A 44,331-nucleotide genomic window follows, 5' to 3' on the forward strand; every position below is an offset into this window, starting at 1 on the left:
GTGCTGCTGGTAGAACTCGAAGAAGGTCCGCGGATGATCAGCGCCTTCGTCGGTCCAGATCCTTCGGTGGTCACCTTCGACATGGCCGTCGAGCTGGTTTGCGAGCCCGTCGGTGGCGGTGTGACGCTGCCGCGATTCCGGGCGGCCGGACTTCAAGCGTGAAACAGCGTCTTTGCGCGCCTTCTGAGCGTGTCTGAACAAATGATTCAACTCAATGCGAGATTTCGCTGACCCCATTTCGCTGCGTCGTCCTCCCAGACTGTAGTCGAGGGGGCTCTGACCTGACGATGACCACGGTTGCGCGGCGGGCGATTGAGCCCTTGTCAATGCACGATTGGATCGTGGCAATCTTTGCACCGGTCGGCTACAGCAAGACGACATTGATGGGAGGATGGTTTCGCGCTTGCAAAGACGCCGACCCCGTGCGGGTGGGACTCGACGCCTCCTGGCGCGACCAAGCGTTCTTTGCCCGTTTGTAGTCTTGGATCAGAGATCAGTGAAATTCAACAGCAATAGGCTCATTGTTGAACCGCTGCCTCAGACAACAACGCTCGGATGTGTTCGTCGGAATAGCCAAATTCGCGCAACAGTTCCACCGTGTTCTCCCCCAATTTGGGTGCATGGTGCCTCTTTTCCGGCACTGAGTGCGACCACTCAGTAGGGATGCTTACATCTAGCATTTCCCCTTCGCTTGGATGAGTGACCTGCTGGATGTATCCGGTTTCCGCAAGATGAGGGTCGGCCAGGATGTCGTCAATGCTGTACATGCGTGCTGCGGGAATATCTGCGTGCTCCAGCAGCGCAAGCCACTCCCCAGTGCTTCGTGTTCGAAAGATTTCGCCGAGAAAGCCGTAGACGTGGTCAATGTGCTCGAGGCGCTTGCCCTGGCTGCTGAAGCGCACGTCCTGCGCAAATACCTCGGACTTGCCAATGGCATCGAAGAAGCTACGCCAATGCTTGTCGTTGTACACCAGGACGCAGATATGGCCATCGCTTGTCTCGTAGGGTCGGCGATCACGTGCGAGACTACGCTGATATCCGGAAGGTCCCGTCGACGGTCTATAGAGGTGCCCGGCAAGGTGCTCACCAAGCACTATGGAAAGCATGCCTTCAAACATGGGCACATCAATCCGCTGTCCAATGCCGGAACGCTCGCGATAGAACAGTGCAGCGGTGATGGCGTTGCACAGTTGCAGACCGACCACGCGGTCGACCAATACCATGGGGGCATACCGGGGCGTCTCTCCAGTGGCCTGCCCCGTAAGCCAAGGGATGCCGCACATGCCTTGGATGAGATCGTCGTAGGCGGGTTTTGCGGCGTAGGGGCCACGCTGACTGAATCCGTAGGCGCCAGCGTAGACGATCTTCGGAGACACCTTCTTCAGGTCTTCGTACCCGAGGCCCAGGCGAGCCATAGCCTGCGGCCGGATGTTGTAGAGCAGCACATCTGAGCTGGCTGCCATGTGCAGCAGCGCGTCGCGACCTGAAGGCTTCTTGAGGTCGAGAACGATGGAGCGCTTGTTGCGGTTGGTCGTCAGGTAGAAGTGGCCCATGCCAGGATTTCGCATAGGGCCGGCTTGACGCATCACGTCCCCGCCAGGCGGTTCGACCTTGATCACATCGGCACCCAAGTCAGCCAACTGCTGGCTGGCATATGGGCCCATGATCACACTCGTCAGATCGAGAACGCGAATGCCAGAAAGAGGTCCGCTCATTTTCAATCGACTTTCGCGCCGGAGAGTTTGACGACCTTTCCCCACTTGTCATACTCGATGTTCATGAAGGACTTGAACTCGGTGGGGGGCAAGGTCCATGCCTCGTAGGCCATGCCACGAATGGCCTGCTGAAGTTCTGGGGTCTGCATCGCTTTGAGAGCGGCCTGATACAGCCGGTCGACGACGGGTTGAGGGAGTTTGGCAGGGGCCACCAGACCGAACCACAGGTCGCTACCCGCTTCGTCGAAGCCTGGCACACCGGACTCGCGCATGGTGGGCACGTCGGGCAGATAACTGCTGCGCTTGACACTGGTCACGGCAAGCGGCCTGACATGGCCGGCACGGATTTGAGGCAGCGAGGTGATGGGGATATCGAACATGGCCGAGACGCTGCCGCCCATGACGTCCACCAGGGCGGGTGCACTGCCCTTATAAGGAATGTGCTCGAGCTTCGCGCCTGTCAACGCTTTGAGCAGCTCTCCGGAGAGGTGGTTGGTTGCGCCGTTGCCGCCCGATGCGTAGTTGGCCGAAACACCACTACGCTTGGTCCATGCAATGAACTCGGCCAGCGTGTTGGCTGGCACCTTGGGGTTGATGACCAGCACGTTGGTGTACGAAACGATGGGAGTGATCGGAGTCAGATCGGTGCGCGGATCGTAGGGGTGGCGTGGGTAGAGGTGTGGATTGATCGCGGTCGTGCCGGTGTGAGCCATTCCGATGGTGTAGCCGTCGGGTGCTGCCTTGGCCACCCCGTCGATGCCGATGCTGCCTCCGGCCCCTGGGCGGTTGTCCACGATGATGGGCTGGCCGAGCACTTCCCCCATGCTCTTGGCGAGGGACCGTGCCAGTACGTCGGTCGGCCCGCCTGCAGAGAATGGCACGATCATACGGATGGGCTTTGATGGGTAGTCCTGCGCAAAGCTCGCAAGAGGGACGGCGAGAAACAGGCCAGAAAGGGTGAGGCCCAGCACGGTTCGAATCGGGGTCATTGTCTTGTCTCCTAGGGTTATGGTCTTGTCGCGGCGAATCAAGGTTATGGGCTTCTTTCATGTGCTCATGAATTCGCCCTCCTGTTGGTGTTGCGTGTGATCCTTAGGCGTGCTCGCGGAGCAGTTCGCGCGCGATGATGAGCTGCATGATCTGGCTGCTTCCCTCGTAGATGCGAAGCAGGCGCGCGTCGCGGTAAAGGCGCTCGATGGCGTATTCCTTGATGTAGCCATTGCCTCCGTGCACCTGCAGCATGCGGTCGGCGATGCGGCCTGCCGCCTCGGTCGCGTAGTACTTGCAGCATGCGGCCTCCTTGGTGGTCTTCTTTCCAGCATCTTTCTCCCGCGAGGCCTTCTCGACCATGGCGCGCGCAGCGAACAGCTCGGTTTGACTCTCAGCCAGCATGGACTGGATCATCTGGAAATTGGCAATGGGCTGGCCGAACTGCTTGCGCTCCATCGCGTAGCGCGTTCCTTCGTCAAGAAGGCGCTCGCACAGTCCGGTGGCCACTGCGGCCATGTGCAGCCGTGCGTGGTCCAGCGACATCATCGCGTTGCGAAATCCCGTGCCTTCCGCGCCGAGCAAGGCGCTGGCAGGAACACGGCAGTTCTCGAAGATCACGTCGGACTCATGAGAGCCCGCGAACCCCATCTTCTTGTACGGCTTGGCCACAGTGATGCCGGGTGTGTCACGATCGACCAGAAAAGCGGAGATACCCTTCGAACCGACCTCCTTCGGAGCCGTGCGCGCGAAGACGGTGAACACGCCGGCATGGATGGCGTTGGTGATGAAGCGCTTGGTGCCGTTGATGACGTAGTGATTGCCATCGCGCACAGCTTTGGTGATCAGAGCAGCGGAATCGGAGCCGGAGTCGGGTTCGGTGAGACAGAAGGACGCCATCATCTCGCCGGTCGCGAGTTTGGGCAGGTACTTTCGCTTCTGCTCTTCGGTACCATCGTTGACGATGCCCAACGTGCCCACGCCATTGGTGGTGCCGAAGTAGGAGCGGAAGGCGGGCTGCGCGTAGGCGATTTCGAAAACGAGGCTTGCCTCCTCGAACATGCTGAGGCCGAGGCCCCCGTATTCCTCGGGGATGGTCATGCCGAAGAGGCCGAGTTCCCGCAGGCCCTTCACCACGTGGGGGGGAATCTCCTGCGTCTCCTCCACCACCGTCTCGGCGGGTAGAAGCACCTCGCGCGTGAAGCGGCGGGCGGCATCGATGAGAAGCTCGAGTGTCTGTTCGCGTTCTGTCATGGGTATTTCCGTGGAGTCGTTCGTAAAGAGAGAGGATGTAAATTTCAGACCACTTTGATCAACTCGGGCACGGCCACGAACAGATCGGCCTCCAGGCCGTAGTCGGCCACCGAGAAGATCGGGGCCTCGGGGTCCTTGTTGATCGCCACGATGACCTTGGAGTCCTTCATGCCGGCCAGGTGCTGGATCGCGCCCGAGATGCCCGCAGCAATGTAGAGCTGCGGGGCCACGATCTTGCCGGTCTGGCCCACCTGCCAGTCGTTCGGTGCGTAGCCCGCGTCCACCGCGGCGCGGCTCGCTCCGAGTGCTGCGCCCAGCTTGTCGGCCAGCGGCGTCATCACCTCGTTGAACTTCTCCGCGCTGCCGAGTGCCCGGCCACCGGAGACGATGATCTTGGCCGCCGTGAGCTCGGGGCGGTCGCTCTTGGCGATCTCGCTGCCCATGAATTTGGACTTACCGTCGTCGGCGGCTGCTGCTGCCGTTTCCACCGTGGCGCTGCCACCGGTGGCCGCTGCGGGGTCGAATCCCGTGGTGCGCACGGTGATCACGTGCGTGGCGTCCAGGCCCTGCACCGTGGCAATGGCGTTGCCGGCGTAGATCGGGCGCTCGAAGGTGTCGGCTGCGATGACCTTGGTGATGTCGGAGAGCTGGGCCACATCGATTGCGGCGGCCACACGGGGCGCCACGTTCTTGCCGCTGGCGGTGGCGGGGAACAGGATGTGGCTGTAGTTCGCCGCGATGATCAGCACCTGGGCTGCCACGTTCTCGGCCAGGCCGTGTTCGAAGCCCGGGGCGTCGGCGTGGATCACCTTGGCCACGCCCGCGATCTGTGCGGCCGCGGCGGCTGCTGCAGCGGCGTTGTGGCCGGCGATGAGCACGTGCACCTCACCGCCACATTGGGTGGCGGCAGCCACGGTGTTGAGCGTGGCGCCCTTGATGGAGGCGTTGTCGTGTTCGGCAATTACGAGTGCAGTCATTTGTCGGTCCTCAGATCACTTTGGCTTCATTTTTGAGTTTGTCCACCAGGGCAGCGACATCGGCCACCTTGATGCCCGCGCCGCGCTTGGGCGGCTCGCTGACCTTCAGGGTCTTGATGCGCGGCGTCACGTCCACACCGAGGTCTTCGGGCTTGACGATGTCCAGCGTCTTCTTCTTGGCCTTCATGATGTTGGGCAGCGTCACGTAACGCGGCTCGTTCAAACGAAGGTCGGTGGTGATGACGGCGGGCAGCGTGATGGAGAGCGTCTCCAGGCCACCGTCGACTTCGCGCGTGACGGTGGCTCTACCGTCAGCGACTTCCACCTTGCTGGCGAAGGTGGCTTGTGGCAGGCCGGCGAGCGCGGCCAGCATCTGGCCGGTCTGGTTGCAGTCGTCGTCGATCGCCTGTTTGCCCAGGATGATGAGACCGGGTTGCTCCTTGTCCACCAGGGCCTTCAAGAGCTTGGCCACGGCCAGGGGCTGCAGCTCCAAGTTGGTCTCCACCAGGATGGCGCGGTCCGCACCAATGGCCATGGCGGTGCGCAGGGTTTCCTGGCACTGGGTGACACCGCAGGAGACGGCGATCACCTCGGTGACCACGCCTTTCTCTCTCAGGCGCACGGCTTCTACCACCGCGATTTCGTCAAACGGGTTCATGCTCATCTTGACGTTGGCGATGTCCACGCCACTGCCGTCGCTCTTCACGCGCACCTTGACGTTGTAATCCACCACGCGTTTGACGGGGACGATAACCTTCATGTTGGGTTGTCTCCTGTTGATATGGACTTCACTGTACGAATCGATAGATTCCACGTCCAATACCAAATGAGACGTCAGTGATATCCTTTTGATAATGAACTTCCGGCAGATCACCCAGTTCCTGGCCGTGGTGGAAACGCAGAGCTTTCGCAAGGCGGCGGAACGGCTGCACATTGCGCAACCGCCCCTGTCAACGGGCATCCGGCGCTTGGAAGCAGACCTCGGCGCACCACTTTTCGAGCGCAGCAAGCGCGGCGTGCGTCTTACCGACGCAGGTCGTATCATTCTGGTGGATGCGCAGCAGATTGCCTTCCATGCTGAGCAGTTACGCAGCGCTGTCGTCGCTCTGCGTAACGGCGTTGGCGGGCGATTGCGCATTGGCTTTGTAGGCTCCGCCACCTATGCGATGCTGCCACGCGTACTGCCGCTTTTTCGCGAGCGCTACCCGAATGTGGTGCTCGACTTGCGCGAAGGCACGACCACACAGATACTTCGCGACCTGGAGGCTGGTGCGCTGGACCTAGGGCTCGTTCGATACCCCGTGGCAGAAGCCACACCGATCGAAATCAGACCGGTGGAATGGGACAGGCTGGTGGTCGCCTTGCCGATGCACCATCCGCTGACCCGGCGCAAACGCGTGGCGCTATCGGACTTGGCCAATGAAGCTTTCATCATGTACTCAGCGTCGAGCGCGGTAAACCTTAGAGCACAGGTGATGCTGGTCTGCCAGACCGCTGGCTTTACTCCCCGGGTCACGCAGGAAGCCGTGCAGGTTCAGACGTTGGTCAGTCTTGTGGAAAGCGGCATCGGGGTGGCATTGGTCCCTGCAGCATGCAGCACAGGTTCCACCAGGCGAGTGGAGTTTCGCGATGTGTCGTCAGAAGCATCGCTCGCGGTAGCGCTCGGCGTGGCAATGCAGCCGAGCGCCGACGGTAGCGCTGCACAGCGTTTCCGGCAGATGTTGGAAGAGAACCCTCCTCAAAACGGTGATACTGTTCTTTTGCGTCGCCGAAAGCCAGTTCCGCGCGGATCACTTTGACGCTCTCGGTGGCGCTGGCGCCGTCGCTCCCGTTGAAGGCGTGGCCCAGGCCAGTGAGCGCAGCCAGGCGCTCGGACAGTTCAACCGCCGGCCCGTGGGTGAAACCAGCCAGCATCACGTGGTCGAGCGTGTGCAACTGATCGATCAGCGCGGTGCGGATGGCGGGGGGCAGGTCAGTTGTGCCCGAACAGGTTGACCCACCAGGAGCTGATCGCATTCAGATGGCACCAGCCTCCGTGGTCGCGCAGCCACACTCCTGGGCCCGCGCCACGGGAATCAGCGGCAGCGCAGCACCCTCGGACGCGTGCAGCTTCATCTGGGTGCAGGGGTGCCAAACCCCAGCCGGGCTGCGCTAGCGCCAGGCGTCGTTGGCCGACACAGGTAGCATCAAAGCTCGGCGCCTAGGGGCAGGATGACCGGATCGCCGGACTGCGGACCGGCGGGCTCGCTGCGGGTCTCGACGATGCGGTTGGCGGCGTCGGGGAACACCAGCTTCGGCACGGCCTCGTCGAGCTTGTCCTCGTGAACCATGCCAAAGGCCGCGATGATCACCAGGTCGCCCACACTGGCGCGCCGGGCGGCCGAGCCGTTGAGCGAAATGATGCCGCTGCCGCGCGGCGACTTGATGGCGTAGGTGATGAAACGTTCGCCGTTGTTGACGTTCCAGATGTGCACCTGTTCGTTGGGGCGGATGTTGCTCGCCTCAAGCAGGTCTTCGTCGATGCCGCAGGACCCTTCGTAGTGCAGCTCGCAGTGGGTGACGGTGGCGCGGTGGATTTTGGATTTCAGCAGGGTGCGAAACATGGTCGTGGTCCTCAGGCGCCCAAAGTGTGGCGCGCATGCAGGCCCAGGCGCTGCATCAGCGCCCGGTCGCGTTCGATGTCGGGGTTGCCGGTGGTCAGCAGCTTCTCGCCATAAAAGATGGAGTTGGCGCCGGCCGCAAAACACAGGGCCTGCACCGCATCGCTCATCTGCTGGCGCCCGGCCGACAGGCGCACCCGGGCCCGCGGCATGGTGATGCGGGCGACCGCGATCATGCGCACGAACTCCAGCGGGTCCAGTTCGGCCTGATCGGCCAGCGGCGTGCCTTCGACCTTGACCAGGTTGTTGATCGGCACCGATTCGGGGTAATCGGGCGCCAGGTTGGCCAGCTGGGCGATCAGCGCCGCACGCTGCACCCGCGTCTCGCCCATGCCCACGATCCCGCCACTGCAGACCCGGACGCCCGCCCCGCGCACGCGTTGCAGGGTGTCGAGCCGGTCCTGGTAATCGCGCGTGGTGATGATGTCGCCGTAAAAGTCGGGGGCGCTGTCCAGGTTGTGGTTGTAGTAGTCGAGCCCGGCGTCGCGCAGGGTTTCGGCGTGGCCCTCGTTGAGCATGCCCAGGGTGGCGCAGGCCTCCAGGCCCACGTCCTTGACCGCGCGCACCAGCTCGGCCACGGCTTGCACGTCGCGGTCCTTGGGCGCGCGCCAGGCCGCGCCCATGCAGAAGCGTGTGGCGCCGGCCGCCTTGGCGCGCACGGCCGCGTCGCGCACCTCTTCCACCGCCATGAGCCTGCTGGCCGCTACGCCGGTGTCGTAGTGCACCGACTGCGGGCAGTAGCCACAGTCTTCCGGGCAGCCACCGGTCTTGATCGACAGCAGCGTGGCAAGCTCGACCTCGGTCGGGTCGAAGTGCTCGCGGTGAACGGTCTGCGCGCGAAACAGAAGCTCGGTAAACGGCTGATCGAACAGCGCCACTACGGCTTCGGTCGACCAGGCTCCCACGCTCGATGCCTCGGCAGTCTGCGAAGGTGATTGCACCCAGTGAATGGGTTCTTCTCTCAGGATCGTGTCATTCATCGCGCAATACTCCAGTGGTGTCCAGCAAAATTCAATCGATAGATCGACGCGGGCGAATCGTGCCTGCAAGGCCAGCCACAGCGCTTCAGGCGCCTTGCGGCCTGATGTGCTGGGTGGCCTCGTCTTCGACCCGCTGCCAGATCTCGACCGCCATCGGGTTCTTGCTCTCTTCCAGGATGTGCCCTACCAGCCCGATGGCACGCGCCAGGACGCCGATGCCGCGCACGATTTTCCATGGCAGCCCGAGTTCGCAGCTGATGGCGCCGATGGCGCCGGTCGCGTTGACGGGAAGCGACTTGCCAGCGGCGCGTTCGGCCTCGTCGCAGATCAGTTGTTCCAGGCGGATGTAGTCGCCGGAAAAGCCGTTGTCTTTGGCGATCTGGAACAGGCGCGGGGCACGCGGATCGACCGGCTTGTGCAGCGGATGGCCGAGCCCCGGAATGATCTGGCCACGCTCTCGGTAGGCCGCCACGGTTTCGCGCGCAATGCGCTCCAGATCGGCGTCGCGTGTGCCCGGCGGCAGCGCCTCGTACAGCATTTTGGCGGTGCCTTCGGTGCTGCCGACGAACACGCTGCCCAGGCCGCACAATCCGGCCGCCACCGCCGCCTGCAGCGATTCGGGCGCACCGGCGTAAGTCAGTCGCGCGACCAGCGCACTCGGCGTGATGCCGTGTTCGACCAGCGTCACCGCGATCGCGTTGAATACGTTGGACTCCTGCGGCGTCGGCATGCGCCCGACGATCTGCAGGAAGGCCATATCACCCAGGTTGAGATGGCCAAGAATTTCGTCGGGCAGGCTTTTGCCGTGCACCTCGATGCGGTCGGGGGTACTCCACGCAATGTCGGAGCGGATGGGTTTGTTCTTGCGGGTCATGAGAAATTCCAGTCGGTTTGGGGTGGGCTTAAAAAATCAGGCGCTCAGACCCGCGTCGCGCAGCACGGCTTGTGCACGCTGGTACACCGGCAGATCGACCATCTGGCTGTCAACCGCCACAGCGGAACCACCCGCCGTTTCAAATGCTTTGCAGACGCGGCGCGACCAGTCAAGCCGTTCGGGGGTCGGCGTGAACACCGCCTGGACGATGGCAAGCTGCTTCGGGTGGATGCACAGCTTGGCACCAAAGCCGAGTCGACGTGAGCGTTCAGTGTCCGCCTGCAAGCGTTGCAGGTCCTCAATCGCGGTGCTGACACCATCAACTGGCGCGGCCAGCCCGGCCAGCCGCGAGGCCAGCACCACTTGTGAGCGGAAAGCCAGCAGCTCTGACTCCGCGCCATCGGGCGCACAGTCAATGCCCAGATCGAGCGCCAGATCGACGCTGCCAAAAGCCAGGCGGATCACGCCCGGCACGCTCGCAATGCTGTGGATTTCCCTAATGCCGCGCGCCGACTCGATGATCGGCAACACGTCCTTATAGGTGATCTCGACCACGGTGCACACGGCATCGATACCCTCGGCCTTGGGCAGCATCACCGCCGCCACACCAGGATGGCGACACAGTTCGAGATCGTCTTCAAACCAGGGCGTGCCAGCAGCATTGATGCGCACAACCAGCGGTGCCGACGCATCAAGCGCCGCCGCCAACGCGTCGCGTGCGCTCGCCTTCGCCTCGGGGGCAACCGCGTCTTCCAGATCAACAATCACCGCGTCGGCGCCGCTGGCGCGCGCCTTGGCAAAACGCTCAGGCCTGTCTGCGGGCACAAAAAGATAGGCACGCGGCAGGACATGGAGGCCGGGGGTGCTGGTCGCCATGCTCATGCCGCCAACCAGCGCTCGATGTGCGGCGCCTCGGCGACCGCCCAGACGCGCGCGATCAGTGCCTCCACCTCTGCAGGCGTGGCCCCCTTGCCGTAGGCCGCCAGGCGCTGCGCCTTGTCTTCCAGCTCGGCACGTGTCAGGGTGTTGCCAGGGTCGCCCTTGGGCTCATCGACCCGCGCGCCAAAGGTGTGGCCATCGCGCGTGCTCACCGTTACCTTGCCGATCCAGCGCTGCGGGTAGGCCTTATCGACCTCGGCGTCGAGCTGCATCGTCACGCGGTCGCGCAAGGCGGCCACGCGGGGCGCGAGGTAATGCGCTTCAAATTCATTCAGCCCGGCAAAGCCGTATTCGGCGGCCAGCGCCAGCACCGTGCCCATTGAGAATTTGGCCTGGTGCACGGTGGCGGGCACGGTGACGCGGCCCAGCACGTCGATGGCGCCCTGGTGCACATGGGTGGTCACCGCGGCAATATCGTCGGCCTTGAGCCCATGCGTCTGCATCAGCGCCAGCAGCGCGTCGGCGCTGGGGTGGGTGTGGCGGCACGAGGCGTGGTATTTGAACGAGGTTTCCGCCGTGGCCCAGCGCTGGCCCAGGCGGTCGGTCAGGCGCGCCGGATCGGCGTCGTTCGACATGCCCGCAGCCATGCCTTGCGCGCCTTCCAGAATCTGGCGCGCGCCGGTCAGCCCCTCGCGCGCCAAGTAGGCGCAAGCCAAGCCGCTGGACGCCGCATGCGCGGTGTGCAGTTGCTTGGAGTCGGCGGCGTCGCGCAAAAACTCCCACAGCCCGGCGGCTTGTGTGCCGGCGCTGCCGAAGGCATGCAGCATGGTGGTCGCATCGAGCTTGAGCAGCCGTCCGGCCGCCGCAGCGGCGGCCAGCGTGCCGGCGGTGGCCGTGGTGTGAAAGATGCGGTAGTGCGAGCGGCCCAGGAACTCGCCCACCCGAATGCCGACTTCATAGCCCGCGACTACGGCGGCCAGGAACTCGCGGCCGCTGGCACCGATGTCCTGCGCGATGGCCAGCGCCGCCGGGAACACGACGGCTGCGGGATGAAACACCGAGCCGTTGTGGACGTCATCCTGCTCGGCGAAATGCGAGGCGGCCGCGTTGACCATCGCAGCGAAATGGGGCGAGGTGGTGCGGCGCGAGATCAGCACCTCGGCGCGGCCGGAGGCCGGCCCCATGGTGCGGGCATAGGCTTCGATGGCCTCGACCGGCCGGGCGCCCTTGCCCGCCAACGCGGAGGCGTACCAGTCGAGGAACAGGTCTTCGGTTCGGCGCAGCACCGGCGCCGGAATGGTGTCGAATGACAGATCGGCGGCAAAGGCAGCCAGCGTCGCGCTCGGGTTTGTATCTGGGGTCATGGCATCGATCTCGCAGTCAGATGGCTTGGTCTGCACGCAGCCGGGCGATGTCAGTCTCGCCGTAGCCGAGCTCGGTCAGGATGGCTTCGGTGTGCTGACCCAGCGCAGGCACCGGCCCCATGGGCGGCGGCGGCTCGCTGCCCTGGACGTGGTGCGGCGGGTACAGCGCCGGCAGCGTGCCGCCTGGCGAATCGATCTCGGTCCAGCGCCCACGCGCCGCGAGTTGCGGGTGCTTCCACAGGTCGGCCATCTCGTTGAGCTGGCCGTTGGCGATTTGCGCCGCATCCAGCCGCGCCACCAGTTGCGCCGCGGTCAGGGTGGCGCAGACACCTTCGATGATGCCGCGCAGTTTCTCGCGCTGGGCCAGCCGGTTGGCGTTGCCCAGGTACTGTGCGGTCAGCTCGGGCAATTGCAACACCTGGTTGCAGAAGGTGGCCCATTCGCGGTCGTGCTGCACCGCCAGCACCACCTGCTTGCCGTCGCCGCAGGTAAAAGGGCCGTAGGGGTAAATGGCGGCGTGCGAGGCGCCAGCACGCAGCGGCGGCGGCTGGCCATCCAGCGTGTAGTAGAGCGGGAAGCCCATCCATTCGGACATGGCTTCGAGCATGGAGATTTCGAGCCGTTGGCCACGCCCCGTGCGCCCGCGCTCCAGCAAAGCGGCCAGCACGCTGCTGTAGGCGTACATGCCAGCGGCGATGTCGGCAATCGACAGTCCGGCCTTGGATGGCGTCTCCGGCGTTCCGGTCACCGACACAAAACCGGCTTCGCTCTGGATCAGCAGGTCATAGGCTTTTTTCGCGGTGTAGGGGCCGCCGTCGCCGTAGCCCGAGATGTCGCACACCACGATGCGCGGGTTGACCGGCGCCAGGCTGGCATGGTCCAGTCCCATGCGCGCGGCAGCACCGGGCGCCAGATTCTGCACCAGCACGTCGGCGCGCTCCACCAGCTTTTGCAGTACGGCGCGTGCGGCCGGGTGTTTGAGGTCGAGCGTCAGGCTTTCCTTGGAGCGGTTGCACCAGACGAAGTGGGAAGCCGAGCCGTGGGCCCGGCTGTCGTAGGCGCGGGCGAAGTCGCCCTCGCCCGGACGCTCGACCTTGATGACGCGCGCGCCGAGATCGGCCAACTGGCGGGTGCAGAACGGCGCGGCAATCGCGTGCTCCAGCGTGACAATCAGCATTCCTTCCAATGGACGCATGGCAATTTCTTTCAGAATGAGCGCGGCAACTCGAGCACATGCTCGGCCACGTAACTCAGAATCAGGTTGGTGGAGATCGGCGCCACCTGGTACAGCCGGGTTTCGCGGAACTTGCGCTCGATGTCGTATTCGCAGGCAAAGCCAAAGCCGCCATGGGTCTGAATGGCGGTGTTGGCCGCCTCCCAGGAGGCTTTGGCGGCCAGGTACTTGGCCATATTGGCCTCTGCGCCACACGGTTGGTGGGCGTCAAACAGCTCGCAGGCACGCCAGCGCATCAGGTCAGCGGCTTCGGTCTCGATGTGGGCCTCGGCCAAGGGAAACTGCACGCCCTGGTTCTGCCCAATCGGGCGGTCAAACACGCGGCGCTCGCGGGCATAGCGGGCGCTGCGCTCGACGAACCAGCGGGCGTCGCCAATGCACTCGGCGGCAATCAGCGTGCGCTCGGCGTTCAGGCCGTCCAGGATGTACTTGAAACCTTTGCCCTCCTCGCCGATCAGGTTCTCGGCCGGGATTTCGAGGTTGTCGAAGAACAGCTCATTGGTCTCGTGGTTGACCATGTTGCGGATCGGGTTCACAGTCATGCCCTGGCCAATGGCCTGGTGCAGGTCAACGATAAAGATCGACATGCCCTCTGACTTGCGCTTCACATCCTTGAGCGGGGTGGTGCGTGCCAGCAAAATCATCAGGTCGGAATGCTGAATCCGCGAGATCCAGACCTTCTGGCCATTGACCACATAGCGGCCTTCCTGCTTGACCGCGGTGGTCTTGATCTTGGTGGTGTCGGTGCCTGTGGTCGGCTCGGTCACGCCCATGGACTGCAGGCGCAGATCGCCGCTGGCGATTTTGGGCAGGTAGCGTTGCTTTTGCTCGTCCGAGCCGTGGCGTAGCAAGGTGCCCATGTTGTACATCTGGCCGTGACAGGCGCCGGCGTTGCCGCCGCAGCGGTTGACCTCTTCCATCACCACCGAGGCTTCGGCCAGACCCAGGCCGGCTCCGCCATACTCCTGCGGAATCATCACCGCCAGCCAGCCGGCCCTGGTCAGCGCGTCCACACACGCCTCGGGGTAAGCACGGGCATCGTCAATCTTGCGAAAGTACTCGTCAGGGAAGCGTTTGAAAAGATCGCGCAGCGCGGCACGCAACTCGGGGTAAGTTTCTTGGTTCATCATTTTCAGTCTCTAAAAGTTCCCCGCCGAGCCGCGCAGGACAAAGGTTACCGGTTAGCGGAATTTGCTGAAGTCGGGCTTGCGTTTCTCAAGAAAGGCGCTGGCCCCTTCCTGCTGCTCGCCGGTACTGAAATAGTTAGGTGCCACTTCCTGGATCAGGTCGTTCATGTCCTTGCCCATGATCGGGGCCATGTGGTGGTAGAACGAACGCTTGACAATCTTCAGGCAGGTCGGCGACAGCGACAGCAATTCGTCGCAGTACTTCTGCACCTCTTCGTCGAGTTGGGCCATGGGCACCACCGAGTTGGCCAGACCCCAGTCGAACGCCTGCTTCGCGCTGTAGCGGCGGCACAGCATCCACAGTTCGCGCGCCCGCTTGTGGCCAAGCACATTGGCCGCGTGCGAGACGATGTAGCCACCGGCCGGTGAGCCGACGCGTGGCCCGTTCTGACCAAAGATCGCATGCTCGGCGGCAATCGTGAAGTCACAAAAGTAGGCAATGTGGTGACCGGCACCAATGGCATAGCCGTTGACGCGCGCGATCACCGGCTTGGGACATTCGGCGATCTGGCGGTTGAAGTTGAATTCCAGGTCCTGCAGGCCGCTCTTGCCACCTTCGCCCTTTTCCCAGTTGACATCACCGCCGACACAAAAGGCGCGCTCGCCAGCACCGGTCAGCACGATCACGCCGACCTTCGGATCGTCGCCGGCCTGGGCCAGCAGTCGCTCCATGTCCTTGATGGTGTCACCAGTGAAAGCGTTGAGCGTCTTGGGCCGATTGATGGTGATGGTGGCAACGTAATTTTTGACGTCGTAAATGACTTCCTGATCGCTCATGGTGTTTCTTCGTGATATTGGTTGGGGGAAACTATCGGGTCTGCGTGGCACGCACGCGCGCAAACTCAAGAAACCAGTCAAGGCTGGCGGGGTTGGCCAGCGCATCGCGGTTGACCACTTTGTCGATGGGCTGGCCGAGCAGCAGCTTCTTGATCGGCAGTTCGAGCTTCTTGCCGGTGAGCGTGCGCGGCACCTCGGCCACGGGAAACACCTCGTCCGGCACATGGCGCGGCGACGCGGCCGCGCGGATGGCGCTCTTGATGCGCCCGATCAGCGGCGCGTCCAGCGCCACGCCCTGGCGCAGCACGACGAACATCGGCATATAGCTTTCGCGCCCCAGAAACTCAAGATCGACCACCAAACTGTCGAGCACTTCGGGCAGCGCCTCGACCACGCTGTAGATGTCGCTCGTGCCCATGCGCACGCCGTGGCGGTTGATGGTGGTGTCGCTGCGGCCGTAGATGATTGCGCCGCCGCGCGGTGTGATGCGAAGCCAGTCGCCATGCCGCCAGACGCCGGGGTACATGTCGAAATAACTGTCCAGATAGCGCCGGTTGCCGGGGTCGTTCCAGAAGTAGAGGGGCATGGACGGCATGGGCGCGGTGCAGACCAACTCACCCACCTCGTCCACGACCGGCTGGCCCTGCTCGTTGAAGGCCTCGACGCGCGCCCCGAGGCAGCGCCCCTGCATTTCTCCCACGGCAACGGGCAGGGTCGGCACGCCGCCGACGAAGGCCCCTGCGAAGTCGGTGCCGCCGGAGATCGGGTTGATCCAGACATCGCGCCCGACATGCTTGGCAATCCACTGGTAGCTTTCCAGGGACAGTGGCGAGCCGGTCGAACCCACGGTGCGCAGCGGCCCCAGCGCGCCCACCTCGCGCGGCTCTACGCCTGTTTTCTGGCAGGCCGCATAAAACGCCGCACCGGCACCCAGAAACGTCACGCCGACTTCCCCCGCGAAGCGCCACAGCGTGGTGTAGTCGGGCCAGGCCGGGGCGCCGTCGTACAGGCAGACCGTCGCCCCCACCAGCAAGCCACCCACCTGGCAGTTCCACATGATCCAGCCCGTGGTGGAAAACCAGTGGAAGCGGTCTTCGGGACCGAGGTCATTGTGCAGGCGCATCAGCTTGACCTGCTCCAGCACGATGCCGCCATGGCCGTGCACGATGGGTTTGGGCAAGCCGGTGGTGCCCGATGAATACACCACCCACAGCGGGTGGTCGAAAGGCATTGACTCAATGCGCAGTTCAGCTGGGCCGCTGACCACCTCGCTCCAGAGCACGCCACCGCGCAGCGCGCCCACGCTGGCGCTGCTGCGCTCCAGGTAGGGCAGGAGCACGCAGCGCTCGACGCTGGGCAGCCCGTCGAGCAGCATGGCCACGGTGTCGCGCCGGTCGAAGCGCTTGCCACCCCAGCGGTAGCCATCGACCGCGATCAACACCTTCGGATCGATTTGCCGGAAACGGTCCAGCACCGTGGGCGCCCCCATGTCGGGCGAGCACACCGACCAGATCGCCCCCACGGAAACCGTGGCCAGAAAAGCCACGATGGATTGCGGAATATTGGGCAGGTAGGCCACCACGCGGTCGCCCGGCCCCACGCCCGCTGCGCGCAGCCACTGCGCCAGCGCCGCCACTTGGTCCTGCAGCGTGCGCCAAGACATGTCCGCCCGCTCGCCCGCTTCATTGCGAAAAACGATGGCCGGTCTGGCATCCGTAGCGTGCCGGAACACCTGCCGCGCATAGTTGGTGCGCGCGCCCACAAACCATTGCGCGCCCGGCATCTGCCGATCGCTCAGAACCGGGCCATTCCAGTCGTCGAGCGGAAGCTCAAAATAGCCGACGATGGCGCCCCAGAAACCCTCCAAGTCATCCACGGACCATTGCCACAAGGCCTCGTAGCCGGCAAAGCGCACGCCTTTTTCGCGTTCCAGCCATTGTTGGAAACAGGTCAACTCGGCACCCGCGATGCGATCCGCGCTGGGGATCCACAGAATGTCGGGCGAAGTTTTGCTCATGGTTTCCCTACTGCTGCGGTTGCCATGGCAGTTTCGTGCAGGCGCACGACCTCGTCGCGCACCAGTTGGGCAATCTCCGGCCCACCATAGCCCAGTTCGCCCAACACCGGCCCGGTATGCTGCCCCAGCGCGGGAGGTGCCAGCATGTCACCGATCTTGCGCATGCCCGCGGCAAGCTGCGCCGGAAAAGGGATTAGCGGCAGCCCCGGCATCTCAGGATGCTCCACGAAACGGGCGACCAGCACCGGGTCGGCCATGGCCTCGGACACCGTGTTCACCGGACCACAGGGAATATCGGCGGCCTCGAAGGCTGCCACCCAGGTAGCCGCCGAACGGGTGATGAAAATCGCCTCCAGTTCAGCCAGCAGCGCCGGCCGGTTGGCAATGCGCACCGCATTGCGCTGGTAACGCGGATCGTTGAGCCACTCCAGCCGCTCGATGACGGCGCAAAACCGCTTGAACGCACCTTCATTCACCACCGACACGCTGAACCAGGCACCGTCGGAGCCTCGAAAGTGACGGCTCGGCACAGCAATCGGCAGGTTCACCGCACGAACCGGCTCGCGCTGCTCAACCGCATATTCACCCACCTTGCTGGCAAGAAAATTGAACATGGTGTCCACCAGGGACAACTCCACGCGCTGCCCCTGGCCGGTCTGCTGCCAATGCATCACCGCGGCCAGCACGCCCAACGCGCCGCACATGCCGGACGCCACATCGATGATCGGCAAGCCGATACGAACCGGTGGATTGCCCTCTTCCCCGCTGGCGTAGAAGGCCCCCGTCATGCCCTGCACCACGCTGTCGACCGAGGGCCTGAGCCGGTAGTCGCCCTGCTCACCGAAGGCGCTGACCATGTAGTACACCAGCGTCGGGTTGATGCGCCGCACCGCGTCGTAGGTCAGCGCATGTGTCTCGGCAAAGTCGGGGCGAAAGTTGTGCACCAGAACCTGGGCTTTTGAAATCAGCCGCTCCAGCACCGAGCGCCCGGCAGGGGTGCGTATGTCCAGCGCGATCGACTCCTTGCCCCGGTTGCAGGTCATGAAAGCGACGCTGGAGTCGCCATAAAACGGCGGGCCAAAATGCCGCCCCTCCTCGCCGGTGATCGCCTCGACCTTGATGACGCGCGCGCCCAGATCGGCCAGCACCATGGCCGCGTAAGGCCCGGCAATCAAGCGGGACAGATCGATGACGGTGATGCCACTCAGAATGCCTTGCACGGCGCCGCCCTTTTTTACTTGCTGGCGCGCGAGCGGGTGCGGAAAGCCGCAATGCCGGCGCGATGCTCAGGCGTGTCTTCGAGCACCGCCATGTGCGAGGACACCATGTCCAAGTGCGTGGCGAGCGCCATGGTCTGGCTTTGGTAGACGGCGCGGCGAAAAAAGCGTACCGCCTGCTGCGGCTTGGCGGCAATGGTGCGCGCCATATCGTAGGTGGCGGTCATCAGTTCGGCATCGGGCACCACGCGATTGACCATGCCAATGCGTTCGGCCTCTTCCGCCCCCACCACGCGACCGGTCCAGAACAACTCAAGCGCGCGCGCGGTGCCAATCAGGCGCGGCAAGTACCAGGCACCGGCATCACCAGCCATCAGTCCGATGTTGATATAACTCTCGGCAAGCGTGGCTGAGCTGGCCATCAAACGGATATCGCACATCAAAGCCATGTCGCAGCCAGCGCCTCGCGCAGCGCCGTTGACAGCGGCAATGACCGGTTTTTCCATCCGCTCCAGCGTCAGCGCAATGCGATGCACGTGGCGGTACAGAAAATCCTTGCGTCCCATGCTGTCCATTTCGCTGAATTTGGCCATCTCCTCGAAATCGCCGCCGGCACAAAAAGCACGACCGGCACCGGTGACGACGATGACCTTGACTCGCTCATCAGCTTCGGCCTGCTCAAGTGCTGCGCGCCAAGCATCCACCATCTCAAGATCGAAGGCATTGAGCTGATCGGGCCGGTTGAGGGTCAGGGTCGCAATGCCGTCGGCATCAACCGCAAGCAAGATGGCAGGAACGACGGACATGGAAAACCTTTCTGACGGTGGGATGAACAAGGATCAAGGATCAAGGATCAAGGGCGACTGTCCGCGCCTGCCGGAAACCGGCTGGTTTCGATAAAGGTCATGCGAACATATTGACAGAACGGTGGTTAGTTAGGACCTCAAGCCGAAGCACGCCTTGCAAGCAGCCTGGTCACAGGCGCGGGCGTGTGTTGCACACCCCATGACCTTCCCCACACCTATCGTTCAATGTCCTCGTACAGGGCGCGATAGCTGTCACGCAGCGGATGCTTTTGAATCTTGCCGGTGGAGGTCATCGGCAAGGCATCGACGATGCGGATCGCCTTGGGCACCTCAAAGCCACCGAGATGCTCCTTGCAGTGGTTGATCAACTCGGCCTCGTCGGCCTGCGCCCCTGGCTTGAGCACCACGAAGGCGGTGACCGCCTCGACCCAGCGCGGGTGCGGCAAACCTACCGCCGCCACATTGGCCACCGCCGGGTGGCGCAGCAACGTGGCCTCGACCTTGATGGACGGCACGTTTTCGCCGCCGGTCTTGATCATGTCCTTCTTGCGGTCCCTGAACATCATCTGGCCATCGACCCACATGCCGAGGTCACCGGTGTGGTGCCAGCCGAAAGCGCGTGCCTCGGCGGTGGCTTCGGGATTTTTGTAGTAGCCCTCCATCACGTTCGGACCGCGGTGCACGATCTCGCCGACCTCGCCGGGGCCGAGCAGCTGGCCCGCGTCGTCCATCACCGCCGTGTCGTTGATCAATGCACTGGCGCCCCAGTAGGAACCAAAGCGTTTAAGCTGCTCTTCGGGCCGGAAGGCCATGGTGAGCGGGTACATCTCGGTCTGGCCGGTGGCCAATGAGTAATTCGGGCAGAACTCGGCGATCAGGCGGCGCAGCAGGGTCTCGGCCATGGGCGCCATGGCGTACACGCACATGCGCAGGCTCGACAGGTCGCGCCCCGGGCGCGAGGGATGATCGAGCATGGCCTGGTGCATCAGCGGCAAGCCCACCAGCAAGGTCACCCGTTCACGCTCGATGGCGTCGAGCATGGCGGCGGGTTCGAAAGCGCGCATCACAATCACCGTGCCGCCGCCCGCCAGCACGCCGCACATCAGCGTGTGCTGGGCGCAATGAAAGAGGGGCAGCACGGCAATGTTCACGGCATCGCGCCACACCCCCAACTCAAGCGCGTTGTTCATCGCTGCCATCACCACCGACAAATGGCTTTGCATCACCCCTTTAGGGCGGCCGGTGGTTCCGCTGGTGTACATGATCTGGGCTACGTCGCGGTCATGAATTTCGACCTCGGACTCAGTGGCAGACTGCGCAGCAATCGCTGCAGCGAAGCTGCAGAAAGCCCCAGCCCCCTCGCCTTCCAGCACCCATCCGCGACCGGGCTGCGCCTCGATGGCTGCACGCAACTCCGGGCGCACCAGCAGAGCGGCATCCACCAGCAGGAAGCGCGCCTCAGAGTGGTCGATGATGTAGCGAACGTCATCCAGCCCCAGGCCGGTGTTGATCGGCACCCAGATCAGGCCGGCGCGATGGATGCCGAACATGGCCACCAGGAACTCAAGCGAGTTATTGCATAGCGTGGTCACGCGGTCACCTCGCACCAAGCCAGCGGCCAGCAAGGCATTGGCGCAGCGGGTCACGCGCTCATCGAGCTCACCGTAGCTCATGCTCTGATCGCCGAGCACGAACGCCGTCTTGGCGCGGTCTCGCGCTGCCGAGCGGCGCAGGAAGTCGCCGATGGCCACGCGGGCAATTGCGCCAGGGGATGGCACATCAGCGATGACGGAGGTTGATGGGCTCATGATCGATGTCTCCTACTTTTTGAATTGTTTGGCCGGTGCCGCCGACCATACTGCCAGGAACAGGCCTGGCCTCTGCTTTACCTCGGCATCCGCTGCAACCTATAACGCAGTCACCAATTCGGGCACCGCTGTGAACAGATCCGCCACCAGCCCATAGTCGGCCACCTGGAAGATCGGCGCTTCGGCGTCCTTGTTGATCGCAACGATCACCTTGCTGTCCTTCATGCCGGCCAGGTGCTGGATGGCGCCCGAGATGCCAACCGCCACGTACAACTGGGGTGCCACGATCTTGCCGGTCTGGCCGACCTGGTAGTCGTTGGGCGCGTAGCCGGCGTCGACGGCGGCGCGCGAGGCGCCGATCGCCGCGCCAAGCTTGTCGGCCAGCGGCTCCAGCACGGCGTGAAACTTGTCGGCCGCGCCCAGTCCGCGTCCGCCCGATACGATGACCGATGCAGCGGCGAGTTCCGGGCGCTCCAGCTTCACCACCTCACGCCCGACCAGGGTGGTCAAGCCGAGATCGCCAGCCGCGTCCAGCGTCTCGACCGCTGCCGTGCCGCCCGCACCGACCGGGTCGAAGGCGGTGGTGCGAATGCTCAGCACCTTGATGGCATCCTTCGATTGCACGCGGGCCAGCGCGTTGCCGGCATAGAACGGGCGCAGGAAGGTGTCGGGCGACTCGATCGCGATCACGTCCGACACCTGGGAGGCGTCCAGCAAGGCCGCCACGCGCGGCAGCACGTTCTTGCCAAAGGCGGTGGCTGGCGCCAGCACATGGGTGTAGCCGACATCGGCGCGCACGCGTGAGCGCACCAGCTCGGCCAGGTTCTCGGCCAGGTGGGCCTCTAGGTGCGCCGCGTCAACGTGCAGCACCTTGCTCACGCCCGCAACCGCCGCCGCAGTCTGGGCCACGGCAGCGCAGTTGCGGCCCGCCACCAGCACATGAATGTCGCCGCCGATGCGCGTGGCGGCGGCAATCGTGTTCAGCGTGGCCGCTTTGAGTACGGCGTTGTCGTGTTCCGCAATGATCAGGGTTGTCATCAGATCACCTTCGCTTCTTCTTTAAGTCGTTTGACGAGTTCGGCCGGGTCGGCCACCTTGATGCCGGCCTTGCGGGTCGGCGGCTCGCTGACGTGCAGGGTCACGGTGCGTGGCGCAATGTCGATGCCGAGCTCGGCCGCCTTGATCACCTCCATCGGCTTTTTCTTGGCCTTCATGATGTTGGGCAGCGTGATGAAGCGCGGCTCGTTCAGGCGCAGGTCGGTCGTGATCACGGCCGGCAGCTTCATGGCCAGGGTTTCCAGGCCACCGTCGATCTCGCGAGTGATGGTGGCCGTGTCGCCGCTGATCTGCACCTTGGAGGCGAAGCTGGCCTGGGCCCAGCCCATCAGCGCGCCAAACATCTGGCCAGTCTGGCCAGCGTCGTCATCAATCGCCTGCTTGCCGAAGATGGCGAACTGCACACCTTCTTTTTGGGCCACATGCTGCATCAGCTTGGCCACCGCGAGCGGTTCGAGCGCGGCGTCAGTTTCAACCAGCACGGCGCGATCAGCGCCGATGGCCATGGCGCTGCGCAGCGTTTCCTGGCAAGCCGCCGGGCCACAGGAAACAACGATCACTTCAGAAGCGACACCGGTCTCCCTGAGGCGCACCGCCTCTTCGCAGGCGATCTCGTCGAAAGGGTTCATGGACAACTTCTGGTTCGCGAGATCGACTCCCGAACCGTCGGACTTGACGCGGGCCTTGACGTTGTAGTCCAGCACCCGCTTGACGGCGACCAATATCTTCACTTTATCTCCATGTGACTAAAATAAACAATTGAAAACGGTGAGATGGAAGCCGAATCCGGCCCGTTCAATCACTGCTCACTCCCGATGCGGCCACACGAGGAAACAGCATCGCGTACATGCGCTGCGCCAACGCATCGATGTCCAGACGCCCGCCAGGCCGGTACCACTGCGCCGTCCAGTTGAGGGCACCGAGAACTGTCTGGCGCACCAACACGACATCTGTATCGACCAGGCCCAGCGCCGCAGCCTCGCTGATCGGCGTCATCCACAAGGTCTCGTAGGCGTCGCGCGATGCCATCACCCGGGTCTGGGCGGCCGGCGAAAGGCTGCGCCACTCATAGAGCAGCACGGTCATGGCGTCGAGCCTCGTACCTAGCAAAGCCTTCAGGTGGCTGCGCACCATCGACAGCAGCCGCTCGGGCAAGCGAACTTCGCCAGCCAGCCCGTCGCGCACCGACCGCATGATGTCGCGAACACCCTCCTCCATGATCGCCACCAGCAGATCCTCCTTGGTCGCGAAATGGTAGAAGAGCGAGCCTGAAGTCATGCCCATGGCTTGGGCAATCTCGCGCACCGAAGTGCGCTCAAAACCCTGGCGCCGGAACCGGCTCGCCGCGGCCGCCAGGATCGCATCTCTGCGCGAGAGTGGGTTGTCTTGCTCCTTTGCCATGCCGTATACTATATCATCTAACAAGCGTTTGGTCGATTGGTTTGTCTATCGTGCGTTGGGTGCTTCCGGCGCTTTCCCACGTGGACGAGCAACTCTTCGCGACCGTCGGCCATGCCAGTGCCAATGCCAATCGAACTTCATGGACAGACCCATGCTCAACCGCACCCTCTTCGGTGAAGAACACGAACTCTTCCGGGACCAGGCACGTCGCTTTCTGGAAGAAGAAGTCATACCTCATCACGCCGGCTGGGAAAACGATGGCATCGTGCCGCGCGCCGTCTGGCGCAAGGCCGGCGCCGCCGGCCTGCTGTGCCCCGCCATACCCGAGCAATACGGCGGCGGTGGCGGTACGCGCCTGCACAGTGCTGTGCTCATTGAAGAAGTCTCGCGCGCCGGCACCAGCGGCATTGGCTTCGGCCTGCACTCCGACATCGTGGCACCCTACATCCTGGCCTACGGCACCGAGGCGCAAAAGCGCAACTGGCTGCCGAAGATGGCCACCGGCGAAGTGATTGGCGCCATCGCCATGACTGAGCCGGGCGCGGGCAGCGACCTGCAAAGCGTGCGCACCAGTGCGGTCCGTGACGGCGACGAACTTGTGATCAATGGTCAAAAGACCTTTATCACCAACGGCCAGAACGCCGACTTGGTGATCGTTGTCGCCAAGACCGACCCGACGCAAGGCGCCAAGGGAACCTCGCTGGTGCTGGTCGAGACCAATCGCCCCGGCTTCACGCGCGGGCGCAATCTCGAAAAAATCGGCATGAAGGCGCAGGACACCTCGGAACTCTTCTTCGAAGACGTGCGCGTGCCGGCCAGCAACATCCTCGGCGGCGATGGCAAGGGCTTTTTCCTGCTGATGCAGGAACTGGCCTGGGAGCGCATGCAGATCGCCATCGGCGCGGTGGCGGGCGCCGAGGCCGCGCTCGAATGGACCCTGGCCTACACCAAGGATCGCAAGGCCTTCGGCCAGCGCGTGATCGATTTCCAGCACAACCGCTTCAAGCTCGCCGAAATGAAAACCGAGGTGCAGATCGCACAGGTCTTTGTCGACCGCCTGCTCGGCCTGCTGATGGACGGTCAGCTTGATGCCGCCACCGCCGCGATGGCCAAGTACTGGACCACCGACCTGCACTGCAAGGTGATCGACCAATGCCTGCAGATGTTCGGCGGCTTCGGCTACATGTGGGAGTACCCGATTGCCCGCGCCTATGCGGATGCGCGCGTCGCGCGCATCTACGGTGGCGCCAACGAAATCATGAAGGAAATCATCAGCCGCACGCTGTAGCAACTGCTGCCAGCCGCCTGCCGCTCTTCCGCCCTCTTGCCTATCGCATCCCCAGATTCAGAAAGAAGGAAACCCAACATGACCGAAGCATTCATTTTCGACGCCGTGCGCACGCCGCGCGGCAAGGGCCGCAGCTCGGGTGCGCTGCACGGCACCACGCCCATCAGTTTGGCCATTACCGCGCTGCAGGCACTACGCGACCGCAACACCCTGGACACCGCCTTCGTGGACGACATCATCCTCGGCTGCGTCGAACCCGCCGGTGAGCAAGGCGCCAACATCGCGCGCGTTGCGGCCATTGCCGCCGGGTACCACGAAAGCGCTGCCGGCGTGCAGGTCAATCGCTTTTGCGCCTCGGGCCTGGAGGCCTGCAACATGGCCGCCGCCAAGGTGATGTCGGGTCAGTCGCCACTGGTCATCGGCGGCGGCGTGGAGAGCATGAGCCGTGTGCCCATGGGCACCAGCGGCGGTGCCTGGGCGATTGACCCAGCGGTGGCGATTCCGACCTATTTCGTGCCGCAGGGCATTTCGGCCGATCTGATTGCCACGCTTTACGGCCACAGCCGCAGCGACGTCGACAGCTACGCGGTCGAAAGCCAGCGCCGCGCCGCACTCGCCTGGGCCGAGAGCCGCTTCGCCAATTCGATCGTTCCCGTGAAGGATGTGAACGGTTGCATCGTGCTTGAGCGCGACGAACACATGCGCGCCGAAACCACGCTGGAGTCGCTGGCCAAGCTGGAGCCTGCTTTCAAGGTGCAGGGCGAGAAATACGGCTTCGACGCGGTGGCCATTCAGCGTTATCCCGAGATCGAGCGCATGGTGCACGTGCACCATGCCGGCAACTCATCGGGCATTGTTGACGGCGCGGCTGCGGTGCTGGTCGGCAACGCCGAAGTCGGCAAACGGCTGGGCCTGAAAGCCCGTGCCCGCATCCGCTCGTTCGCCTCCATCGGCAGCGAGCCCACCATCATGCTGACCGGCCCCTCCTATTCGGCGGAAAAGGCGCTCAAGCTCGCTGGCATGAAGGCCAGCGACATCGACCTCTATGAACTGAACGAAGCCTTCGCCTCAGTCGTGCTGCGTTTCATGGAAGTGATGAAAGTCACGCACGACAAGATGAACGTCAACGGCGGGGCGATTGCGATGGGGCACCCCCTGGGCGCGACTGGCGCGATGATTCTGGGCACCCTGCTCGACGAACTCGAGCGGCGCAACCTGTCGACCGGCCTGGTCACGCTGTGCGTGGGCGCCGGCATGGGCACAGCCACCATCATCGAGCGCGTCTGAAGCCTCGGCACGACGTGAACCTCATCACAGACCTGGATCACCAACATGACGATTGACTACAAGCTTGATGCCGATGGCATCGCCACCATCACCTGGGCCATGCAGGACGTGCCCATGAACGTCCTCAACGAGCAATCCATTCCTGCCTTCTCCGACGCCGTGCGCAGGGCCGTCGCGGACGCTGCCGTCAAGGGCGTGATCGTCACCTCTTCCAAGCCCGAGTTCATCGCCGGTGCCGACCTCAACATGATGCTCGCCATCACGGACGTTGCCGAAATGATGGACTTCGTCACCCAGTTGCACGCCCTGATGCGCGGCATTGAGAAAAGCGGCAAGCCCTTCGTCGCGGCCCTCAACGGCACCACGCTGGGCGGCGGCTACGAGGTCGCGCTGGCCTGCCACCGACGCATCGCCGCCGACAACCCCAAGGCCCAGATCGGCCTGCCCGAGGTGGGCCTTGGCCTGCTGCCCGGCGGCGGCGGCACGCAGCGTCTGCCGCGCATGATCGGTGTGCGCAACGCGCTGCCCTTCCTGCTCGAAGGCAAAAAGCTCGCCCCGCAAAAAGCCCTGGATGCGGGTCTGGTCGATGAAGTCGTGCCGGCCGACCAACTGCTGGCCCGCGCCAGGCAGTGGCTGCTGACTGACGGTGCCGCTGCCGCTGTTCAGCCCTGGGACCGCAAGGGTTTCAAGCTGCCGGGCGGCGCCGTGCAAAGCCCCATGGGCTACGACACTTTGACCGCTGGCAACGCCATGCTGCGCGCCAAGACCTTTGGCAACTATCCCGCACCTGAGGCGATCTTGAACTGCGTCTACAACGGCTGCCAGATCGACATCGACACCGGCTGCAAGGTCGAGATGCGCGAGTTCGTCAAGCTGACGACCGGCAAAGAGGCCAAGAACATGATCCGCTCGCTGTTCTTTGGCATCCCCGCCGCCAGCAAGCTGGCCTCCCGGCCCAAGGGCGTGCCTCAGGCCAGCTACCGCAAGGTCGGCATTCTGGGGGCTGGCATGATGGGCGCGGGCATTGCCTTCGCCGCCGCCGAGGTCGGCATGGAAGTGGTGCTGCTCGACAGCAGCACCGACAGCGCGGCCAAGGGCAAGGCCTACAGCGAGAACCTATGGAACAAGCGCGTGGCCGCCAAGCGCATGACCGAGGCCGAGTGCACTGCCAAGCTAACCCTGATCAAGCCGACCACCGACTTCGCCGACCTGACAGGCTGTGACATTGTGGTCGAAGCGGTGTTTGAAGACCGCGCCATCAAGGCCGACGTGACGCGCAAGGCCGAGGCGGTGATCGCCCCCGGCGCCCTCTTCGCCTCCAACACCAGCACCCTGCCCATCAGCGGGCTGGCCGAGGCGTCCGCACGTCCGGCCAACTTCATCGGCCTGCATTTTTTCTCGCCAGTCGACAAGATGCCGCTGGTGGAGATCATTCGCGGCCAGGCCACCAGTGACGAATGCCTGGCCCGTGCCATGGACTTCGTCAAGGCGATCCGCAAGACGCCCATCGTCGTCAATGACAGCCGCGGCTTCTACACCAGCCGGGTGTTCTCGACCTACGTCGGCGAAGGCCTGGCGCTGCTGGCCGAAGGCGTGAAGCCGGCGCTGATCGACAACGCCGGGCGCATGGCCGGCATGCCGGTGGGGCCGCTGGCGCTGGCCGACGAAGTCTCGCTCGAATTGATGGCGCGCATCCGGAAACAGACCGCCACCGACCTCGGCAAGGCCTACCAGCGCAGCGCCATCGACGACGTCTGCGACCGCATGGTGGACCAGCTGGGACGACTGGGTAAAAAAACCGGCAAAGGTTTCTACGACTACCCACAAGATGGCCAGAAACAACTGTGGGCAGGCCTGGCGCAGGCGTTCCCGCTGGCGGCCACGCAACCCACGGTCGAAGAGGTCAAGCAGCGCCTGATGTTCATCCAGTCCGTCGAAACAGCACGCTGCCTCGAAGAAAAAGTTCTGCTGGCACCAATCGATGCCGATGTCGGCGCGATCCTGGGCTGGGGCTTCCCAGCCTACCTGGGTGGCCCGATCGGCCAGATCCACAGCCAGGGGGTGTCCGCCTTTGTCAAAGTCTGCGAGAGCCTGGCAGAGCGGCACGGTGCGCGCTTCGCGCCGCCGCAGTTGCTGCGCCGCATGGCCGCCCAGGGTGAGCGTTTTTACGACCTGTAAGCAGGCCTGTGACCCCATTCGTTCACTGCGACCTTTCAGCGAGAACCGCCCATGCCCGCCATTCAAAGTCAAGTCGACCCGCAGTCAGAGAGCTTCCAGCGCGAGCGCGCACAGATGCTCGCGCTGATCGACAGTTTCCGCACGCTCGAAGACCGTGTGCGCAACACGTCGAACAGCCAAGAAGCCAAGTTCCGCGCCCGCAAACAGCTGCTGCCGCGTGAGCGCATCGCGCTGCTGCTCGACCGCGGCTCGTCGTGGCTGGAGTTTTCGACCCTGGCCGGCTTCAGGATGCACGACGACGACGGCGAGAAGAACGTGCTGGGGGGCGGGATCATCTGCGGCATCGGGGTGGTGTCGGGCATCCGTTGCGTGGTGATCGCATCCGACAGCGCGATCAAGGGCGGCACCATCACACCGATGGGCATGAAGAAGAGCCTTCGCGCCGAAGCCATCGCACTGGAGAACAAACTGCCAGTGGTGCGACTGGTCGAGTCCGGCGGCGCCAACCTGATGCATGTGGGCGAGGTGTTCATTGAAGGCGGCCGCGGCTTCGCCAACCAGGCGCGGCTATCGGCCAGGGGCATTCCACAGGTCTGCGTGATGCACGGCCACTCAACTGCCGGCGGCGCCTACCTTCCGGGCATGTCCGACTATGTGATCATGGTGCGCGGCCGTGCAAAGGCTTTCCTGGCCGGCCCACCCTTGCTAAAAGCCGCCACCGGCGAGATCGCCACCGACGAAGAGCTGGGCGGCGCCGAGATGCACTGTTCGATGTCGGGCGTGGCCGAGTACCTGGCCGAGGACGATGCGGACGGCATCCGCATCGCACGCGACATCTTGGCGCGGCTGCCGTGGAACGACCGCTTGCCGATGCGCGCGGTGAAGACCTGGAAAGAGCCGCGTTATCCGGTCGAGCAACTGGCGGGCGTGGTGCCGGTTGACTTTCGCCAGCCCTACGACATGCGCGAAGTGCTGGCGCGGGTGATCGACGACTCCGACTTCCTCGAATTCAAATCGTTGTACGGCTCCAGTACCGTGTGCGGCCATGGTGCCATCGAGGGATACCCTTGCGGCTTCATCGGCAACAACGGGCCCATTGATCCGCAAGGCGCCACCAAGGCGACCCAGTTCATCCAGTTGTGCTGCCAGTCGGGCACCCCGATCGTCTATCTGCAGAACACCACCGGCTTCATGGTCGGCAAGGATGTGGAGCAGGTCGGCATGATCAAGCATGGCGCCAAGATGATCCAGGCTGTGGCCAATGCCACCGTGCCGCAAATCACCGTGATGACAGGTGCCTCCTTCGGTGCCGGCAACTACGGCATGTGTGGCCGCGCCTACGATCCGCGCTTCGTGTTCGCCTGGCCCAACGCGCGGGTGGCTGTGATGGGCGGCGAGCAGGCCGCCACCGTGATGCGCATCGTCACCGAAGAAAAATTTGCCCGCACCGGCAAGGAGCCACCCGCCGAAACCATGGCCACCATGAAAAGCGAGATCCTGGCACGTTTTGACCTCGAATCGCATTCGCTGTTTGCCACCGCGCGCCTGTGGGACGACGGCATCATCGACCCGCGCGACACCCGCCGCGCGCTCGCCACCACCCTGGCGGTGTGTCGGGAAGCCGGGTTGCGGCCCTTGCTTTCGAACACCTTTGGCGTGGCACGGATGTGAGAACCCTGATGAACTTCACCAAAATCCTGATTGCCAACCGCGGCGAGATCGCCTGCCGGATCATCCGCACGGCCCAGGCGCTGGGCTACCGCACGGTGGCCGTTTACAGCGAAGCAGATGCCCAAGCGCTGCATGTTGCCCTGGCCGACGAGGCAGTGTGCATCGGCCCGCCGCCGGTACGGGAGAGCTACCTCAACGTTGCGGCGCTGCTGGCGGCGGCGCGCAGCACCGGTGCCGACGCGGTACACCCCGGCTACGGCTTCCTGTCCGAGAACGACGGCTTTGCGCAAGCTTGCCTGGACGCCGGGCTGGTGTTCATCGGCCCGGACCCGCAGGCCATCCTGAAAATGGGCAACAAGGCCGGCGCCAAACGCCTGATGCTGGCGGCGGGCGTGCCCTGCGTGCCGGGCTATCAGGGCACCGACCAGTCCGATGCCACGCTGCTCACGAAGGCTGCCGAGATCGGTTTCCCGATCATGGTCAAGGCGGCGGCGGGCGGTGGCGGGCGAGGCATGCGACTGGTCGAACACCCGCAAGACCTCGCGGTCGCCCTGGCCAGCGCCCGCTCGGAAGCAGGCAACGCCTTCGGCAGCGAAGAGCTCATCCTGGAGCGCGCGGTGATTGAGCCGCGCCATGTCGAAATCCAGGTCTTCGGCGACCAGCACGGCCACATCATCCACCTGGGCGAACGCGACTGCTCGATCCAGCGCCGGCACCAGAAGGTGTTCGAGGAAGCGCCCTCCCCGGCGGTCACGCCCCAGCTGCGCGAGCAAATGGGCGCGGCGGCGGTGGCGGCTGCGCGCACCGTGAACTACGTCGGCGCCGGCACGGTGGAGTTTCTGCTCGACAGCGAAGGGCGCTTCTACTTTCTGGAGATGAACACGCGGCTGCAGGTCGAACACCCGGTGACCGAGTGCATCACCGGGTTGGACCTGGTGGCCTGGCAGATCGCCGTGGCCCGTGGCGAGCACTTGCCGCTGACGCAGGAGCAAGTGCACTTGAACGGGCACGCCATCGAAGTGCGCCTGTACGCCGAAGATCCGTACAACGGCTTCCTGCCGCAAAGTGGCGATGTTGCGCTCTGGTGCCCGCCCACGGGCGAAGGCGTGCGCGTTGACCACGGCTTGGCATCAGGCCAGACCGTCAGCCCGCACTACGACCCCATGATCGCCAAAATCATTGTGCACGGCGCGACCCGCGACGAAGCCCGACGGCGCCTGATCGGTGCGCTGCAACGCACCCGCCTGCTCGGCCTGCCCCACAACCGTGCCTTCCTCGAAGCCGTGGCCAGCCACCCGGCCTTCGCCGCTGGCGAAACGACCACTGCCTTCATCGCCCAGCACTTCGGCGCTGCGGCGCTGGTGCGGCCCCAGCCCGACTCGCTGGCGCTGGCGCTGGCCGGCACGCTGTGGTTTGAAGCCAGCGCCACGCCGGTCGCAGCCGCGCCCTGGCGCTCCAGCGGACCGGCACGCTGGCCGATGCTGATCGGCGAGGGCGAACACCGCCATGCCGTGCACATCACGGTCACTGGCACCCACAGCTACACGCTCGAAGTGGGCGCGGCGCTGCACCACATCACCCTCAGCGGGCGCGAAGGCGAGTGCCTGCACCTGATCGCCGATGGCGTGCAGCAGCACGCGGCTGCGGTGTTTGCCGGCGGCGTGTTGCACTTGGAGCTGGGCGACCTGAGTGCCAGCTTTGAAGACCTGACCTATGACCCCCCGGCCGCGGCGGCAGGCAGTGCGGAGTCACGCGTGCTCGCACCCATGAACGGACGGGTGCTGGCCGTTGACGTCCGAAATGGCGACACGGTCACCAAGGGGCAGCGCCTGGCGGTGCTCGAAGCCATGAAGATGGAGCATCAACTGCTGGCCCGTCGCGATGGCGTGGTGGACCAGGTAGCTGTGCGCGCTGGCGACCAGGTTGCCACGCGCGCATTGTTGGTGTCACTGGTCGAGCAGCCTGATTGAGGCGCGCACCGCTCGGCACGCGCGACACACGCCACATCCACGGAGAGTAAAACGCATGCCTGCCGAAACCCTGCCTGCCAAGAGTCCCTTCTATACGCCCGAGCATCTGGCGTTCCGCGACGCGATGCGCCGCTTCGTCGCCAGAGAAATCAGTCCGCACGTGGATGCCTGGGACGAAGCCGAGTCCTTTCCTGTCGCGTTGTACCGCAAGGCGGCCGAAATCGGCCTGCTGGGCCTGGGTTTTCCTGAAGCCTTCGGCGGCAACGACGGCGACCTGTTCATGACCATCATCGCCGCGCAGGAACTGGCGCGTTGCGGTGCTGGTGGTGTCCTGGCGAGTCTGCTGTCGCACACCATCGGCTGCCCGCCCATCGTCAACGTGGGCAGCGAGGCGCTGAAGCAGCGCGTCTTGCCGCCGGTGCTGCGGGGCGAGAAGATCAGCGCACTCGGCATCACCGAACCCTCCGGCGGCTCGGACGTGGCCAACCTCAAGACCACGGCGCGCAGGGATGGTGATCACTATGTCGTCAACGGCTCGAAAACGTTCATCACCTCCGGCATGCGCGCCGACTTCTACACCGTGGCGGTGCGCACTGGCGGGCCGGGGCCAGGCGGCGTGTCGCTGCTGCTGATCGAGAAAGGCACGCCCGGCTTTACGCAAACGCCTTTGAGAAAAATGGGCTGGTGGTGCTCCGACACCGCCGCCCTGTATTTCGACCATTGCCGCGTGCCAGTGGAGAACCTGGTGGGGGTGGAAAACCAGGGCTTCAAGGCCATCATGAAGAATTTCAACCGCGAGCGCATCTTTCTCGCCGCCGGCGCCAACGGCTTTGCCCGCGTCTGCCTGGACGAGGCGCTGGCCTGGTCGCGTGAGCGCGAGATGTTCGGCGGCCGCCTGATCGACCAGCAGGTCACCCGCCACAAACTCGCCGACATGGCCATGCGCGTCGAGGCGACCCAGGCCATGCTGGAATTGCTCGCCTGGCGCGTCGAACAGGGCGATACGCCGGTGGGCGAAATCTGCCTGCTGAAGAACCAGGCCACCCAGACCATGGCCTATTGCGCCAGCGAGGCGGTGCAACTGCACGGCGGCGCCGGTTTCATGCGCGGCGTCAAGGTGGAGCGCATTTACCGCGAAGTCAAGGTCAACGCCATCGGTGGCGGCGCCGAAGAGGTGATGCGCGACCTGGCGGCGCGCCAGCTCGGGTTTTACGCCGGAAGCCCTGGATGAAGTCCGCCGCCTCACCCACACAGCACATGCCGCCTTCGGCGCTGCCCGAGGCCATGCGCCTGGCCTTGTCGGGCGCGCCAGCGCCTGACTGCGCGCACGGCTTCCCCCGTGCCTGGTGGCGTCATCTCGGCGCCAGCGGCCTGCTCGGTGTGGGCTTCGACAGCGACGGCGGGGCGCCCGTCACGGACGCCGTGCAGGTCAGCGCTGTGGCCGGCATCGTCGCCCGGGAATCCGCCAGCCTGGGTCTGGGCATGGCGTGGATGATGCAGCAGATGCTGGGACGCTTCGTGCTGGCGCCGAATCTGCGCAGCGACCGGCATCGTGCGCTGCTGCGATCCATGGCGCTTGGCGACACATTACTGGCACTCGCGATCTCCGAGCCCGGCACCGGCGCACACCCCAAACACCTGAGCTGCCGGGCGATTCAGGACGGCAGCGACTGGCTCCTTGACGGCCACAAGGCCTTTGTCAGCAACGGCCCGGCAGCCGATGCCGTCATCGTGCTGGCCGTCAGCGGCGAACACGAGGGGCGCAGGCGCTTCGATGCTTTCGTCGTTGAGGTCAACACACCGGGCCTGACCCGCCAACTGGACGACAAAGTGCGCGGACTGGCGCCGCTCGGCCATTGCGGCATGCAACTTGTCGGCTGCCGGGTGCCGGAAAGCCAGCGCCTTGGCGAGCCTGGACAGGCTTTCGACACCATCGCTCGGCCGCTGCGCGCGATCGAAGACGCCCTGCTGCTGGGCCCCATGCTCGGCGCCATGCAAGCCGAGCTGGATACATTGGCGCGCTGGTTCCAAAGCTCCGCCCGGACCCCTGCATTGACCCGGGACCTGGGTGGCTTGCAACTCGAACTCGATGCCCTCTCGCCCGTTGCACGTCATGCCGCCCAGCACCTGGACCAGCACGGACCCAACGAGGCGTTGGCGGCATTCAATCTGGGCGCGCGCCGCCTGCTTGATCGCTGGCAAGGCACCTGTGAATCCTTTGCCGCGGCCCTGGACGACCGTGAACCGACCCTGCTCAACCTGGCGCGCGATCTGCGCCTGGTGCAGGGCATAGCCCGCGGCATCGCCGAATCCCGACAACTTCAAACCGGCGAAAAAATGCTGCTCTCCAAGGAACCCCGTGAAAACACTACACCAACCCCACTTTGACTCCATCGATGGCCTGGCGCAGCGGCTGGCTGCGGTCGACTACATTGCCAGCCGCGAAATCGCCACCTCGGTCTATCTGGGCTTCAATCTGGAAAAGCCGATCCTTGTCGAAGGCCCGGCCGGCGTCGGCAAGACCGAACTGGCCAAGGGCATGGCCGAGATTCTCGACGTGCCCCTGATCCGCATGCAGTGTTACGAAGGCCTGGACGAATCCAAGGCCTTGTACGAGTGGAAATACGGCAAGCAATTGCTCTATACGCAACTCCTCAAGGACAAACTGGGGGAGATGATGCAAGGCGCGGTGGGACTCGCGGCCTCCATCGAGCGGCTGCATGCGCACGACGATCTGTTCTTTTCCGAGCACTTTCTTGAGCCGCGCCCGCTCTATCAGGCCTTGCACCAGGAGCGCGGCTGCGTGCTGTTGGTGGACGAGGTTGACAAGTCCGACCCCGAGTTCGAGGCTTTCCTGCTCGAAGTGCTGTCCGACTTTCAGGTCTCGGTGCCCGAACTCGGCACCATCAAGGCCAAGGTAAAGCCCATCGTTTTTCTCACCAGCAACAACACGCGCGAGATGAGCGACGCGCTCAAGCGCCGCTGCCTGCACTTGCACATTCCATTCCCCGAGGCGAAGCTGGAGCGGCGCATTCTGGAGCGCCGCGTGCCAGGCCTGTCGGAAACACTGAACCGCGAACTGGTCGCTTTCATTCAGGCGGTGCGGCAGATGGACCTGAAAAAGCAGCCCTCGGTCAGCGAGACCATCGACTGGGCCAAAACGCTGCTGCTGCTGCACGCCGAACACTTGAGCCTGGACATGGTGAAGGGCACGCTCAGTGTCTTCCTCAAGTTCGAGCAGGACATCGCCTCGGCCAGCGAGCAACTGCCGGCCCTGCTGCAACAAGCGCGCAAGGATGCGGAGATTCCCCGTGCAAGCCACGCTTGAGGATTTCTTCAAGGCGCTGCGCGGCAGCGACCTCGAGATCAGCCTCAACGCCCAGGTCGATGCGGCGCGCGCCGTGGCGCTGGTCGGCTGGAGCGACCGCACCCTCCTGAAAAGCGCACTGGGCACGACACTGGCGAAAACCACCCCGGATCGCGCCCTGTACGACGAGGCCTTTGACCGCTTCTTCCGTTTCAATTCCTTCGAAAACATGGCCGCGCAAGGCAGTCCGGCCAAGCCCTCCTTCAGGCCCGACACCGACCCCAACGCCAACCCCGCTTCAGACGCCATGGCCGCGCAAGACCTGCCGGACCCAGCCCAAAACAAACAGACCGCAACCGGTTCCGGTGGGCCGGGCGGCTGTCAGGGCAGCGGTGGCCAGGCCTTGTCGCAGTTGTTGCTGTCGGGTGACTCTGCGGCACTGGCAAAGCGCATGCAGGAAGCCGCGCGCGAGGTGGGCCTGACCGACATCTGGTTTTTCACCCAAAAAGGCTACTACACCCAAAAGATCCAGCAGGCCATGGGGCTGGAGCTGCTGGACCGCGAAATCTCTGACGCCAAACGCCAGACGCTGGCGCCCGAGCGTGCCAAAGACCTCGAACGGATGCGCAAGAAATTGTTCGAGGAGGTGCGCAATTTTGTCGAACGCAAACTCGCGCTCTACGGCACGGCACCGACGCGCCAGTTGCACGACGACTTCCTGCAATCGCAAAAGCTCTCCAACATCGAAAAGCGTGATTTCGCGCGCATGCACGTCATCGTCAGCAAAATCGCCAAGCGACTGGCCGATCGCCACTCGCGGCGCAAGAAGAAGCGGGTGCGCGGCCAGCTCGACTTTCGCAAGACCCTGCGCAAAAACGCTGCCTACGATGGCGTAATGTTCGAGACCTTCTGGCGCTCCAAAGTGGTGGACCGGCCACGCGTGGTGGCGATCTGCGACGTCAGCGGCTCGGTGCGCCAGTACGCGCGTTTTTTGTTGCTGTTCCTGCACAGTCTGGGTGAGCAGGTGAGCGACCTGCGCAGCTTCGCTTTCACCAACCACCTGGTCGAGGTGAGCGACACCTTTGAGTCGCTGCCGGTCGAACAGGCGGTCGACAAAGTGATGCAGGCGGTGGGCGGCAGTGGCACCGACTATGGGCAGACGCTGCTCGACATCGAGGCGCAGTTGCTCGAGGACATCGATCGCCGCACCACCGTGCTGATTCTCGGCGACGCGCGCAACAACCGAGGTCAAGCCCAGGCTCAAGTCATGCAACTGCTCTACCAGCGCGCGCGCCGGGTCATCTGGCTCAACCCCGAGCCGGTCTCGTTCTGGGGCCTGGGCGATTCGGAGATGAAGCGCTACGCCCCCTATTGCCACATCGCGCGCGAATGCAATTCCCTCGCACACCTGGAAAGCACGCTCGACGCCTTGCTGCGCACCCACTCTGCCAGCGCCTGAAGCCCAAACCCACATCCTCGCTCAACAGACACTGCCCATGGTCCGCCCCACATTGCAGCTCCACCCCCACAGAGAGCCGGTCACCGCGCACCCGGCCGCCACCCTGCTGCTGCTGCGTGATGGTGCGCTTGGCGTCGAAGTGTTGATGACCCGGCGCTCGCCAAAAGCCAGCTTCTTGCCTGGCGCCTATGTTTTCCCCGGCGGGCGAGTGGACGCTGACGACCACCAGGCGCATACACTGGCACGCGCCCCCAACGCGGGCGGACGCTACCGCACGGCAGCACTGGCTGCACTGAGGGAAACCTTCGAGGAATTGGGCATCCTGCTGGCGGTGCAGGCCGATGACAAGCCCATCACCCGCACCCACCTTCAAGCGCTGGACCGCAGTGAAGCGCTGTACCCGCAACTGCAAAGCCAGGGCTGGTCACTAACGCTCGATCGGGCGCGCATGCTGGCCTGCTGGACCACCGATCGCAGCGTGCCCAAGCGTTTCAACACCGCCTTCTTCGTTGCGCTGATGCCCGACCAGCAGGAGCCGGTGGCCGACGAAATGGAACAGTTCGAGCCCGTCTGGGTCAGGCCCGAGGATGCGCTGACGAAACACCAAGCCGGCAACTTTTTCATGATCTTTCCAACCATCCGCACCCTGCACTGGTTGGCGGATTTCGAGCAAGCCGAGCAGGCCCTGGCGGCCTGTACCGAAGACGTGCCACTGTGGAACTCCTGCCCTCGGGGTGGTCTGGTCAGCGGTCAACTTCAGCGTTTCATGGAGCATGAAGCGCCGTACGGCGAACTCGCGCTGGTCTGCCCGGACGGCCAGCTCGAGCACCCGCTGGACTGGCAACACGAGCGGCCGGTGCCCTTGTTGCGGCACCTGCATCGTCTCACCGCCCCCAACGCCAGCATCATGACCGGCCCCGGCACCAACAGCTACATCCTTGGAGACGCGTCCAGCGGCTACATCGTCATTGATCCGGGCCCCTTGCTGAACGACCATATCGAGCGCCTGCTCGCTTTCACGGCAGGCCAGATCACGGCCATCGTCTGCACCCACTCGCACCCGGACCACTCCCCCGCCGCGCAGCCGCTGGCCCAGGCCTGCGCCCGCCTGGCAGGACATACTCCGCCGGTGCTGGGCCTGGCTTGCGCCGCCACTGCCCGCTCCACGGCTGTCTTCGCCCCCGACCGAGCTCTGGCCGACGGCGAGCGCCTGATGCTGCACGATGGCGAGCACAAAAGCACCCTGCGCGTGGTCCATACACCAGGGCACGCAGCCAACCACCTCTGCCTCATCCTCGAAGAAGACGGTCTGCTGTTTTCGGGCGACCACATCCTCAGCGGAAGTACCACCATCATCGACCCGCCCGATGGCGACATGAGCGCCTATCTCGATTCGCTGGACCGCCTGGCGCAGATCTGCGAGAAGGACGGTATCGAGTTCATCCTGCCGGCGAACGGTCACGTCATTGGCTGGGCGGCGCAGTCCATTGCGCAGCTAAAGGCGCACCGCCTGCGGCGCGAGGCCAGGGTGCTAGCGGCCATGCGCGCCGTCCCGCAAGGCGGCTTGGACGACTGGCTAACTCTGGCCTATGACGACACCCCCGCAGCGCTCTGGCCACTGGCGAGCCGTTCGTTGGCGGCCCATGTGCAACGCATCGAGCAACTGGCGATGCTTTGAACCCCATACGCTTTTTAGACAGCCCACAGGAGCTCAATATGAATACCAACGCCCCCAACCTTGACCGCATCGCAGCTTGCAAGCAAGGCTGGAACGATAGCCCTTTTCTGAAGGCGCAAGGGCTTGAAGTTGAAGAAACAGCTGTAGGCCGAGCTGTTGTACGACTTCCTAAGGCCCTTCCCACCCAACGCGGCGGCGGCGGTTCGGACACCGTGCTCAATGGCGGCGTCATCTCCTATATGTTCGACGGTGCGCTTGGCTGGGCCATCATCTCCTCGCTGCTGGCCATGCCCGAGGCGTCCGACATTGACCCCTTCGAGCTTCGCCAGTTCACGATCAACCTCGACATCACCTTCCTCAATGCCGCCGTGGGCGATAGCTTCGAAGCACGCGGCAAGGTGGTGCGCATCAGCCGCACGACGGCATTTGCCGAAGGGGAGTTCCTGGATGCCAATGGCACAGTTTGCGCCACCGCCAAGGGTATCTGGCGCGTGTTCTGGCCGCGCAGTATTGCATCCACCCCGCGCTGACCCCGCTCCCCCGAATAACCCGGAGACATCCATGAAAAAAATAACCCTTCGTATTGGCAGCGCCTCGGGCTTCTGGGGCGACTCCGAGTTCGCCGCCGCCCAACTGGTGCAGCGCGGCAACATCGACGTCCTGGTGTTCGACTACTTGGCCGAAATCACCATGTCGCTGCTCAGCCGCGCCAAGGCCAAAGACCCGGCACAGGGCTATGCACCGGATTTCGTGACCACCCTCCAGCCCCTGATGAAGGAACTGAAGTCGCGCGGCATCAAGGTCATTGCCAACGCGGGCGGTGTCAACCCGTCTGCCTGTCGCGCTGCGCTGGTGGCTGCAGCCCAGGCCGAAGGTGTCGATCTGAACATCGCCGCCGTGCTGGGCGACGACCTGATGCCCCAGGTTGAGGCCCTGCGCTCGGCCAACATCCAAGAGATGTTCGCGGGCAGCCCCTTTCCACAAAAAGTCATGAGCGCCAACGCCTATCTGGGCGCCTTCCCGATCGCCGCGGCGCTCGATGCCGGCGCCGACGTCGTGGTCACTGGCCGCTGCGTCGACAGCGCGGTCACACTGGCGCCGCTTATCCATGCCTTTGGCTGGACCGCCGCCGACCACGATCTGCTCGCGCAGGGCAGCCTGGCTGGTCACCTGATCGAGTGCGGCACGCAGGCCACCGGCGGCAACTACACTGACTGGGATTCGGTGCCGGGCTGGGACGACATGGGCTTTCCCATCGCCGAGTGCCGCGCCGACGGCAGCTTCGTCATCACCAAGCCCGAAGGCACTGGCGGGCTGGTCTGCCACTCCACGGTGGGCGAGCAGATGCTCTATGAAATCGGCGACCCGCGCGCCTACATCCTGCCCGATGTGGTGTGCGACTTCACCAGCGTCACGCTGACGCAGATCGGCCCCGACCGCGTCGAGGTCAAGGGCGCGCGCGGCCTCCCGCCGACCGATCAGGCCAAAGTCAGCGTCACCTACGCCGACGGCTTTCGGGCCATGAGCTTGTTCATGATCGGCGGCATCAATGCCGGCGCCAAGGGGCAGCGCGTCGGCGCCGCAATGCTGGCGCGCATGCGGCGACACTATGCACAGCGCGGTTGGCCCGACTTCACCGAAACTTGTGTCGAGGCCATCGGCGCTGAAGACACCTACGGCCCCCACGCTCGGCCCGATGCGCGCGAAGTGATGCTCAAGGTCGGCGTGCGCCACCCGGTCAAGGACGCACTCGAACTGTTTTCGCGCGAAGTGGCGCCGATGGCCCTGATGTCGGCCCCGGCCATCACGGGCTTCACCGGTGGTCGACCCAAGGTGCAACCGGTGGTTCGGCTGTTTTCCTGCCTGATCCCCAAGACCCAGCTGGCCGCGAGCATCGACATGGGCGACAAGACCGTGGCGGCACCGCCATGGCACGGCCAGGCGTTTGATCCGGCGACCCTGCCCCAGGTCGGCGGCCCGCTGCCTGCCGCCGACGCCTATGCGCGCGGCACGCGCATAGTGCCGCTGGTGAAGCTGGCCTGGGGCCGCAGCGGCGACAAGGGCGACGCCGCCAACATCGGCGTCCTGGCGCGTCAACCCGGCTACCTGCCTTTCATCCGCGCCGCCCTGACCGAGCAGGCCGTGGCGGCCTGGTTCGCCCACCTCGTCAAGGGCAGCGTGCAGCGCTTTGACCTGCCCGGCACGCACGCGCTGAACTTTCTGATGCACGAAGCCCTGGGCGGCGGCGGCATCGCTTCGGTTCGCATGGACTCGCAGGGCAAAGCCTTTGCGCAGATGCTGCTCGATTTTCCAGTCCCGATCCCAGCCGACTTGGCACTTTGACAACTTTCGCCCCTGCCCCCAATCCAAGACAGAGAAATACACCATGAACACCTCGGCCACTACCGCGATAGCCAACACGGCTTCCACCGCCTTGAGCGCGCGTATCCGCGACGTGCAGGAAGCCACCCGCGGCGTCACCACCCTGTACCCGCGCAGCTACATCCTCCAGTGCATCAAGGAAGATCGCTTCCCCGACGAGCTGTGGCAAAAGCTCGGCGAGTTCGGCCTGCTCGGCCTGTCCGTCCCGGAAGAGTATGGCGGCTCCGGAGGCGGCGTACTGGAGATCACCGCGCTCAATGAAGCGCTGGCTTTGGCCGGCGTGCCCACGCTGTTCCTGGTCGTCACAGGGCTGGGCCGGGTACCGATCATGCGCCACGGCACACCCGAGCAGATCAGGAAATACGTCACGCCGACTTGCACCGGCGAGAAGAAGTTGTGTTTTGCCATCACCGAGCCCAATGCCGGCACCAACAGCTTTGCCATGACCACACTGGCCACACCGGACGGCGATGGCTGGGTGCTCAATGGCCAGAAGGTCTTCATTTCTGGCGCGCGCGATGCCGACTACATGCTGGTGATCGCTCGCACCACCAAGGCAGGCGAGGTGAAGCATCGCACCGACGGCATCTCGCTGTTCGTGCTTGACATGAAAACGCCCGGAATCCAGCTGACGCAACTCAACATCCAGGTCGAAACCGCCGAGCGCCAGTACATGGTGTTCTTTGACAACGTCAAGCTGCCCGCCGACGCACTGATCGGCGAAGCCGGCAAGGGCGCCAAGCTGATGTTCGAAGGCCTGAACTCGGAGCGCCTGCTGGCCGCTGGAGCCGCAATCGGCTTGGGCGACTATGCGCTGGCCAAGGCGGTAGCCTATTCGAAGGAGCGTAAGCCCTTCGGCAAGCCAATTGGCTCCTACCAGGCACTGCAGCACCGTATGGCGCAGGCCAAGGCGCAGATCGAGGCAGCGCGGCTGATGACCTACAACGCCGCCGAGCGCTTCGACGCCGGCGAGGATGCTGGTGCCCACGCCAACATGGCCAAGCTGCTGGGCTCGCAAGCGGCGGTGGCCGCCGTAGAGGCCGCGCTGCAAACCCACGGCGGCTACGGATTCGACCGCGACTACGACATCATCACGTTGTGGCCCATGGTGCGCCTGCTGGAAATCGCGCCCATCAACAACGAGATGCTGCTCAACTACATCGGCGAACATGTATTGGGCTTGCCTAAGTCATACTGAGCCGATGGCCGTCATCCCCGGTACCGACCACCCAGACCGAGACCGATGTTCGCAATACGGTCGAGGCCTCCGTCCGCCGTTTTCGGGGTCGCCTGAGCTTTCGACCCGACATCATTGGCAGGCCTCGCTACTCGTTTTCGGATGATGTGTGCCGTGCGCTCCCTCCCCACTTTCGAAGCAGCCAAGCGGCCGCGAGGCCGCCCACGCAAGACGCCGCAGGAGCGAAATGAAGGCAATCGCCGCCAAGATGTCGTCAAGGCCGCGGCCAAACTGTTTCGACGCTACGGCTTCAACGGCACGAGCACGCGCGACATCGCCTGCGCCGTCGGCATGCATTCCGGATCACTGTTTTGTCACTTCAAAAGCAAGGATGCGCTATTGCATGAAGTGATTCAGGAAGGCATGCGCAGCGCGATGGCGCGCCAGATGATCGTGCTACTTGCCGAGCATGACGCTGTGACCACGCTGCGGCAATTGATCCGATCGCATTTCGAAACGATTCTGGGACCAAACAGCGACTTCATGCATGTGGTGCTCTACGAGTCGCGCTACCTCAATGCTATGCAGCACAAAGTCATCGCGAAGCTGCAAGGTGAATACGAAGCGACATGGACGTCCGTGCTCCAAGAGCTCTCGTTGACTGGCTGCTTGCAGGTCGAGGTTCCGGTTGCGCGCCATTTGATCTTTGGTGTGCTGAACGGGTCAGCGCAGTGGTTCAAGTCTGAAATGGGAATCTCGATTGATGACCTGACCGACGCAGTGGTGGCCCTGTGCATACACGTCCCCCCGGCAAAGCCGGACTTGATGTTGAACGCGCCTTTGGGCGTCAGGCGGTGTATCCGGACGACGCCAACACCATGGCCGATCTGCCCAGCCAGGCCGAACTCGTGAAGTACAAGAGCCAGGGCATCAACATCATGGCGCCGCCGATCTTCGCCCTGCTGAGCACCGACACTTCAGAGCGGATCGCGCCCTCGCAGTACGCGCGAAACGCCCGCTCGGCCGGTCTGGACATCATTGCCTGGACCCTGGAGCGCTCGGGTCTGCTGGCCGATGGCGACAACGGCCTGTATTACCAGACGTTCGATTCGGCCATCAAGACCTAAGGCGACATGATGCGTGTGCTCGACGTGCTCGTCCGCGAGGCGGGTGTGATTGGCGTTTTCTCGGACTGGCCAGCCACGACCACGTCCTACGCGAACTACGCCAATCAGCGGTAGTCTTCATTGGCGCCCGGCGTTCTTCTCCATGGCGGAGATACGGCATGACTGTCGGCCGCAACCACCACAACAAGGTGGAGACAAGAAGATCGCGCCATGACACTACCTGAAAGCGAGTCACAGTCGTAGAGCCGAACAGCGCAGAAGGTGTTCCACTTGACGTCGCTGGGTCGCGCTGATCCTGCCGATCATGTGAATGTTGCTGACGGTTCAGCGAGCACGTCGCCGAGGTGCTGCAAGCCATCTTGCACCAGCGCTACAAGTTGCACCGATCCGTCGTCATCACCGCCAACCGCGTGGTGCAGGACTGAGGCAAATATCTGGGAGATGCCTCCATGGCCACCACCATCCTGGGCCGCCTTATGCACCGCTGCGTAATGCTGGAGTTCGAGGGCAGGCGCCACATGTCAACTCGCAATACGGTTTGCCCCGCGTTCTCAATGGACTTTGGGATGGCGATTTGATCCTTGCCGGGACCGAGGTGGCGCCTAAATTCGGAGGATACCTTGAGGGGGCGCTGGAAGCATCGGAGCTGGCGCTGGCAAACCTAGGACACATAGAAAGGTGAAATGACAACGAACAGAGACACCAGAGTCGCCCTGATGGATTTTGCTGAACACGCAGCCCGCTCACGGGGTTTCGACGGCTTCAGCTATGGCGATATGGCAGAGGCGATCGGCATTCGAAAAGCGTCGATCCACCACCATTTTCCGACCAAGGCCAATCTTTCCGAAGCATTGATCGAGCGATATCAGACCAACCTGCAGCATCGCCTGGCCGAGATCGAAGCAACCCACGCCACCGCCGGTGCACGCCTCAAGGCCCTGATTGCCCTGTACCGAGCAGCCCTGGATGATGGCCGCACCGTTTGTCTGTGCGTTGCCTTTTCAACCAGCCGGGAAAGCTTGTCTGAAGTGGTCATCGCCAAAGTCAGCGCCGTCCGCGCAATGATCCTGCAATGGATCACTGTGACGTTCGAACTCGGCCAAAGGGACGGGTCCATATCGGCAATCCTTGATCCGGCATACGAGGCGCCCGCGACCCTGGCCATGCTGGAAGGTGCCCATCTCGCAGCGCGTACTGAAGAGGACCTTGTTGCGTTTGACGTCGCAACCCGACTGCTGAACGCCCGTTGTCAGTAGCTTTGGTCCAGTTCGTGCGCTTTTATTGGGCTACTCGCCCTCTTCCTTTAATTCTGACTTCCCCCCCATATCCGGTCACTTCTAAACTGGAGTTGGGCAGCTTTTCAGCTGTTGATCTGACCTCTTTCTGACGAACTCCCTCGGGGTCAGGTGGCCGAGTGAGCCATGCGGGCGGTGATGGTTGTAGTCATGCTGCCATGCCTTCAATTTCTCCCGCGCATCCTGCATCGTAATGAGTCGGACCTGATTTATTCAGATTGACGCAAAGGCCAAGCGATGGGCTGAGCTGCTGAGTGCGTGAACAAGCGGCATGCGCGGCATCGGAGACCAGTTCGGCGATAGGCCCGCGATCTGGCAC

38 protein-coding genes and 2 pseudogenes are annotated in these 44,331 nt (G+C 63.9%); 18 read left to right on the forward strand and 22 right to left on the reverse strand.

Features of this window, described 5'->3' with window-relative positions; all coding sequences use genetic code 11:
* Nucleotides 1–518: 518 nt before the first annotated feature.
* The 5 genes from V6M63_RS15795 to V6M63_RS15815 all read right to left on the reverse strand — a co-directional run bounded on the left by V6M63_RS15795 (nt 519) and on the right by V6M63_RS15815 (nt 5,693).
* Nucleotides 519–1,715, reverse strand: coding sequence for a CaiB/BaiF CoA transferase family protein (locus V6M63_RS15795; RefSeq protein WP_056278389.1), 1,197 nt, complete (start codon nt 1,713–1,715; stop codon nt 519–521).
* 2 nt (nt 1,716–1,717) lie between these two features.
* The gene (locus V6M63_RS15800) at nt 1,718–2,746 is read right to left on the reverse strand and encodes a Bug family tripartite tricarboxylate transporter substrate binding protein (protein ID WP_143435943.1); all 1,029 of its coding nucleotides are present in this window, start codon (nt 2,744–2,746) and stop codon (nt 1,718–1,720) included.
* 61 nt (nt 2,747–2,807) lie between these two features.
* Nucleotides 2,808–3,956: an acyl-CoA dehydrogenase family protein gene (locus tag V6M63_RS15805; protein ID WP_056278394.1), complete on the reverse strand. Its 1,149-nt coding sequence runs from the start codon at nt 3,954–3,956 to the stop codon at nt 2,808–2,810.
* Nucleotides 3,957–4,000: 44 nt separating this feature from the next.
* On the reverse strand, nt 4,001–4,933 hold the full coding sequence (locus tag V6M63_RS15810; RefSeq protein ID WP_332743429.1) for an electron transfer flavoprotein subunit alpha/FixB family protein: 933 nt from the start codon (nt 4,931–4,933) through the stop codon (nt 4,001–4,003).
* Nucleotides 4,934–4,943: 10 nt separating this feature from the next.
* Nucleotides 4,944–5,693, reverse strand: coding sequence for an electron transfer flavoprotein subunit beta/FixA family protein (locus tag V6M63_RS15815; protein WP_332743431.1), 750 nt, complete (start codon nt 5,691–5,693; stop codon nt 4,944–4,946).
* A gap of 94 nt (nt 5,694–5,787) precedes the next feature.
* Between V6M63_RS15815 and V6M63_RS15820 the strand changes: the two genes are divergently transcribed.
* The gene (locus V6M63_RS15820; protein WP_086124726.1) at nt 5,788–6,732 is read left to right on the forward strand and encodes a LysR family transcriptional regulator; all 945 of its coding nucleotides are present in this window, start codon (nt 5,788–5,790) and stop codon (nt 6,730–6,732) included.
* Between the two features lie 4 nt (nt 6,733–6,736).
* Here V6M63_RS15820 and V6M63_RS15825 read toward each other — a convergent pair.
* From V6M63_RS15825 to V6M63_RS15900, 16 genes and pseudogenes are all read right to left on the reverse strand, one after another.
* Nucleotides 6,737–7,048: pseudogene (locus V6M63_RS15825) on the reverse strand (aminotransferase class III-fold pyridoxal phosphate-dependent enzyme); the annotation flags it as partial.
* A gap of 71 nt (nt 7,049–7,119) precedes the next feature.
* Nucleotides 7,120–7,536: an aspartate 1-decarboxylase gene (gene panD, locus V6M63_RS15830; protein ID WP_056278406.1), complete on the reverse strand. Its 417-nt coding sequence runs from the start codon at nt 7,534–7,536 to the stop codon at nt 7,120–7,122.
* Nucleotides 7,537–7,547: 11 nt separating this feature from the next.
* On the reverse strand, nt 7,548–8,573 hold the full coding sequence (bioB, locus tag V6M63_RS15835) for a biotin synthase BioB (protein WP_332743436.1): 1,026 nt from the start codon (nt 8,571–8,573) through the stop codon (nt 7,548–7,550).
* An 85-nt stretch (nt 8,574–8,658) separates the two neighbouring features.
* The gene (locus V6M63_RS15840) at nt 8,659–9,447 is read right to left on the reverse strand and encodes a citryl-CoA lyase (protein ID WP_056278412.1); all 789 of its coding nucleotides are present in this window, start codon (nt 9,445–9,447) and stop codon (nt 8,659–8,661) included.
* A gap of 36 nt (nt 9,448–9,483) precedes the next feature.
* On the reverse strand, nt 9,484–10,329 hold the full coding sequence (locus tag V6M63_RS15845; protein WP_332743440.1) for an HpcH/HpaI aldolase/citrate lyase family protein: 846 nt from the start codon (nt 10,327–10,329) through the stop codon (nt 9,484–9,486).
* Nucleotides 10,326–11,690 carry an MmgE/PrpD family protein gene (locus V6M63_RS15850; protein WP_056278598.1) on the reverse strand — a complete coding sequence of 455 codons (1,365 nt, stop codon included), beginning with the start codon at nt 11,688–11,690 and terminating at the stop codon, nt 10,326–10,328. The genes V6M63_RS15845 and V6M63_RS15850 overlap by 4 nt, the downstream gene beginning before the upstream one ends.
* 16 nt (nt 11,691–11,706) lie before the next feature.
* Complete coding sequence (locus V6M63_RS15855) at nt 11,707–12,867, reverse strand: CaiB/BaiF CoA transferase family protein (protein WP_082586012.1); 1,161 nt, start codon at nt 12,865–12,867, stop codon at nt 11,707–11,709.
* 29 nt (nt 12,868–12,896) lie between these two features.
* Nucleotides 12,897–14,054, reverse strand: coding sequence for an acyl-CoA dehydrogenase family protein (locus tag V6M63_RS15860; RefSeq protein ID WP_442909602.1), 1,158 nt, complete (start codon nt 14,052–14,054; stop codon nt 12,897–12,899).
* A 51-nt stretch (nt 14,055–14,105) separates the two neighbouring features.
* Complete coding sequence (locus V6M63_RS15865) at nt 14,106–14,888, reverse strand: enoyl-CoA hydratase-related protein (protein ID WP_056278424.1); 783 nt, start codon at nt 14,886–14,888, stop codon at nt 14,106–14,108.
* Between the two features lie 31 nt (nt 14,889–14,919).
* Nucleotides 14,920–16,905, reverse strand: coding sequence for an acetoacetate--CoA ligase (locus V6M63_RS15870; RefSeq protein WP_332743445.1), 1,986 nt, complete (start codon nt 16,903–16,905; stop codon nt 14,920–14,922).
* Entirely contained in the window at nt 16,902–18,125 is a 1,224-nt protein-coding gene (locus V6M63_RS15875; RefSeq protein WP_332743446.1) for a CaiB/BaiF CoA transferase family protein, read from the reverse strand. The genes V6M63_RS15870 and V6M63_RS15875 overlap by 4 nt, the downstream gene beginning before the upstream one ends.
* A 14-nt stretch (nt 18,126–18,139) precedes the next feature.
* Nucleotides 18,140–18,928, reverse strand: a complete 789-nt coding sequence (locus tag V6M63_RS15880; protein WP_056278432.1) for an enoyl-CoA hydratase/isomerase family protein — start codon at nt 18,926–18,928, stop codon at nt 18,140–18,142.
* Between the two features lie 215 nt (nt 18,929–19,143).
* On the reverse strand, nt 19,144–20,736 hold the full coding sequence (locus V6M63_RS15885; protein WP_056278436.1) for an AMP-binding protein: 1,593 nt from the start codon (nt 20,734–20,736) through the stop codon (nt 19,144–19,146).
* A 99-nt stretch (nt 20,737–20,835) separates the two neighbouring features.
* Nucleotides 20,836–21,774, reverse strand: a complete 939-nt coding sequence (locus V6M63_RS15890) for an electron transfer flavoprotein subunit alpha/FixB family protein (protein ID WP_069047330.1) — start codon at nt 21,772–21,774, stop codon at nt 20,836–20,838.
* On the reverse strand, nt 21,774–22,523 hold the full coding sequence (locus V6M63_RS15895; RefSeq protein ID WP_332743449.1) for an electron transfer flavoprotein subunit beta/FixA family protein: 750 nt from the start codon (nt 22,521–22,523) through the stop codon (nt 21,774–21,776). Before V6M63_RS15895 ends, V6M63_RS15890 begins: the two co-directional genes overlap by 1 nt.
* A gap of 64 nt (nt 22,524–22,587) precedes the next feature.
* A complete protein-coding gene (locus tag V6M63_RS15900; RefSeq protein ID WP_291086741.1) occupies nt 22,588–23,193 on the reverse strand; it encodes a TetR/AcrR family transcriptional regulator in 606 nt (201 codons plus the stop codon).
* A 151-nt stretch (nt 23,194–23,344) separates the two neighbouring features.
* On the opposite strand from V6M63_RS15900, the gene V6M63_RS15905 reads away from it, so the two are divergent.
* The 17 genes and pseudogenes from V6M63_RS15905 (at nt 23,345) to V6M63_RS15985 (ending at nt 43,973) form a co-directional block, all read left to right on the forward strand.
* The gene (locus tag V6M63_RS15905) at nt 23,345–24,481 is read left to right on the forward strand and encodes an acyl-CoA dehydrogenase family protein (RefSeq protein ID WP_332743450.1); all 1,137 of its coding nucleotides are present in this window, start codon (nt 23,345–23,347) and stop codon (nt 24,479–24,481) included.
* 78 nt (nt 24,482–24,559) lie between these two features.
* The gene (locus V6M63_RS15910; protein ID WP_056278449.1) at nt 24,560–25,768 is read left to right on the forward strand and encodes an acetyl-CoA C-acetyltransferase; all 1,209 of its coding nucleotides are present in this window, start codon (nt 24,560–24,562) and stop codon (nt 25,766–25,768) included.
* A gap of 45 nt (nt 25,769–25,813) precedes the next feature.
* On the forward strand, nt 25,814–27,946 hold the full coding sequence (locus V6M63_RS15915) for a 3-hydroxyacyl-CoA dehydrogenase NAD-binding domain-containing protein (RefSeq protein WP_297393954.1): 2,133 nt from the start codon (nt 25,814–25,816) through the stop codon (nt 27,944–27,946).
* Nucleotides 27,947–27,997: 51 nt separating this feature from the next.
* A complete protein-coding gene (locus V6M63_RS15920) occupies nt 27,998–29,617 on the forward strand; it encodes an acyl-CoA carboxylase subunit beta (protein WP_056278454.1) in 1,620 nt (539 codons plus the stop codon).
* An 8-nt stretch (nt 29,618–29,625) separates the two neighbouring features.
* Nucleotides 29,626–31,587, forward strand: a complete 1,962-nt coding sequence (locus V6M63_RS15925) for an acetyl/propionyl/methylcrotonyl-CoA carboxylase subunit alpha (RefSeq protein WP_332743457.1) — start codon at nt 29,626–29,628, stop codon at nt 31,585–31,587.
* A 55-nt stretch (nt 31,588–31,642) separates the two neighbouring features.
* Nucleotides 31,643–32,818 (forward strand): acyl-CoA dehydrogenase family protein, encoded by a 1,176-nt coding sequence (locus tag V6M63_RS15930; RefSeq protein WP_056278460.1) that lies wholly within the window; start codon nt 31,643–31,645, stop codon nt 32,816–32,818.
* Nucleotides 32,815–33,975 carry an acyl-CoA dehydrogenase family protein gene (locus V6M63_RS15935; RefSeq protein ID WP_056278464.1) on the forward strand — a complete coding sequence of 387 codons (1,161 nt, stop codon included), beginning with the start codon at nt 32,815–32,817 and terminating at the stop codon, nt 33,973–33,975. Before V6M63_RS15930 ends, V6M63_RS15935 begins: the two co-directional genes overlap by 4 nt.
* Nucleotides 33,947–34,915 (forward strand): AAA family ATPase, encoded by a 969-nt coding sequence (locus tag V6M63_RS15940; protein WP_069047335.1) that lies wholly within the window; start codon nt 33,947–33,949, stop codon nt 34,913–34,915. The genes V6M63_RS15935 and V6M63_RS15940 overlap by 29 nt, the downstream gene beginning before the upstream one ends.
* Nucleotides 34,899–36,353: a vWA domain-containing protein gene (locus tag V6M63_RS15945; protein WP_056278469.1), complete on the forward strand. Its 1,455-nt coding sequence runs from the start codon at nt 34,899–34,901 to the stop codon at nt 36,351–36,353. The genes V6M63_RS15940 and V6M63_RS15945 overlap by 17 nt, the downstream gene beginning before the upstream one ends.
* A 37-nt stretch (nt 36,354–36,390) precedes the next feature.
* Nucleotides 36,391–38,031: an MBL fold metallo-hydrolase gene (locus tag V6M63_RS15950; RefSeq protein ID WP_332743461.1), complete on the forward strand. Its 1,641-nt coding sequence runs from the start codon at nt 36,391–36,393 to the stop codon at nt 38,029–38,031.
* Between the two features lie 38 nt (nt 38,032–38,069).
* Nucleotides 38,070–38,561, forward strand: coding sequence for a PaaI family thioesterase (locus V6M63_RS15955; RefSeq protein ID WP_082586013.1), 492 nt, complete (start codon nt 38,070–38,072; stop codon nt 38,559–38,561).
* 31 nt (nt 38,562–38,592) lie between these two features.
* Complete coding sequence (locus V6M63_RS15960) at nt 38,593–40,374, forward strand: acyclic terpene utilization AtuA family protein (protein WP_056278478.1); 1,782 nt, start codon at nt 38,593–38,595, stop codon at nt 40,372–40,374.
* 43 nt (nt 40,375–40,417) lie between these two features.
* On the forward strand, nt 40,418–41,611 hold the full coding sequence (locus V6M63_RS15965) for an acyl-CoA dehydrogenase family protein (protein WP_056278480.1): 1,194 nt from the start codon (nt 40,418–40,420) through the stop codon (nt 41,609–41,611).
* A gap of 144 nt (nt 41,612–41,755) precedes the next feature.
* Nucleotides 41,756–42,502 (forward strand): TetR/AcrR family transcriptional regulator, encoded by a 747-nt coding sequence (locus V6M63_RS15970; protein ID WP_235501463.1) that lies wholly within the window; start codon nt 41,756–41,758, stop codon nt 42,500–42,502.
* The gene (locus tag V6M63_RS15975; protein WP_291086755.1) at nt 42,469–42,717 is read left to right on the forward strand and encodes a hypothetical protein; all 249 of its coding nucleotides are present in this window, start codon (nt 42,469–42,471) and stop codon (nt 42,715–42,717) included. The genes V6M63_RS15970 and V6M63_RS15975 overlap by 34 nt, the downstream gene beginning before the upstream one ends.
* Nucleotides 42,718–43,055: 338 nt before the next feature.
* Nucleotides 43,056–43,295 (forward strand): annotated as a pseudogene (locus tag V6M63_RS15980) (ATP-binding protein); the annotation flags it as partial.
* Between the two features lie 138 nt (nt 43,296–43,433).
* On the forward strand, nt 43,434–43,973 hold the full coding sequence (locus V6M63_RS15985; protein ID WP_332743464.1) for a TetR/AcrR family transcriptional regulator: 540 nt from the start codon (nt 43,434–43,436) through the stop codon (nt 43,971–43,973).
* Between the two features lie 81 nt (nt 43,974–44,054).
* Here the strand turns inward: V6M63_RS15985 and V6M63_RS24570 are convergent, their stop codons facing one another.
* A complete protein-coding gene (locus tag V6M63_RS24570; RefSeq protein ID WP_363318655.1) occupies nt 44,055–44,201 on the reverse strand; it encodes an integrase core domain-containing protein in 147 nt (48 codons plus the stop codon).
* Nucleotides 44,202–44,331 lie beyond the last annotated feature (130 nt).

The organism is Hydrogenophaga sp., from assembly GCF_036675665.1.
Classification (GTDB): Bacteria; Pseudomonadota; Gammaproteobacteria; order Burkholderiales; family Burkholderiaceae_C; genus Hydrogenophaga.

Bases quoted from the DNA above. Each gene is read 5' to 3' on its own strand.
- V6M63_RS15795 (WP_056278389.1), bottom strand. From the start codon at position 1,715: ATGAGCGGACCTCTTTCTGGCATTCGCGTTCTCGATCTGACGAGTGTG.
- V6M63_RS15805 (WP_056278394.1), bottom strand. From the start codon at position 3,956: ATGACAGAACGCGAACAGACACTCGAGCTTCTCATCGATGCCGCCCGC.
- V6M63_RS15810 (WP_332743429.1), bottom strand. From the start codon at position 4,933: ATGACTGCACTCGTAATTGCCGAACACGACAACGCCTCCATCAAGGGC.
- V6M63_RS15815 (WP_332743431.1), bottom strand. From the start codon at position 5,693: ATGAAGGTTATCGTCCCCGTCAAACGCGTGGTGGATTACAACGTCAAG.
- V6M63_RS15820 (WP_086124726.1), top strand. From the start codon at position 5,788: ATGAACTTCCGGCAGATCACCCAGTTCCTGGCCGTGGTGGAAACGCAG.
- panD (WP_056278406.1), bottom strand. From the start codon at position 7,536: ATGTTTCGCACCCTGCTGAAATCCAAAATCCACCGCGCCACCGTCACC.
- bioB (WP_332743436.1), bottom strand. From the start codon at position 8,573: ATGAATGACACGATCCTGAGAGAAGAACCCATTCACTGGGTGCAATCA.
- V6M63_RS15840 (WP_056278412.1), bottom strand. From the start codon at position 9,447: ATGACCCGCAAGAACAAACCCATCCGCTCCGACATTGCGTGGAGTACC.
- V6M63_RS15845 (WP_332743440.1), bottom strand. From the start codon at position 10,329: ATGAGCATGGCGACCAGCACCCCCGGCCTCCATGTCCTGCCGCGTGCC.
- V6M63_RS15850 (WP_056278598.1), bottom strand. From the start codon at position 11,690: ATGACCCCAGATACAAACCCGAGCGCGACGCTGGCTGCCTTTGCCGCC.
- V6M63_RS15855 (WP_082586012.1), bottom strand. From the start codon at position 12,867: ATGCTGATTGTCACGCTGGAGCACGCGATTGCCGCGCCGTTCTGCACC.
- V6M63_RS15860 (WP_442909602.1), bottom strand. From the start codon at position 14,054: ATGATGAACCAAGAAACTTACCCCGAGTTGCGTGCCGCGCTGCGCGAT.
- V6M63_RS15865 (WP_056278424.1), bottom strand. From the start codon at position 14,888: ATGAGCGATCAGGAAGTCATTTACGACGTCAAAAATTACGTTGCCACC.
- V6M63_RS15870 (WP_332743445.1), bottom strand. From the start codon at position 16,905: ATGAGCAAAACTTCGCCCGACATTCTGTGGATCCCCAGCGCGGATCGC.
- V6M63_RS15880 (WP_056278432.1), bottom strand. From the start codon at position 18,928: ATGTCCGTCGTTCCTGCCATCTTGCTTGCGGTTGATGCCGACGGCATT.
- V6M63_RS15885 (WP_056278436.1), bottom strand. From the start codon at position 20,736: ATGAGCCCATCAACCTCCGTCATCGCTGATGTGCCATCCCCTGGCGCA.
- V6M63_RS15890 (WP_069047330.1), bottom strand. From the start codon at position 21,774: ATGACAACCCTGATCATTGCGGAACACGACAACGCCGTACTCAAAGCG.
- V6M63_RS15900 (WP_291086741.1), bottom strand. From the start codon at position 23,193: ATGGCAAAGGAGCAAGACAACCCACTCTCGCGCAGAGATGCGATCCTG.
- V6M63_RS15905 (WP_332743450.1), top strand. From the start codon at position 23,345: ATGCTCAACCGCACCCTCTTCGGTGAAGAACACGAACTCTTCCGGGAC.
- V6M63_RS15910 (WP_056278449.1), top strand. From the start codon at position 24,560: ATGACCGAAGCATTCATTTTCGACGCCGTGCGCACGCCGCGCGGCAAG.
- V6M63_RS15915 (WP_297393954.1), top strand. From the start codon at position 25,814: ATGACGATTGACTACAAGCTTGATGCCGATGGCATCGCCACCATCACC.
- V6M63_RS15920 (WP_056278454.1), top strand. From the start codon at position 27,998: ATGCCCGCCATTCAAAGTCAAGTCGACCCGCAGTCAGAGAGCTTCCAG.
- V6M63_RS15925 (WP_332743457.1), top strand. From the start codon at position 29,626: ATGAACTTCACCAAAATCCTGATTGCCAACCGCGGCGAGATCGCCTGC.
- V6M63_RS15930 (WP_056278460.1), top strand. From the start codon at position 31,643: ATGCCTGCCGAAACCCTGCCTGCCAAGAGTCCCTTCTATACGCCCGAG.
- V6M63_RS15935 (WP_056278464.1), top strand. From the start codon at position 32,815: ATGAAGTCCGCCGCCTCACCCACACAGCACATGCCGCCTTCGGCGCTG.
- V6M63_RS15950 (WP_332743461.1), top strand. From the start codon at position 36,391: ATGGTCCGCCCCACATTGCAGCTCCACCCCCACAGAGAGCCGGTCACC.
- V6M63_RS15955 (WP_082586013.1), top strand. From the start codon at position 38,070: ATGAATACCAACGCCCCCAACCTTGACCGCATCGCAGCTTGCAAGCAA.
- V6M63_RS15960 (WP_056278478.1), top strand. From the start codon at position 38,593: ATGAAAAAAATAACCCTTCGTATTGGCAGCGCCTCGGGCTTCTGGGGC.
- V6M63_RS15965 (WP_056278480.1), top strand. From the start codon at position 40,418: ATGAACACCTCGGCCACTACCGCGATAGCCAACACGGCTTCCACCGCC.
- V6M63_RS15970 (WP_235501463.1), top strand. From the start codon at position 41,756: ATGTGTGCCGTGCGCTCCCTCCCCACTTTCGAAGCAGCCAAGCGGCCG.
- V6M63_RS15975 (WP_291086755.1), top strand. From the start codon at position 42,469: ATGGCCGATCTGCCCAGCCAGGCCGAACTCGTGAAGTACAAGAGCCAG.
- V6M63_RS15985 (WP_332743464.1), top strand. From the start codon at position 43,434: ATGGATTTTGCTGAACACGCAGCCCGCTCACGGGGTTTCGACGGCTTC.
- V6M63_RS24570 (WP_363318655.1), bottom strand. From the start codon at position 44,201: ATGCAGGATGCGCGGGAGAAATTGAAGGCATGGCAGCATGACTACAAC.